At 65.8% G+C, this 55,305-nt stretch carries 53 protein-coding genes (2 of these 53 only partly in view); 18 read left to right on the top strand and 35 right to left on the bottom strand.

Annotated features, from left to right (window positions below):
* Window positions 1–5,540, bottom strand: the 5' portion of a protein-coding gene (locus QTI68_RS09025; RefSeq protein WP_503011650.1) for a HAMP domain-containing protein. Its footprint begins 745 nt before the window's first position; the window shows 5,540 of its 6,285 coding nt (coding positions 1–5,540); it begins with the start codon at window positions 5,538–5,540; its stop codon lies beyond the left edge, outside the window.
* Between the two features lie 402 nt (window positions 5,541–5,942).
* On the opposite strand from QTI68_RS09025, the gene QTI68_RS09020 reads away from it, so the two are divergent.
* The gene (locus tag QTI68_RS09020; protein ID WP_286521055.1) at window positions 5,943–8,414 is read left to right on the top strand and encodes a hybrid sensor histidine kinase/response regulator; all 2,472 of its coding nucleotides are present in this window, start codon (window positions 5,943–5,945) and stop codon (window positions 8,412–8,414) included.
* Here QTI68_RS09020 and QTI68_RS09015 read toward each other — a convergent pair.
* The 8 genes from QTI68_RS09015 to QTI68_RS08980 form a co-directional block, all read right to left on the bottom strand.
* Window positions 8,395–10,365 carry a hybrid sensor histidine kinase/response regulator gene (locus QTI68_RS09015; protein ID WP_286521054.1) on the bottom strand — a complete coding sequence of 657 codons (1,971 nt, stop codon included), beginning with the start codon at window positions 10,363–10,365 and terminating at the stop codon, window positions 8,395–8,397. The genes QTI68_RS09020 and QTI68_RS09015 overlap by 20 nt on opposite strands.
* A 3-nt stretch (window positions 10,366–10,368) precedes the next feature.
* Window positions 10,369–11,259, bottom strand: a complete 891-nt coding sequence (locus QTI68_RS09010) for a sensor histidine kinase (protein WP_286521052.1) — start codon at window positions 11,257–11,259, stop codon at window positions 10,369–10,371.
* 1 nt (window position 11,260) lies between these two features.
* Window positions 11,261–12,277 carry an ATP-binding SpoIIE family protein phosphatase gene (locus tag QTI68_RS09005; RefSeq protein ID WP_286521051.1) on the bottom strand — a complete coding sequence of 339 codons (1,017 nt, stop codon included), beginning with the start codon at window positions 12,275–12,277 and terminating at the stop codon, window positions 11,261–11,263.
* Window positions 12,268–12,672: an anti-sigma regulatory factor gene (locus QTI68_RS09000; protein ID WP_286521049.1), complete on the bottom strand. Its 405-nt coding sequence runs from the start codon at window positions 12,670–12,672 to the stop codon at window positions 12,268–12,270. Before QTI68_RS09000 ends, QTI68_RS09005 begins: the two co-directional genes overlap by 10 nt.
* Window positions 12,662–13,036, bottom strand: a complete 375-nt coding sequence (locus QTI68_RS08995) for an STAS domain-containing protein (protein WP_286509564.1) — start codon at window positions 13,034–13,036, stop codon at window positions 12,662–12,664. The genes QTI68_RS09000 and QTI68_RS08995 overlap by 11 nt, the downstream gene beginning before the upstream one ends.
* Before the next feature lie 7 nt (window positions 13,037–13,043).
* Window positions 13,044–13,889 (bottom strand): STAS domain-containing protein, encoded by an 846-nt coding sequence (locus QTI68_RS08990; protein ID WP_286521047.1) that lies wholly within the window; start codon window positions 13,887–13,889, stop codon window positions 13,044–13,046.
* A 212-nt stretch (window positions 13,890–14,101) separates the two neighbouring features.
* Complete coding sequence (locus QTI68_RS08985; protein WP_286521046.1) at window positions 14,102–14,332, bottom strand: hypothetical protein; 231 nt, start codon at window positions 14,330–14,332, stop codon at window positions 14,102–14,104.
* Window positions 14,333–14,346: 14 nt separating this feature from the next.
* Window positions 14,347–14,544 (bottom strand): hypothetical protein, encoded by a 198-nt coding sequence (locus QTI68_RS08980; RefSeq protein ID WP_286521045.1) that lies wholly within the window; start codon window positions 14,542–14,544, stop codon window positions 14,347–14,349.
* A gap of 228 nt (window positions 14,545–14,772) precedes the next feature.
* On the opposite strand from QTI68_RS08980, the gene QTI68_RS08975 reads away from it, so the two are divergent.
* Genes QTI68_RS08975 through QTI68_RS08960 form a run of 4 tightly spaced genes read left to right on the top strand, consistent with a single transcriptional unit; the run spans window position 14,773 to window position 17,886 of the window.
* On the top strand, window positions 14,773–15,477 hold the full coding sequence (locus QTI68_RS08975) for a glycosyltransferase family 2 protein (RefSeq protein ID WP_286521044.1): 705 nt from the start codon (window positions 14,773–14,775) through the stop codon (window positions 15,475–15,477).
* Between the two features lie 17 nt (window positions 15,478–15,494).
* Complete coding sequence (locus tag QTI68_RS08970) at window positions 15,495–16,511, top strand: acyl-CoA dehydrogenase family protein (RefSeq protein ID WP_286521043.1); 1,017 nt, start codon at window positions 15,495–15,497, stop codon at window positions 16,509–16,511.
* Entirely contained in the window at window positions 16,499–17,266 is a 768-nt protein-coding gene (locus tag QTI68_RS08965) for a PIG-L deacetylase family protein (protein WP_286521042.1), read from the top strand. The genes QTI68_RS08970 and QTI68_RS08965 overlap by 13 nt, the downstream gene beginning before the upstream one ends.
* The gene (locus QTI68_RS08960) at window positions 17,263–17,886 is read left to right on the top strand and encodes a class I SAM-dependent methyltransferase (RefSeq protein WP_286521041.1); all 624 of its coding nucleotides are present in this window, start codon (window positions 17,263–17,265) and stop codon (window positions 17,884–17,886) included. The genes QTI68_RS08965 and QTI68_RS08960 overlap by 4 nt, the downstream gene beginning before the upstream one ends.
* Here the strand turns inward: QTI68_RS08960 and QTI68_RS08955 are convergent.
* The gene (locus tag QTI68_RS08955; protein ID WP_286521040.1) at window positions 17,792–18,997 is read right to left on the bottom strand and encodes a zinc-binding metallopeptidase family protein; all 1,206 of its coding nucleotides are present in this window, start codon (window positions 18,995–18,997) and stop codon (window positions 17,792–17,794) included. The two genes, QTI68_RS08960 and QTI68_RS08955, sit on opposite strands and share 95 nt — an antisense overlap.
* A gap of 279 nt (window positions 18,998–19,276) precedes the next feature.
* Here QTI68_RS08955 and QTI68_RS08950 point away from each other — a divergent pair, with 279 nt between their 5' ends.
* A complete protein-coding gene (locus QTI68_RS08950; protein ID WP_286521039.1) occupies window positions 19,277–19,528 on the top strand; it encodes a hypothetical protein in 252 nt (83 codons plus the stop codon).
* 10 nt (window positions 19,529–19,538) lie between these two features.
* On the opposite strand, the gene QTI68_RS08945 is transcribed toward QTI68_RS08950, so the two are convergent.
* The 3 genes from QTI68_RS08945 to QTI68_RS08935 form a co-directional block, all read right to left on the bottom strand.
* Window positions 19,539–19,919, bottom strand: coding sequence for a response regulator (locus tag QTI68_RS08945; RefSeq protein ID WP_286521038.1), 381 nt, complete (start codon window positions 19,917–19,919; stop codon window positions 19,539–19,541).
* Window positions 19,920–20,057: 138 nt separating this feature from the next.
* Complete coding sequence (gene chrA / locus QTI68_RS08940; RefSeq protein WP_286521036.1) at window positions 20,058–21,392, bottom strand: chromate efflux transporter; 1,335 nt, start codon at window positions 21,390–21,392, stop codon at window positions 20,058–20,060.
* Between the two features lie 144 nt (window positions 21,393–21,536).
* Entirely contained in the window at window positions 21,537–22,229 is a 693-nt protein-coding gene (locus QTI68_RS08935; RefSeq protein WP_286521555.1) for a GntR family transcriptional regulator, read from the bottom strand.
* 212 nt (window positions 22,230–22,441) lie between these two features.
* Between QTI68_RS08935 and QTI68_RS08930 the strand changes: the two genes are divergently transcribed.
* From QTI68_RS08930 to QTI68_RS08910, 5 genes are all read left to right on the top strand, one after another.
* Window positions 22,442–23,302: an NAD(P)-dependent oxidoreductase gene (locus tag QTI68_RS08930; protein WP_286521034.1), complete on the top strand. Its 861-nt coding sequence runs from the start codon at window positions 22,442–22,444 to the stop codon at window positions 23,300–23,302.
* A gap of 61 nt (window positions 23,303–23,363) precedes the next feature.
* The gene (locus QTI68_RS08925; protein ID WP_286521033.1) at window positions 23,364–24,332 is read left to right on the top strand and encodes a Bug family tripartite tricarboxylate transporter substrate binding protein; all 969 of its coding nucleotides are present in this window, start codon (window positions 23,364–23,366) and stop codon (window positions 24,330–24,332) included.
* 30 nt (window positions 24,333–24,362) lie between these two features.
* Window positions 24,363–25,040, top strand: coding sequence for an RraA family protein (locus QTI68_RS08920; RefSeq protein WP_286521032.1), 678 nt, complete (start codon window positions 24,363–24,365; stop codon window positions 25,038–25,040).
* Window positions 25,041–25,219: 179 nt separating this feature from the next.
* Window positions 25,220–25,657 (top strand): YybH family protein, encoded by a 438-nt coding sequence (locus QTI68_RS08915; protein WP_286521030.1) that lies wholly within the window; start codon window positions 25,220–25,222, stop codon window positions 25,655–25,657.
* Between the two features lie 25 nt (window positions 25,658–25,682).
* A complete protein-coding gene (locus QTI68_RS08910; RefSeq protein WP_286521029.1) occupies window positions 25,683–26,117 on the top strand; it encodes a gamma-glutamylcyclotransferase family protein in 435 nt (144 codons plus the stop codon).
* Between the two features lie 133 nt (window positions 26,118–26,250).
* On the opposite strand, the gene QTI68_RS08905 is transcribed toward QTI68_RS08910, so the two are convergent.
* The 3 genes from QTI68_RS08905 to QTI68_RS08895 form a co-directional block, all read right to left on the bottom strand.
* Window positions 26,251–27,492 (bottom strand): D-alanyl-D-alanine carboxypeptidase family protein, encoded by a 1,242-nt coding sequence (locus QTI68_RS08905; RefSeq protein WP_286521028.1) that lies wholly within the window; start codon window positions 27,490–27,492, stop codon window positions 26,251–26,253.
* A gap of 166 nt (window positions 27,493–27,658) precedes the next feature.
* A complete protein-coding gene (locus tag QTI68_RS08900; RefSeq protein ID WP_286521027.1) occupies window positions 27,659–30,046 on the bottom strand; it encodes a penicillin-binding protein 1A in 2,388 nt (795 codons plus the stop codon).
* A gap of 117 nt (window positions 30,047–30,163) precedes the next feature.
* Entirely contained in the window at window positions 30,164–31,471 is a 1,308-nt protein-coding gene (locus tag QTI68_RS08895) for a ClC family H(+)/Cl(-) exchange transporter (RefSeq protein WP_286521026.1), read from the bottom strand.
* A gap of 247 nt (window positions 31,472–31,718) precedes the next feature.
* On the opposite strand from QTI68_RS08895, the gene QTI68_RS08890 reads away from it, so the two are divergent.
* From QTI68_RS08890 to QTI68_RS08880, 3 genes are all read left to right on the top strand, one after another.
* A complete protein-coding gene (locus tag QTI68_RS08890; RefSeq protein ID WP_286521025.1) occupies window positions 31,719–31,853 on the top strand; it encodes a hypothetical protein in 135 nt (44 codons plus the stop codon).
* Between the two features lies 1 nt (window position 31,854).
* Window positions 31,855–32,466: a YdeI/OmpD-associated family protein gene (locus tag QTI68_RS08885; protein ID WP_286521023.1), complete on the top strand. Its 612-nt coding sequence runs from the start codon at window positions 31,855–31,857 to the stop codon at window positions 32,464–32,466.
* 153 nt (window positions 32,467–32,619) lie between these two features.
* A complete protein-coding gene (locus QTI68_RS08880; RefSeq protein WP_286521021.1) occupies window positions 32,620–33,096 on the top strand; it encodes a cache domain-containing protein in 477 nt (158 codons plus the stop codon).
* An 88-nt stretch (window positions 33,097–33,184) separates the two neighbouring features.
* Here QTI68_RS08880 and QTI68_RS08875 read toward each other — a convergent pair whose 3' ends face one another.
* Both QTI68_RS08875 and QTI68_RS08870 read right to left on the bottom strand, forming a co-directional pair.
* Window positions 33,185–34,519: an MFS transporter gene (locus QTI68_RS08875; protein WP_286521020.1), complete on the bottom strand. Its 1,335-nt coding sequence runs from the start codon at window positions 34,517–34,519 to the stop codon at window positions 33,185–33,187.
* Between the two features lie 44 nt (window positions 34,520–34,563).
* Window positions 34,564–34,995: a VOC family protein gene (locus QTI68_RS08870; RefSeq protein ID WP_286521019.1), complete on the bottom strand. Its 432-nt coding sequence runs from the start codon at window positions 34,993–34,995 to the stop codon at window positions 34,564–34,566.
* Between the two features lie 186 nt (window positions 34,996–35,181).
* Between QTI68_RS08870 and QTI68_RS08865 the strand changes: the two genes are divergently transcribed.
* Entirely contained in the window at window positions 35,182–35,922 is a 741-nt protein-coding gene (locus tag QTI68_RS08865) for a GntR family transcriptional regulator (RefSeq protein WP_286521018.1), read from the top strand.
* A 70-nt stretch (window positions 35,923–35,992) separates the two neighbouring features.
* On the opposite strand, the gene QTI68_RS08860 is transcribed toward QTI68_RS08865, so the two are convergent.
* The 8 genes from QTI68_RS08860 to badH all read right to left on the bottom strand — a co-directional run bounded on the left by QTI68_RS08860 (window position 35,993) and on the right by badH (window position 46,630).
* On the bottom strand, window positions 35,993–38,356 hold the full coding sequence (locus tag QTI68_RS08860) for a mechanosensitive ion channel domain-containing protein (protein ID WP_286521017.1): 2,364 nt from the start codon (window positions 38,354–38,356) through the stop codon (window positions 35,993–35,995).
* Between the two features lie 419 nt (window positions 38,357–38,775).
* Entirely contained in the window at window positions 38,776–39,228 is a 453-nt protein-coding gene (locus tag QTI68_RS08855) for a hypothetical protein (protein WP_286521016.1), read from the bottom strand.
* A gap of 343 nt (window positions 39,229–39,571) precedes the next feature.
* Window positions 39,572–41,539: an AMP-binding protein gene (locus tag QTI68_RS08850; protein ID WP_286521015.1), complete on the bottom strand. Its 1,968-nt coding sequence runs from the start codon at window positions 41,537–41,539 to the stop codon at window positions 39,572–39,574.
* 48 nt (window positions 41,540–41,587) lie between these two features.
* Window positions 41,588–42,778: an acyl-CoA dehydrogenase gene (locus QTI68_RS08845; protein WP_286521014.1), complete on the bottom strand. Its 1,191-nt coding sequence runs from the start codon at window positions 42,776–42,778 to the stop codon at window positions 41,588–41,590.
* 9 nt (window positions 42,779–42,787) lie between these two features.
* Window positions 42,788–43,948 (bottom strand): acyl-CoA dehydrogenase family protein, encoded by a 1,161-nt coding sequence (locus QTI68_RS08840; protein ID WP_286521013.1) that lies wholly within the window; start codon window positions 43,946–43,948, stop codon window positions 42,788–42,790.
* Window positions 43,949–43,982: 34 nt separating this feature from the next.
* The gene (locus QTI68_RS08835; RefSeq protein WP_286521012.1) at window positions 43,983–44,981 is read right to left on the bottom strand and encodes a Bug family tripartite tricarboxylate transporter substrate binding protein; all 999 of its coding nucleotides are present in this window, start codon (window positions 44,979–44,981) and stop codon (window positions 43,983–43,985) included.
* 34 nt (window positions 44,982–45,015) lie between these two features.
* Complete coding sequence (badI, locus tag QTI68_RS08830) at window positions 45,016–45,798, bottom strand: 2-ketocyclohexanecarboxyl-CoA hydrolase (RefSeq protein ID WP_286521011.1); 783 nt, start codon at window positions 45,796–45,798, stop codon at window positions 45,016–45,018.
* Window positions 45,799–45,862: 64 nt separating this feature from the next.
* Window positions 45,863–46,630 carry a 2-hydroxycyclohexanecarboxyl-CoA dehydrogenase gene (badH, locus tag QTI68_RS08825; protein WP_286521010.1) on the bottom strand — a complete coding sequence of 256 codons (768 nt, stop codon included), beginning with the start codon at window positions 46,628–46,630 and terminating at the stop codon, window positions 45,863–45,865.
* Between the two features lie 137 nt (window positions 46,631–46,767).
* On the opposite strand from badH, the gene QTI68_RS08820 reads away from it, so the two are divergent.
* Window positions 46,768–47,283 carry a MarR family winged helix-turn-helix transcriptional regulator gene (locus QTI68_RS08820; protein WP_286521554.1) on the top strand — a complete coding sequence of 172 codons (516 nt, stop codon included), beginning with the start codon at window positions 46,768–46,770 and terminating at the stop codon, window positions 47,281–47,283.
* 151 nt (window positions 47,284–47,434) lie between these two features.
* Here QTI68_RS08820 and QTI68_RS08815 read toward each other — a convergent pair whose 3' ends face one another.
* The 4 genes from QTI68_RS08815 to QTI68_RS08800 all read right to left on the bottom strand — a co-directional run bounded on the left by QTI68_RS08815 (window position 47,435) and on the right by QTI68_RS08800 (window position 50,148).
* The gene (locus QTI68_RS08815; protein WP_286521009.1) at window positions 47,435–47,656 is read right to left on the bottom strand and encodes a hypothetical protein; all 222 of its coding nucleotides are present in this window, start codon (window positions 47,654–47,656) and stop codon (window positions 47,435–47,437) included.
* A 560-nt stretch (window positions 47,657–48,216) separates the two neighbouring features.
* A complete protein-coding gene (locus QTI68_RS08810) occupies window positions 48,217–48,675 on the bottom strand; it encodes a GAF domain-containing protein (RefSeq protein ID WP_286521008.1) in 459 nt (152 codons plus the stop codon).
* Between the two features lie 130 nt (window positions 48,676–48,805).
* Complete coding sequence (locus tag QTI68_RS08805) at window positions 48,806–49,162, bottom strand: plastocyanin/azurin family copper-binding protein (protein ID WP_286521007.1); 357 nt, start codon at window positions 49,160–49,162, stop codon at window positions 48,806–48,808.
* A 44-nt stretch (window positions 49,163–49,206) separates the two neighbouring features.
* Window positions 49,207–50,148 (bottom strand): metallophosphoesterase family protein, encoded by a 942-nt coding sequence (locus QTI68_RS08800; RefSeq protein WP_286521006.1) that lies wholly within the window; start codon window positions 50,146–50,148, stop codon window positions 49,207–49,209.
* A gap of 182 nt (window positions 50,149–50,330) precedes the next feature.
* Between QTI68_RS08800 and QTI68_RS08795 the strand changes: the two genes are divergently transcribed.
* On the top strand, window positions 50,331–51,065 hold the full coding sequence (locus QTI68_RS08795) for a hypothetical protein (protein ID WP_286521005.1): 735 nt from the start codon (window positions 50,331–50,333) through the stop codon (window positions 51,063–51,065).
* Window positions 51,066–51,070: 5 nt separating this feature from the next.
* Here the strand turns inward: QTI68_RS08795 and QTI68_RS08790 are convergent, their stop codons facing one another.
* Both QTI68_RS08790 and QTI68_RS08785 read right to left on the bottom strand, forming a co-directional pair.
* Window positions 51,071–51,760 carry an anti-sigma factor family protein gene (locus QTI68_RS08790; protein ID WP_286521004.1) on the bottom strand — a complete coding sequence of 230 codons (690 nt, stop codon included), beginning with the start codon at window positions 51,758–51,760 and terminating at the stop codon, window positions 51,071–51,073.
* Entirely contained in the window at window positions 51,747–52,472 is a 726-nt protein-coding gene (locus QTI68_RS08785; RefSeq protein WP_286521003.1) for a sigma-70 family RNA polymerase sigma factor, read from the bottom strand. Before QTI68_RS08785 ends, QTI68_RS08790 begins: the two co-directional genes overlap by 14 nt.
* Before the next feature lie 101 nt (window positions 52,473–52,573).
* Between QTI68_RS08785 and QTI68_RS08780 the strand changes: the two genes are divergently transcribed.
* Window positions 52,574–53,086, top strand: coding sequence for a DUF4148 domain-containing protein (locus tag QTI68_RS08780; RefSeq protein WP_353506404.1), 513 nt, complete (start codon window positions 52,574–52,576; stop codon window positions 53,084–53,086).
* An 8-nt stretch (window positions 53,087–53,094) separates the two neighbouring features.
* Here QTI68_RS08780 and QTI68_RS08775 read toward each other — a convergent pair whose 3' ends face one another.
* The 3 genes in view from QTI68_RS08775 to QTI68_RS08765 are tightly spaced (at most 14 nt apart) and all read right to left on the bottom strand, a layout consistent with a single transcriptional unit that may run on beyond the window.
* A complete protein-coding gene (locus QTI68_RS08775) occupies window positions 53,095–53,862 on the bottom strand; it encodes an SDR family oxidoreductase (RefSeq protein WP_286521001.1) in 768 nt (255 codons plus the stop codon).
* Window positions 53,859–54,875: an ABC transporter substrate-binding protein gene (locus tag QTI68_RS08770; RefSeq protein WP_286521000.1), complete on the bottom strand. Its 1,017-nt coding sequence runs from the start codon at window positions 54,873–54,875 to the stop codon at window positions 53,859–53,861. Before QTI68_RS08770 ends, QTI68_RS08775 begins: the two co-directional genes overlap by 4 nt.
* A 14-nt stretch (window positions 54,876–54,889) precedes the next feature.
* Window positions 54,890–55,305 carry the 3' portion of an ABC transporter permease gene (locus tag QTI68_RS08765; protein WP_286520998.1) on the bottom strand. It continues 352 nt past the right edge of the window, so 416 of the gene's 768 nt are visible here — the last part of the coding sequence; its start codon lies off the right edge, out of view; its stop codon occupies window positions 54,890–54,892.

Raw genomic sequence — 55,305 nt, 5'->3', positions numbered from 1 at the left:
GCATCCACCAGCGCCGCCCGCGCGTCGGAGCCCTGCATGGCCACCAGCAGCCTGCGCGATCCCGTCGACACGAAGCGATGCAGCTGCCCCATCGCCGCGTCCACCTGGTCCATCGACTGCAAGGGCTTGGCGAGGAATCCCACGGCGCCGGAGTTCAGGGCACGCTCGCGCGAATCGTCGGTCGACACCACGCACACCGGGATGTGCCGCGTCGCCAGGTCGGCCTTCAGGCGTTCCAGGATGCGCCAGCCCTGCATGTCGGGCAGGTGGATGTCCAGCGTGATCAGCGCCGGGCGGTGGTCGCCGGTCAGCGCCAGCGCCACCGCGCCCGTCGAGCTGACCAGCCCCTTGAACCCGGCGCGACGGGCGGCCTGCAGCAGCACCTTCGCGAAGGCCAGTTCGTTCTCGACGATCAACGCCACCTTGTCGCCCGGCAGCAGCGCGTCGCGGTCGTCCCCCGCCACGTTCAGCGCGTGCAATTCGGCGGCCGCGGCCTCGGCGCCTGCAGCGTCGACGCCAGCCAGCGCGTCGACGGGCTCGATCGTGGCTGCGACGGAGGCCGGGCGGGTCTTCGGCGTCGGCAGGGGTGCCGGCAGGTCCGCGCCGCCGGCACGGACGCCGCGCCCGCGCGCCGGGCTGAAGCTCTGCGGCAGGAACAGCGTGAACGTGCTGCCCTGCGCCGGAACGCTCGTCAGGCGAATCTCGCCGCCCAGGAGCCGCGCCAGTTCGCGGCTGATCGCCAGGCCGAGACCGGTGCCGCCGTACTTGCGCGAGGTCGAGCCATCGGCCTGCTGGAAGGCTTCGAAGACGATCTGCTGCTTGTCCGCGGGGATGCCGATGCCGGTGTCGGAGACGGCAAAGGCGATCACCTGGCTCGCCCGGTTGAGCTCCTCGCGGTCGCGCGACCAGCCGCTGTGGACGACCCCGACCGAGAGCCCCACCGTCCCGTGGTGGGTGAACTTGAAGGCGTTGGACAGCAGGTTCTTGATGATCTGCTGCAGGCGCTTGACGTCGGTGACGATCGCCTCGGGGAGCGCGTCTTCCAATTCGATGCCGAAGCCCACGTGCTTGGCCTCCGCCACGTGGCGGAAGCTGCGCTCGACCGAGCGCTGCAGGTCGTCGATCCGCAGTTCGCTCACCTCCACCGCGACCGTTCCCGATTCGATCTTCGACAGGTCGAGGATGTCGTTGATCAGCATCAGCAGGTCGTTGCCCGAGAGGTGGATCGTCTTTGCGAACTCCACCTGCCGCTCCGTCAGGTTGCCTTCCGCGTTCTTGCAGAGCTGGTCCGACAGGATCAGCAGGCTGTTCAGCGGCGTGCGCAGTTCGTGCGACATGTTGGCCAGGAACTCCGACTTGTACTTGGAGGTCAGCGCCAGCTGCTCGGCCTTCTCCTCGAGCGCCTGGCGGGCCTGCTCGACCTCCTGGTTCTTGCTCTCGACTTCCTGGTTCTGGTGCACCAGCAGCCGGGCCTTCTCCTGCAGCTCTTCGTTGGTCTGCTGCAGTTCCTGCTGGCGATTCTGGAGTTCCTCGGCGAGCGACTGCGACTGGGTCAGCAGGTCCTCGGTGCGCATGTTGGCCGAGATGGTGTTGATCACGATGCCGATCGATTCGGTCAGCTGGTCGAGGAAGGCCTGGTGCGACGGGTTGAAGCGCTCGAGCGACGCCAGTTCCAGCACCCCCCGCACCTCGTCCTCGAACACGACCGGCAGCACGATCACATCCATCGCCGCGCCTTCGCTCAGCCCGGTGGCCACCTTGAAGGCCGTGCTCGGCACGTTGGTCAGCAGGATCTTCGACTTCTCGATCGCGCATTGCCCGACCAGGCCCTGCCCCAGGTCGATCTCCTTGCCGTGCGCGGCGTGGCCGCCCGAGGCGTAGCTGGCGAACAGCTTGAGCTTCGGCGCGCCGCCCGACGAGGTCAGCAGGTAGAACTCGGCCTGCTGCGCGCCGACGACGGGCGCGAGCTCCGAAAGGATCAGCTGGCCCACGGTCAACAGGTCCTTCTGGCCCTGCAGCATGCGGCTGAACTTGGCCAGGTTGGTCTTCAGCCAATCCTGCTCGGTGTTCTTCTGCGTCGTGTCCTTCAGGTTGCGGATCATCTCGTTGATGGTGTCCTTGAGCGCCGCCACTTCCCCCTGGGCCTCGACCGTGATCGAGCGCGTCAGGTCGCCCTGGGTCACGGCCGTCGCCACCTCCGCGATCGCGCGCACCTGCGTCGTCAGGTTGGCCGCGAGTTGATTGACGTTCTCGGTCAGCCCTTTCCAGGTGCCGGCGGCGCCGGGCACCTTGGCCTGGCCGCCGAGCTTGCCCTCGACGCCCACCTCGCGCGCCACGCTGGTCACCTGGTCGGCGAAGGTGGCCAGCGTGTCGGTCATGCTGTTGATGGTCTCGGCCAGCGCGGCGATCTCGCCCTTGGCCTCCACCGTGAGCTTCTGCTTGAGGTCGCCGTTGGCGACCGCCGTCACCACCTTGGCGATGCCGCGCACCTGCCCCGTCAGGTTGCCCGCCATGAAGTTGACGTTCTCGGTGAGGTCCTTCCAGGTGCCCGACACATCGCGCACCTGGGCCTGTCCGCCGAGCCGGCCTTCGGTGCCCACCTCGCGCGCCACGCGCGTGACTTCCGCCGCAAAGGAGGACAGCTGGTCCACCATGGTGTTGATCGTCGCCTTGAGTTCGAGGATCTCGCCCTTGACGTCGACCGTGATCTTCTCGGACAGGTCGCCCGCGGCCACCGCCTTGGTCACGTCGGCGATGTTGCGCACCTGCGAGGTGAGGTTCGACGCCATCAGGTTGACCGAATCGGTCAGGTCCTTCCAGGTGCCGGCCACGCCCTGCACGTCGGCCTGGCCGCCCAGGATGCCCTCGGTGCCCACCTCCAGCGCCACGCGCGTCACCTCGGCGGCGAAGGAGCGCAGCTGGTCGACCATGGTGTTGACCGTGTTCTTGAGCTCGGAGATCTCGCCCTTGACGTCGACCGTGATCTTCTTCGACAGGTCGCCGGCCGCGACCGCAGTCGTCACCTCGGCGATGTTGCGCACCTGCGAGGTCAGGTTGCCGGCCATGAAGTTGACCGACTCGGTCAGGTCCTTCCAGGTCCCGGCAACGCCCTGCACATCGGCCTGCCCGCCCAGGATGCCCTCGGTGCCGACCTCCCGGGCCACCCGCGTCACTTCGGCCGCGAAGGAGCGCAGCTGGTCGACCATGGTGTTCACCGTGTTCTTCAGCTCCAGGATCTCGCCCTTGACGTCGACCGTGATCTTCTTCGACAGGTCGCCGGCCGCCACCGCCTTGGTCACGTCGGCGATGTTGCGCACCTGCGAAGTGAGGTTCGACGCCATCGAGTTGACGGATTCGGTGAGGTCCTTCCAGGTGCCCGCCACGCCCTGCACGTCGGCCTGGCCGCCCAGCTTTCCCTCGGTGCCCACTTCGCGCGCCACCCGCGTGACCTCGGCCGCAAAGGACGACAGCTGGTCGACCATCGTGTTGATGGTGTTGGTGAGTTCGAGGATCTCGCCCTTGGTGTCGACCGAGATCTTCTTCGACAAGTCGCCGGCCGCCACCGCCTTGGTCACGTAGGCGATGTTTCGCACCTGCGAGGTCAGGTTGCCGGCCATGAAGTTGACCGACTCCGTCAAGTCCTTCCAGGTGCCGGCCACGCCCTGCACGTCGGCCTGGCCGCCCAGCTTGCCCTCGGTGCCGACTTCGCGCGCCACCCGCGTCACTTCGGCGGCAAACGAGCGCAGCTGGTCGACCATGGTGTTGATGGTCGCCTTGAGTTCCAGGATCTCGCCCTTGACGTCGACCGTGATCTTCTTCGACAGGTCGCCGGCCGCCACCGCCTTGGTCACGTCGGCGATGTTGCGCACCTGGCTGGTGAGGTTGCCGGCCATCGAGTTGACCGATTCCGTCAGGTCGCGCCACGTGCCGGCCACGCCCTTGACTTCGGCCTGGCCGCCGAGCCGCCCTTCGGTACCGACTTCACGTGCGACACGGGTCACCTCGTCCGCGAAGGAGGACAGCTGGTCGACCATGGTGTTGATGGTGGCCTTCAGCTCCAGGATCTCGCCTTTCACGTCCACCGTGATCTTCTTCGACAGGTCCCCGGCGGCCACCGCCTTGGTCACGTCGGCGATGTTGCGCACCTGCGAGGTGAGGTTCGACGCCATCGAGTTGACCGAGTCGGTCAGGTCCTTCCAGGTCCCGGCCACGCCCTGCACGTCGGCCTGACCGCCCAGCTTGCCCTCGGTGCCGACCTCGCGCGCCACGCGCGTCACCTCGGCGGCGAAGGAACGCAGCTGGTCGACCATCGTGTTGATCGTGTTCTTGAGCTCGGAGATCTCGCCCTTGACGTCGACCGTGATCTTCTTCGACAGGTCGCCGGCGGCCACCGCGGTCGTCACCTCGGCGATGTTGCGCACCTGCGAGGTCAGGTTGCCGGCCATGAAGTTGACCGACTCCGTCAGGTCCTTCCAGGTCCCGGCAACGCCCTGCACGTCGGCCTGGCCGCCCAGCTTGCCTTCGGTGCCGACCTCGCGCGCCACGCGGGTCACTTCGGCGGCGAACGAGCGCAGCTGGTCGACCAGCGTGTTGACCGTGTTCTTGAGCTCCAGGATCTCGCCCTTGCCATCGACCGTGATCTTCTTCGACAGGTCGCCGGCCGCCACGGCCTTGGTGACGTCGGCGATGTTGCGCACCTGGCTCGTCAGGTTGCCGGCCATCGAGTTGACCGAATCGGTGAGGTCCTTCCAGGTCCCCGACACGCCTTCCACGCGCGCCTGGCCGCCGAGCGATCCCTCGGTGCCGACCTCGCGTGCCACCCGGGTCACCTCCGAAGCAAAGGAGCGCAGCTGGTCGACCATCGTGTTGATGGTGTTCTTGAGCGTCAGGAACTCGCCCTTCACGTCGACGTCGATCTTCTTCGACAGGTCGCCCTTGGCGACCGCCGTGGTCACGTCGGCGATGTTGCGCACCTGGTCCGTCAGGTTTCCGGCCATGGAGTTGACCGAATCGGTCAGGTCCTTCCAGGTACCGGCCACGCCCTTGACCTTGGCCTGGCCGCCCAGCTTGCCTTCGGTCCCGACCTCGCGCGCCACGCGGGTCACCTCGGCGGAAAAGTTGCCCAGCTGCTCGACCATCTTGTTGATGGTCCTGGCGGTGCGCAGGAACTCGCCCTCCAGTTCGCGCCCTTCCACCTCGAGCGCCATGCTCTTCGACAGGTCCCCCTGCGCCACGGCCCCGATCACGCGGGCGACTTCGCTGGTCGGATGCACCAGGTCGTCGATGAGCGAATTGACGCAGGCGATCGATTCGCCCCAGAAGCCACGGGTCTCGGCCATCACGGCCCGCTGCTTGAGCTTGCCCTCCTTGCCCACGACCTGCCGCAGCCGCACCAGCTCGGAAGCGAGCGTGGCGTTCTGCTCGACCAGTTCATTGAAAATATCGGCGACCTTGCCGGGCAATCCCACCCACTGGGCTGGAAGCCGGACCTTGGCGTCGCCCTTTCGAAGGCGTGTCATCGCATCGAGCAGGACGGCCATTTCGTCGTTGGCGTTGTCCGTGACAGGGGCGTGTTCCAGGACTTTCATCTGTGCCTCGTGGTTCGACCAAGCTGAGTTGCAACGGCTGGCGGGGAAGTGTAGGCCTCGGTCCAAATTTGTAACAGGGGCCTTTCGACCCGTGCATGGCTCCCCCGTTCACAGCGACAGTGCGAACACGCAATGCGCGGTATTTGACCTGTGCGCGAGCACCTCCAGCGTAGGCGGGGCGGCAGTCTCGCCACGCGGTCCTTTCCTACACCCGGGCGCGTTCAACTCGCGCAGCGCGCGACTTGCGCCGGCAGTGCCCAATTGCCCGCATTGCCATAAACTCGTTCCAGCGCCCTTTCCCTCCTTGCGCCTCCAGGCACCTGAGCACCGCTGAACGGTGGAACCCAGTCGACCATGACCATGCCAGCACCCGCACGCCCGGACGCCGCCACTGCGCAGAACACCGGCCCGGCGTTCATGGCAGGGAAGGGCGAGATGGCCACCCTGATACGGGCCCATGACTGGTCAGCCTCCTCCCTCGGCGACCCGGCGCTGTGGCCGCAGTCCCTGCGCACCGTCGTTCGCCTCATGCTCAACACCGGGCATCCGATGTACGTGTGGTGGGGCCCCGAGTTGGCTTGCCTGTACAACGACGCCTATCGGGAATCGATCGGACCCGAGCGCCACCCCGGCTCGCTGGGACGCCCCGCGCGCGAAGTCTGGGCCGAGATCTGGGAAGTGATATTCCCGCAGATCGAACAGGTCCTGAGCGGGGGCGGGGCGACCTGGCATGTCGATCATCTGGTGCCGATCACCCGGCACGGCCGGCGTGAGGATGTCTACTGGACCTACAGCTACAGTCCGATCGACGACGAGAGCGCACCGGGTGGCATCGGCGGCGTCCTGGTGCAATGCACCGAGACCACGCAACAGGTTCTGGCGGCCCGGCAGCTGGCGTCCGAGCGAGACCGGTTGGCCGCTCTTCACGAGAGCGAGATGCGCTTCCGGTCGGCCCTGCATGCGGGCGGAATGGGGGCCTGGGAGACCGACTACCAGACGCTGACCAGGTCCTGGACCCCGGAGGGCATGGCGCTCTTCGGGCTCAGCCTGCCGGACGGGCGGGGCCGCGTGGGTGGCCCCGACGATGAATACGTGGCCGCGCTGCATCCGGACCACCGCCATCTCGCCGCCGGATTCCGCGAGTTGGCGGATCGGCAAGACTCCTTCCCGGCGGAGTACTGGATCGTGCGGGCCGACGGATCGAAGCTATGGCTCGCGGGCCGCGGGATGGTCATTTCCCGAATGCCGGACGGCCGGGCCCATCGCCTCGTCAGCATCATGGCCGACGCGACCGAACGCAAGCGGGCCGAAGAGCGCCTGCTGATCGAGCACCAGCGCCTCGAACTCGCGCTGGGCGCGGGGCGCATGGGCGCCTACGACATGGACATGCGGGACAACGTCCTGTGGTGGTCGGCGCAAACCTACCGGCTCTTCGGTGTCAGCGACCAGGATTTCGTGCCGACACCCGCCCACGTGCTGGCCTTGCTTCACCCGGACGACCGGGAGGACTTCATTCGGCGCCGCGCAGAGGCCATCCAGGGCCATCGGCCCTTCGTGCATGAGTTCCGCATCCTGCGGCCCGATGGCACGCAAGCCTGGCTGGGCCACCGCGGTCACGTCGAATACGACGCCAGGGGCCGTCCGGTGCGCATCTTCGGCGTCACGATGGACATCACCGAGCGCAAGCTGGTCGAGACCCGACTCCAGGACGCGGACCGGCAGAAAGATCGCTTCATCGCGATGCTGGCGCATGAACTGCGCAACCCGCTGGCGCCGATCCGCAATGCCATCGCCGTGTTGCGCAAGATCGGTGGTGCCGATGCGACCTCGGCCTGGTGCCATGACGTCATCGACCGGCAGGTGAGCCAGATGGCGCATCTTCTCGATGACCTGCTCGACGCCTCCCGCCTGAATCACGGCCATCTGCGCCTGCGCATGCAGCCGCTCCAACTGGCGACGGCGATCGACCGGGCGATCGAGATCGCCAGGCCGGTGATCGACGCCGGCGGCCACTCGCTGGCCTTGCACATTCCGGCCCGGCCTTTCGAACTCGAAGGCGACCTGACGCGACTGGCACAGGTCTTCTCCAACATCCTCATCAATGCAGCCAAGTACACGCCGCGAGGCGGCGCCATCGAACTGACCGTCGAGCGCGAGGATCAGCAGGCTCTGGTCAGCGTGACCGACACCGGGATCGGCATCGAGTCGCATCACGGTGAGCGAATCTTCGAAATGTTCGGCCAGGTGGAATCGTCGCTGGCCCGGGCCCAAGGCGGGCAGGGCATCGGGCTGGCCCTCGCGAAGGCCCTGGTGGAAATGCACGGCGGGACCATCGCGGCCACCAGCGAAGGCCTGGGCAAGGGAAGCCGGTTCGAAGTCCGCCTGCCGCTGGCCGCCATCGAAGCCGAGGCGAACCAGGAGGCCACCGGCGCGGGAGAATCGTCCGCGGCGGCCGGTTGTCGCGTCCTGGTGGTCGACGACATGCGCGACAGTGCCGACAGCCTGGCGCTTGCCGTGCAGGCACTGGGCCATGAGGTCGAGGTGGCCTACGGCGGTGAGGCGGCCTTGCGAAGAGTCGAAGCCACCCGACCCGACATCGTCTTGCTGGATCTGGGAATGCCGGGGATGGACGGCTACGAGGTGTGCCGTCGAATTCGGGCAACCCCCTGGGGGCACGAAGTCCTGCTTGTCGCGCAGACCGGGTGGGGAACCGACAACGATCGCGAAGGGACGCGCAAGGCGGGCTTCGACCACCATCTCGTCAAGCCCGTGGAGCTCGGCGCGCTGGCCGCGCTGCTCGAATCGGCTAGCCCGTCCTCCCGCTGATGATGTTCATCAGGACATGCGGCTGCAGGGGCTTTCCGAGGTGCGCGTCGAAGCCGGCTTCGATCGCCTTGGCACGGTCCTGGGGCCGCGCAAAGGCCGTCAACGCCACTGCGAACAAGCGCGGCATGCCATGCGACGCGCCGTGCTGCCGGGTCAGGCGGATGAGCTCGTAGCCATCCCGGCCCGGCAGGCCGATGTCGCTCACCAGCACATCGGGCCAATGGGCCTCGATCAGCCGCATGGCCTCATCGAACGTGGACGCCAGGCGGACATGCGCGCCGGCGTCTCCGAGGACGAGGGTCAGCATGGCGCTGGCGTCTTCGTTGTCCTCGACGACCAGCACTTCCATGCCGTCCAGCACGCGATCGGAGGAGGGCGAGGGCCGCGGCTCCTGGGGTTCCGTCAGGACCAGAGAGGCCCCGTCGGCGGGCACCACCACCAGCTCGACACGCAGCGTGGCCCCCGCGCCGGCACCTGCGCTCTCGGCGGTGACACCACCGCCGTGCAGCTCCGCCAGGTTCTTGACGATCGACAGACCCAGCCCCAGGCCGCCGTGCAACCGGTTGTCCGGCGAATCGCTCTGCGTGAAGCGGTCGAACAGATGGGCCACGAATTCGGGGTCGATGCCGCGGCCGCAGTCCTGCACGCACAGCGCCAGTCGGTCGGCCTCGCGCGCCAGGCTGATGCGAATCAAGCCGCCTTCATTCGAGAATTTGACGGCGTTCGAAAGCAGGTTCCACACGATCTGCTGGAAGCGGGTCGGATCGAGCCAGGCGGGCTGTTCGGCCTCCTCGTGCTCGAACTGGACACGAAGGTGCTTGGCGGCGATCGCCACGCTGAGCGCTTCGATCGACGAGGCGACCAGCGCGCGCGGTTCGCTCCACTCGGGGTGAAGCCGGAGCTTTCCGGAACTGATGCGGGAGACGTCGAGAATGTCCGAAATGAGCCGTGCCTGGGCCTTGACGCTGCGGTCGATCGCGGTGAGTCCCTTCTCGACCAAGTCCGGCGAACGATTGCCCGTCTTCAGCACGTGAACCCAGCCGCCAATGGCGTTGAGCGGATTTCGCAGTTCGTGCGAGAGCACGGCAACGAAGTCGTCCTTGGTCCGGCTGTGTCGCTCGGCGGATGCCCGCGCCGCCTGCTCGCGCTCGAGGACTTCGAGGCGACGCGCCTCGAGCTCGAAGCGCTCGGAAACGTCCAGAGCGATGCCGATGCGAAGCCCCGGCTCGATCGGCGCCGACATCGTCCATTCGAGGCGCACCAGGCTGCCGTCTTGCCGGTAGAGCGGAAATTCCGACTGCCAGGATGCGGCGCCCTCGCCCGCCATCACGGTCCTTTCGCTCACGGCATCGGTCCAGTCGCCAGGCGCGAACGCGGCCACCGCCTGCCCGACCACCTGATCATGCGCACGCCCCAGCATCGCGACCATGGCGGGATTGACATCGACGAACTGCCCGGCGTCGTCGATCAGCGCCATGCCGGTGGGCGCCTGCGTATAGATCGCCCGGAAGCGTGATTCGCTGCTGCGAAGCCGGTCCTCCGCCATGCGGGCGCGAATCAGCGCCTGCAGCGTGGCGATCAGCACCGCCGGCTCGACCGGATGCACCAGGTACGCGTCGGCGCCGGCATCCAGGCCGGTCACCTTGTCCTCGTTGCGCACGAAGGCCCCGGAAAGGTGAATGACCGGCAGCGTCGCCGTGGCCCGGTCGGCGCGGATCCGTCGGCAGACCTCGAAGCCGTCGATGTCGGGCAGGTGCACATCCAGCACGACGGCCGACACCTGGCTCGACGCGAGTGCGAGCGCTTCCCCGCCGGTACTCGCTTCGCTGGTCTGGAAGCCCGCGGCGCGGATCACCCGCGCCGTCGAGTAGCGCGTCGTGGGGTTGTCGTCGACCACCAGCACCGTGTGGCGGCTGCGGTCGATGGTGGTGTTTATCACGTCGGTGACCACGGTTCAGGCCTTCGGGGGCAGCATCGATCCGTTCAACTGCACGGGCAGGGTCACCGAGAACACGGAACCCCTGCCGAGTTCGCTGGCGATTTCCACCCGCCCGCCGAGCAGCTCGGCGAATTGCTTGCTCAGCGACAGCCCGAGGCCGGTGCCTCGCAGGCGCTTCTGCACCGGCGAGTCGACCTGCGAGAAGTCGTCGAACACCGCCGCATGATGCTCCGGTGCGATGCCGATGCCGGTATCGGCCACCGAGAAGCGGATGAAGTCGTCTTCGACCTGGACCGCCGATACGCGCACTTCGCCGCGCGGCGTGAACTTGAGCGCATTGGCAATGAAGTTGCGCAGGATCTGGGACAGCTTGCGGTCGTCGGTGAAGAGCCGCGGCAGTTCGTGTGGCTCCTCGAAGATGAGCGCGGTGTCGGGGTTCGTGAGCACCGGCTTGAACATGCCCCGCAGTGCGGAGAACAGGTCGACCATCTCGAACCATGCAGGAGAGATCTCGACGCGGCCGGCCTCGATCTTGGCCAGATCCAGCAGATCGTCGACCATCTCGGCGAACTCGGCCGCACTGGACTCGATGAAGCCGACCTGGCGCTCCTGCTCCGGGGTCAGCGGGCCATCGACCCGGTCGCTCAACAGGCGCGTGATGCTCCGGATCGCGCTGATCGGCGTGCGGAATTCATGGCTCATGTAGGCGAGGAAGCGGCTCTTGAGTTCCGTGGCCCGCTTGAGTTGCTCGGCTTGGGCATCGAGCTCGGCATAGAGCGCCACCACGCCGCGGTTGGTTTCCTCGAGCTCGGCGCGCAGTTCGTCCGCTTCCTGGCGGCTCGCTGCCAGCGCCCGTCGACAGTCCTCGATGGTCGCGCCGTCGGCCGGATCGAATTCGGACGTCATGTCACTGGTCCTCCCGGCGCAGCACCACGACGGTGGCATCGTCGCGATGTCTCGTGTGGTCGCGCAGCAAAACGGCTGCCGCCAGGGTCGGGTCCTTCTGCATCACAGGAAGGATCCGGTCGGCGCGCCAGCGCGTGTCGATGCCGTCGCTGTGAACGATCACGAGTGCGTGGGCTGGCAATTCCATCGCGGTTTCCTCCGGACGCCGGATCTGGAGGCCAGCGGTGCCATGCTGCGTGATGATCGATTTGTCGAACACACCGGACAGCACCCGTCCCACCACGTTTCCCGCCCCGGAGTATGACAACCTCGAGGCCTCGCCGTCGATGGCCAGGGCGCAGATGGCCGCACCCCGCGTCGTCTGCAGTGCCTGGTGGGTCTGCTGGACCTGTTCGCGCGGCGCCGCCGATGGATCGCGAGCGAAGGCAGCGGTGGCGGCCAGCGACGCCTTCGCGGCTTCGGGGCCGTGGCCGAGGCCGTCGGCGACCATCAGGCTGAATCGGGCGCCCAGGCGGCCCGCCGTCCAGGCGTCGCCGCACACGGCCTCGCCGGGTGCGGGCAGGCACACGGCACCGATCCGGACCGAGGCCGCCGGACCCTGCAGCGCATCCGACCTGCGGACGCGCGCCACGCTCACCGTGCCGTCGGGAACCGACGAATGCATATCGAAATCGTCGGCCAAGCGCCGGATCGCGCCCAGGCCGGTACCGGGCGTGCGCCCGGACGATTGGCCGTCCTGCATCGACAGGTGCAGGTTCACGATGCCCGGCCCCTCGTCGATAGCCACGACTTCGACGTCCCGGGCGTGCGGGCGCGCCGCGACCAGCAGGCGGCCCTTGCGCGCGTGACGCTGGAGGTTGGTGCCCAGTTCGGTCACGACCAATGCCAGCCTGCCCGCGTCCACTTCGGAAAACGCCAGCCCGGCCGCCAGCTGTGCCGCATGGCGCCTTGCTTCGCCCACCCGGCTCGCATCTTCGACCGGGAAGGACTTGTGGGTCCAGCCGGTGACTACTTCCACTTGGTGATACTCACGCGCGTTCCCGCGCCAGGTTCAGACTGAAGATCGAAATCGTTCACCAGCCGCTTGCTGCCCGGCAGTCCCAGGCCCATGCCGGTGCCGCTGGTCCAGCCATCGGTCAGCGCCAGCGCGATGTCGGCGATGCCCGGTCCCTGGTCCTCGAAGACCAGTTGCAGGCCGGGTCGGCCGTTCTTCTCGATGAACTCCCATCGCATCGTGCCGCCGCCCCCGTGGATCAGGGTGTTGCGCGACAGTTCGCTGGCCGCGGTGATCATCTTGGTCTGATCGACCAGCGTCAGCTTGAGGTCCTGGCAGAGCGCGCGCACCATCTGCCGGCTAGCGACGATGTTGTGCTCCGACTGCAGCGGCAGCGTACCGGCGCGTTCAATGGCCAAGGGAACTCTCCTCGCGCGCGCGCTGGAGCAGTTCCATGCCGCGCTCGACGTTCAGCGCGGTCCGCACGCCTTCGAGCGACAGGCCGAGTTCGACGAGCGTGATGGCCACGGCAGGCTGCATGCCGACGACCACGGTGGTGGCGGAAAGGATGCGGGCGATGCCCGAGATGCTGGTCAGCATGCGACCGACGAAGGAGTCGACGATCTCGAGCGCCGAGATGTCGATCATCACGCCCGAAGCACCCGTCTTGGCGATCTGGCCGGCCAGGTCGTCCTGCAGCGTCAGGGCAGTCTGGTCCTGCATGTCGACCTGAATGGTCACCAGCAGGGTCTCGCCCATGCGCAGAATCGGGATGCGGTCCATGGCCGTCCTACTTGTCGCGCGTGATACGCCAACCGGTCTTCTGCAGCGCGAGCGACAGCGCATCGGCCAGTGTCGCCTTGGTGCTGACGCCCTGCAGGTCGATGCCCAGATGCACGATGGTCTGTGCGATCTGCGGGCGGATTCCGCTGATGATGCAGTCGGCACCCATCAAGCGGATGGCGGTGACGGTCTTCAGCAGGTGCTGCGCCACCAGCGTGTCGACGGTCGGCACACCCGTGATGTCGATGATCGCGAGGCCCGAACCGGTTTCGACGATCCGTTGGAGCAGCGCCTCCATCACCATCTGCGTGCGGCTGCTGTCGAGCACGCCGATCATGGGCACGGCCAGCACGCCCTCCCACAGCTTGACGACCGGGGTGGACAACTCGAGCAGTTCTTCCTGCTGGCGCCGGATGATGTCCTCGCGCGCCTGCTGGAAAGTCGACACGGTGTGCTGGGCCAACCTGTCGACCGTGGTCGACAAGGACCAGAGCGCAGGCCCCAATGCGCCAGGCTGTGCGCCGAGCCGTCGCTGCAAGGAATTGAAGAGCGGCTTCTTGAGCGCCAGCACGAAGACGCTGGTGGCTTCTGCCGTCTGGCCCTGTGCGGCCCTGGAGCGCGACAGGCCTGAAAGCGTGTCGCGCACGGACGCCCAATCGGCTGACTCGAATCCTTCCGGGTCCGCACCGGCCTGCAGGCTTTCACGCAGCTTGCGCAGGAGCTCGGAGGCCTCGGCGCGAGTGGCGCGCCGGGCGCCGACGTCGGCGCCGGGCAATTCGGCCATCCACTCGTCGATGATGGGTTCTTCTTCTTCCCTCAGGGCACCTAGCAGTGCCGCGTAGTCATTCTTCATGGTTTCCTCACGGGCTGTCTTCCGGGTCGGCGCGAGTCGCTGCCCAGGGCGTCGCGCAGTGCGCGCTGGTCGTTCGGCATGGTAGCCACTGGGACAGCGACTCCCGCGCCCGCCGCATTGAATTGGACGATGGACTACGCCGCGTTAGGCGCAGGCCTACACGGAGCATGGCACGGCCACGCCTGCCGCAACGGCGGCAACGCCCCGTCGGCCTAGCGACCTTGGCTCAACCGAATCAGCCCGTAGACCGTCAAATACGCCGATCCGCGGCCATCCGTCGCGACAAGGCCGTTGGAACTCAGGCGACCCGACACCGCGGAGGCTTCGACGGGGGCCGCTTCTTCCTTCGCGCCGGCCAGGCTCTGCAGCCTCGTCCACTGCGCGTTGTTGAGCCGAAGCTTGTCCGCCTTCGCGCGCTCGGTGCCAGCCTGCGTCTCGTTCATCGCTGCGCCCCGGGTCAGACGATGGCGCCGACCAGCCGCAGCAGCGAAAGGCCGAACACGGTCATGACCATGACGATGACCGCCACCCTCGTCCATACGCGCTCCTCGCGCTCCCGGGATGGCGGAGGAAGGGTCGCGAACGAGGAGCCCCGGTCCTGGCGGTCCGGCTTTTCGGTCCACCAGCCGAGTCGGGTGTCATGGTCTTCTTGCATGACGTGATTCTTCTGTGGTCGGTAGTACTTTGGTATGTCATTTGACGTATCCGCCGTACAAGGGCGACCAGGAAGTGAACTAATTCACGCTTCGACAGCGCGCGGCGCGCCATGGCCCGCGCCGCGATGCCTGGTGTCAGCGCCTACATATCGTTGGCTCAGGGACCGACTCGGCATTCGAGCGCACCTGCCCTACCTTCGCTGCACCCGACTTCAGCGAGACAACCCATGCTTGGCATCGTCATCCCGGCACACAACGAAGCCCTGCTCATCGGCTCGACCCTCGATGCGGTCATGGTCGCAGCGACACACCCCGACCTGCGTGGCGAGCCGGTCGAGGTGGTGGTGGTGCTGGATAGCTGCAGCGACGCCACCGGCGTGATCGCGGCAGGCGCAGGCGCGCGCACCGTCAGCCTGCGCGTGCAGAACGTCGGCGTTGCTCGCGCAGTGGGCGCGGAAGCCATGCTCGCCGCCGGCGCTCGCTGGCTCGCCTTCACCGACGCCGACACGGTCGTCTCGCCAAGCTGGCTGGTGGACCAGCTCGCGCAGGAGTCCGACGCGGTCTGCGGTTCGATCGGCGTCGACGATTGGTCAGCGCATGGCGACCATGCAGGCGCGATCGAAGCGCATTTCCAGAACACCTATTCGGACGTCGACGGGCACTCCCACATCCATGGCGCCAACCTGGGCGTCTCGGCGGCCGCCTATCGGCGCGCGGGTGGCTTCCGTCACCTGGCCTGCAGCGAGGACGTCGCCCTGGTGCGTGCGCTCGAGGCCACGGGGGCCCGGATCGCCTGGAGCGCGAAGCCGAGGGTGGTGACCAGTTCGCGCCGCGACGGACGCGCGCGCGGCGGCTTTGCGGATGCGCTGCTGGCCGCGGTCGCTGCCGGCGTGGCCGCTGTGGCACCACCCGGCGCCGCCGCCGTGGGCTGAGCGACGGACCCCCCGCCATGCTCTCCTGCTCGACCCATGATGCGCTCCAGCGCCTTCGCCGCCAGCATGGGGAAGCGCTCGCGCTCGCGCAACTGGTGGCTGCCGGCATCGATCGCCTGCCGCTGCCCGGCTCCGGCGGCACCATCGAACGCTGGCGCATCCTGTCGGAAGTGGCCGCGCACGACCTCTCGCTCGCCAAGCTGTTCGAAGGGCACACGGACGCGCTCGCGATCCGCCATGAACTCGGCCAGGCAGACGCCGAGACGGGTTCTCGCTGGGGCACATGGTGCGCCGAACCCCCCGATGCACGCGTGACGATGGAGGCCCTCGTCGAAGAAGGTGCGAGCGCAGCCCCGGTCCGCCTCCACGGCACCAAGGCATGGTGCTCGGGCGCACAGGGCGTGACGCACGCCGTCCTGAGCTGCTGGGACGATGCAGGAGAGCCCTGCCTCGCCGAGGTGACGCTCGACCAGGCGGCCGTCACGGTCACCGACCAGGGCTGGCACGCGGTGGGCATGGCGGCAAGCGGCAGCGTGGATGTGCGATTCGATGGCGCCGTGGCACGCCGGATCGGCCGCCCCGGCGACTACGTCCGGCGACCCGGTTTCTGGCAGGGCGGCGCCGGCATCGCGGCCTGCTGGTTCGGCGGCGCACTGGGCATCGCACGCATGGCGCGTCGATTCTGCGGCATGGCGCCCGACGGCCATCGGCTCGCGCACCTGGGCGCCATCGACACCGCGCTCGCAGCCGGAGCGGCCGTGTTGCGCGAAAGCGCGGCGTGGATCGATGCCCATCCCCGCGACGACGCGCACCAAGTCGCGCTGCGCGCCCGCCTGGTGGTCGAGGAGGCGGCCCATGCGCTGATCGCGCACGCCTGCCGCGCGACGGGCGCGGGGCCGCTCTGCCGGGATGCGCGCTTTGCACGGGCGGTGGCCGACCTCCCTGTCTATATGCGCCAGAGCCATGCGGAACGCGATCTGGCGAGCCTGGGCAAGACTGTTCTCGATACGGAGACCACACCATGGAAGTTGTAGAGAAGGAAGGCGATCGCGTGATCCACGGCGACGGCACGACAGAAGACGAGTGGCATGCCTGGGGCGGCCTGCGCCGGATGCGCACGAGCTTCGCGGAAACCCTGATTCCTGCCGTCGGGCGCGCCGTGGTCGTTGCGCCGCATCCGGACGACGAGGTGCTGGCGGTCGGCGGACTGCTGGCGCAGTTGGCCCGGCTCGGAAGCGCGATCCGCGTCATCGCGGTCACCGACGGCACCGCCAGCCATCGCGGCTCACGCGACTGGCCTGTGGAGCGGCTGGTCCGCGAGCGCCCGGGCGAGAGCCGCGAGGCGCTGCACCGGCTGGGCGTCGACATCGAGCCGATCCGGCTGGGCCTGCCCGATGGGGGCTTGCGCGGCCTCGAAACACTGCTGGCGGATCGCCTCCTGACACTCTTCGACCGCCAGGACGTGGTGTTCACGACCTGGCGCGGAGACGGTCATCCCGACCATGAAGCCACGGGCCACGCCTGCGCCTTTGCCGCGGCGCGGACCGGGGCGAAACTGGTCGAGGTGCCCGTGTGGGCCTGGCACTGGGCCGCACCGGGCGACAAGCGCCTGCCGTGGTTGCGCGCGCGGCGGCTGGACCTCGATGCGCAGGCGTGCCGGCGCAAGCAGAGCGCGGTGCGGGCTTTCGCGAGCCAGATCGAAGCCGACGCGTCGACCGGTCGGCCGCCCGTCCTGCGACCCACGACGCTCGCGCGCGCCGCGCGGCCTTTCGAGGTGTTTTTCACGTGAACCCTCCGGCTGGCCAGCCTGACGGCACGAGCGCCTATTTCGACGGGCTCTACGGCGCGAGCGACGATCCCTATGCGCTGCGCACCCGCTGGTATGAGGAGCGAAAGCGGGCGCTGATCCTGGCCACGCTCCCGCGGCGCCGCTACCAGCGTGCCTTCGAACCCGGCTGCGGCATCGGCGAGTTCACGGTGGCGCTATCGGCTCGCTGCGACACCGTGCTCGCGAGCGATCGCTCGGCACGCGCGGTCGAGATTGCGCGGCAGCGCACCGCAGGCCTTCGCAACGTCCGCATCGAACGGCAGGCGCTGCCGGCGGATTGGCCGCACGATGTCGCTGCGTTCGACCTGATCGTGCTGTGCGAGCTCGGCTATTTCCTGCAGCCGGACGCGATGCGGGAGCTCGCCCGCCGCTGCGACCACTCGCTCGCTGGCGACGGCACCCTGGTCGCCTGCGATTGGCGCCCCGACTTCGCCGAGCGCCGACTGGCGACCGACGCGGTGCAAGCGCAACTGGCGGCGCTGGGCCTCAGGCGGATGGTACGCCACGAGGAGGATGATTTTCTGCTTCAGGTGTGGTCGCGGGATGGTCAATCGGTGGCGCAGCAGGAGCGGATCCGCTGACGCCGAGCCCGGCCGCCTGCCCGCCATGGCGGCGCGGCAGGAAGTTCATCGGCACACGCCCGGCGCTTCCAGCCCGGACGACGCGATGAATGAAGTCCAGCTTTTCGATGACCGGGGGAACCACGATGAACGGATAGCTGTCGTGGGCGCCGAGGCTGCGATCCATCGCGTTGATGAACTGCGAGACCGGCAGCCACTGCTCGACCACCGAAGACAAGATCGACTCGGCGTCGAGATCGAGCTTGCGCACCGTCAGCGACGGCGCGGACGGCAAGGCGTGATCGAGCCGGGCGCCCCAGGCCGCGGCGGTCTCCAGGCCGTCCACCATGTGCAGGTAGTGCGCCCAGGTCTCCGCCCAGTCCTCCCAGGGGTGCGAGCTCGCGTACGCACTGATGAAGCGCTGCGGCCAGTCCGCCACCGGCGATGCGTAGTGCTTCTTCAGGGAGGCTTCGTAGTCGGCACGCTCGTCGCCGAACAAGGACCGGTACTCGTCGATCCACGGCGTGCCGCGCACCAGCCGATCCCAGTAGTAGTGGCCGATCTCGTGGCGGAAGTGGCCCAGCAACGTCCGATAAGGCTCGTGCATCGACATGCGGATCTGCTCGCGGCGCGCGTCGTCGGCCTCCGCGATGTTGAGCGTGATGACGCCCTCGTCATGGCCGGTGAGCACGCGATCCTTCGGATCCACCTGCTCGAGGAACTCGAATGAAAGTCCGTTTGCAGGGTCTTCCAGCTTGTTGGGCGTCGGCAGCACGAGCTCCACCAAGGTGTAGAACAGACGCCGCTTGGCTTGTTCGAGCGCGGCCCAATAGCCGCGATTCTGCGGTGTCGCCAGCGCCGGGATGGTATGCGTCGTTCGACACGACAGGCAGTGTTCGTGGGCGCTGTCAGACAAGAGCATCCAGTTGCAGACGCCCTCCTTCCGATTCGCGCAAGGGCGGTATCCGGGACCCGGTGGACCCAGCCGGCGCCAGGCGTCTTCGGCCGAGGCCTCGAAGGCGATCATCAGTTGTTCGTCCGGCGAATAGCCGAGCGTCGAGCCGCATGTCTCGCAGCTCAGGTTCTCGAAGAAAACCCGGTTGCTGCAATGCGAGCAGGTCAGTTGCTTCATGGTGTCTTTCCTGGATGCGCGGGTTGCCAGGGATTCTCCGCCCTGTTGTTGCGATGCAGCATAGAGGCTGCCCGAAGATCGTGGAGAAGATAGCCGGCTGCAACGACGTGGGACCAGACGCCGCGCAGAGCAGGGCGAACTCACGGCTACAGGGGCATGCAGCGGCGTTCTCCTACATCACCGGAGGGAGAACGGGCGCATCGTCTGGCAAGGAGGTCAGCATGCCATCGCCGAGTTCTTCGATTCCGGAAGATGAGCGGCCAATTCAGTGAGGCTCGCATGAACACCAACACTCTTCACCCCTACCAGGCATTCGCATATCGAGGAAGGTCTTTCCTTTGCGGGGCGCAGGCGCGGGCGAACGGGACCTTCCTGCCCGTCGTCTTTTGTGTCGGTCCGGCGCCGGGTCGGCAGACCGAATTGCCGCGGGACACGGAGGCCTATGCGACCGAGAGCGAGGCCCTTCGCCACGCAGAGCAGCAGGCGATGCGCTGGGTCGAGGATCACGAGGACGTTCGGGGCCTGGAATGAGGCCGGCGGATCAAGCGCCGAGGTCGGTCGCGCAGAACTCGAAGAACTCATCCAGTTCGATGGATTTGTCGAAGACGCGATCGGCCCCTGCGTCGAGGCACCTTTGCCGGGCATCCTGTCGCGCATAGTTCGTGAGCACGACCACCCGCTGGTGCGGCTCGCGCCCATTGCACCAGTTCACGACCGCAAGACCGTTGCCTTGCCGCAGGAACAGGTCGACAACCGCCAGATCCCACTGGCCCTTGTGCCGGGCGAGCCAGCCTATCGCCTCGTCCTCGGTCTCCGCGGTGGCCATCACCTTCGCTGACGAGAGATCCTCGAGGGCAGGAATCAGATGCTGCCGGATGGTGCTGTTGTCTTCGACCAGGAAGATGCTGCGGGCGGCGGTCATGGAGCGGTCATTGATTGGTTCTCGTTTAGCCTGAGGCTAGGAACCTCGTGCCGCCACGCGAGTGAGCGCTTCCCCCAGGTGAAGGTAGGATGGACTCGCCATGACTCTCTCTCCGCGCTGCCGCCGGGGCCGGCGGATTCAAGCGAGGGCTGTCAGTGCCAACCCCGCCAGGCCTGATCCCACCACCACGGGAATGACGCCAACCTTGAATCGAAACAGGGCCACGGCGGCGGCGACGCCAATGAGGGCCGAGGCCCATTCGAAGCGGCCTGTGAACCCCTGTGGCCAGAGCACGTGGTAGGCGAAGAAGACCGCGAGATTGGCGATGACACCCACCACCGCGGCCGTGATGCCGGTGAGCGGCGCCGTGAACTTGAGATTTCCGTGCGTGGACTCGATGAAGGGAGCGCCGAGCAGGATGAAGAAGAACGAAGGCAGGAAGGTGAAGAAGGTCACCACGGTGGCTGCCACCGCGCCTGAAAGGAACAGCGCATCGGCGCCGAAGATGGCCTTCGTCCAGCCACCCACGAAGCCGACGAAGGACACCACCATGATGAGGGGGCCCGGCGTGGTTTCGCCGAGCGCCAGGCCGTCGATCATCTGCGATGCGGTCAGCCACTGGTAGTGCCCGACCGCGCCCTGGAACACATAGGGCAGCACGGCATACGCACCGCCGAAGGTCATGAGGGCCGCCTTGGTGAAGAACCAAGCCATCTGCGTCAGGACGGCATCCCATCCATAGAGAGCCATCGACGTGCCGATGGCAGCGAGCCAGAGCGCAAGGCAGACCGCCAGCACGCGGCCGAAGCGCCGCCAGCTGAACACCGCGTGCTCGGGCGTCGGCGTATGGTCATCGATCAGCGCGGGACCCGCGGACTGTGTCGCCTTGGCATGGCCAGCCCCGCCGGCGAAGCTGGCAGGCGCGAAGCGTCCACCCAGGTAGCCGATGACACCCGCGGCCAGCACGATGAGCGGAAACGGCAGTTGCAGCGCGAAGATCGCCAGGAAGGCGGCCACCGCGATGGCCCACAGCCAGGCGTTCTTCAGGGTCCGGGCGCCGACCCGGCAGGCTGCGTGGACCACCAGCGCTGTCACGGCGGGCTTGATGCCATGGAACACCCCGGCAATGGCCGGCACGTTGCCGTACGCCATGTAGACCCACGACAGGCCGATGAGGATCAGCAACGACGGCAGCACGAAGAGCACGCCCGCGACGATGCCGCCCCATGTGCGATGCATCAGCCAGCCGATGTAGGTGGCGAGTTGCTGCGCCTCGGGTCCGGGCAGGAGCATGCAGTAGTTCAGCGCATGCAGGAAGCGGCTCTCGGAAATCCAGCGCCTGCGCTCGACCAGGTCCTCGTGCATGATGGCGATCTGCCCGGCCGGCCCTCCGAAGCTGATGAAGCCGAGCTTGAGCCAGTAGACGAGGGCTTCGCTGAACGTCAGCTGCCGTTGCGCAAGCGTCGACGGCATCTCCCCGGGAGAACTCGGATTCAAATTCGGCGCCTGTCGTTCATGCAGCAACTATCGCATGACGCAAAGCTTGCTACAAGAACGACCGGCCCAGGGTCTTGAGCCGCGCCGGCTCGACCACAAGCATCACCGGCCGGGGGCCGTTCATCCAGCCAGCGAAGACTTCCTTCCGCCTGGCTCCGAAGCGTCTTGCCTGTATTCGCTGCGGTGCTGCATGAATCGGCGGTGAGACATTCGCAGATGCAGTTGCATGACCTGTCGCGCCATCTCGCCATCGGCCGCGCTCGCTGCATAGGTCAGGTCACGATGATGGTTGAGGCTTTGTTCGAGTTCGTGCGGCGTCGCGATATAGAACGAGCGCTTGATGATCGGCATGTCGATCATCGTTTCGAGGATCGTGCGCAGCCGCGGAGATCCGGAAGCGTCGAGCAATGCATGATGGAAGTCGCGATTGGCCTCCTGCACTTCCGCGATGCCATCCTCACCCTTGGCAATGCCCTCGGCCATCCTGCGATTGCTCGCCTCCAGGCGTTCGACCAGCGCCGCCCCGCCGCGCGTCGCGGCGAGGAATGACGCGTAGGGCTCCAGCAGCATCCGAAGCTGGAAGGTCTCTTCGACATCCCAGTCGCTCCATTCGGCTACCCGAATGCCTTGGCCCGCCGAATCGGTTGCCAGCCCATCGTCCACCAGCCTGCGAAGGGCCGTGCGCACAGGCGTGCGGCTCAACCCGAGTTCGCGGGCAAGCGGCTCCTCCTTCAGCTGGGCTCCCGGGGCGTAGTGCCCTCCCACGACACGCTGTCGAAGAATCTCATAGGCCTTGTCTCTGCCGTGCTGCATATGTTGCCGTGTGCATTCGTTCGCGGAATTGTATGAGTTCGCGTCGGCTCGCCCCGGCGATGACGTACAAATCGAGAACAACTCCGTACTCTGTTTGTACTCCGAGGCTCCCACGACATCGACCATTTCAAAGGTAGCCTCAGTGCTTACCCTTGGGTCTATTGCCATCTTTGTATTTATTTTGTACTCTCTGGGCTCTTCAGGAGCAAAGCGTGAACATTGCGATCATCGGATTGGGCGAAGTCGGACGCTGCTACGCGGCCCCATTGCATCGAGCTGGCTACACACTGAACCTGTGCGAGATGCATCCTTCTGCGGCGGCAAAGGAGCTTGCCGCAAAGGCGGGCCTGCGCATTCACGCGCAGGCAGGGGCCTGGCTGGCAGAGGCGCAGCTGGTGCTCTCGTGCGTGACGGGAACGACGTCCCTTCAGGTGCTCGACCAAGTCCTCCCGCATCTGGCGAATGGCGCCCTGCTTGCCGACCTGACGACGGCCAGCCCGGAGGTCAAACGCGAGGGCGGCAAGCGCGCCGCGGAAACCGGCATCCGGTATGTCGACACAGCCATCATGGGTGCCATATCGCTGGGCCTGGTCCGCACGCCGCTGCTTGCTTCGGGCGAGGGCGCCAGCCAGCTGAAGGAAATCCTGGAAATCGCCGGCGCACGTGTCCAGGTCATCGCCGATGGGAAGGCGGGCGACGCCATCGCGCTGAAGATCCTGCGCAGCATCTACACGAAAGGCGTCGAGGCGCTCACTGTCGAATTGCTCATGAGCGCCGAGAGGCAGGGTGTGCGCGAGAAGCTCTATGAGCAGCTGAGCGACATGGATCGCACGCCCGTTCGAGCCTTGATGGACATGCTGGTCCGGACCCATGTCATTCACGCGAAACGACGGGCGCACGAGGTCCATGACGCGCAGGCGGAGCTGACCTCGCAAGGGCTGACGTCGATCGTTCTGCCGGGCGTCGAGGCCCGCTTCAAGAAGACTGTCCAGGCGCTCGAGACGCATCCGCTGCCGGTGCCAGAACCCAGCGTCGAGCAGTCGCTCGACTGGCTGCTGGCTTCCGCTCGCTGAGGCCCGGCCCCGGTACAGGGGCCAACGATTCATCCGAACTTTTCTTCAAGGAGACAAATCCATGCGCGGTCTCGTGCGAATTTCTGCTGCCATCCTGCTCTGCGCTGGCGTTGCCAATGCCGTTGCCCAGACCTACCCGGAACGCCCCATCCGGATGGTGGTTCCGTTTCCGGCAGGCGGCGGCACGGACAACCTTGCCCGACTGCTGACCACGTCGCTGGCGAACAAGCTCCACTGGACGATCACGGTCGACAACAAGCCAGGCGCCGGCGGCAACCTTGCACTGGACAACGTCGCGAAGTCCAGGCCCGATGGCTACACCTTCGTCATGGCGCAGACGGACAACGTCGTGCTGAACCCCCTGCTCTACGGCAAGCTGAGCTACGACCCAGTCAAGGACCTGGAGGCAGTTTCGTCGGTGGCCAGCGGTCCTGCCGTCATCGTGGTCCGCGGGGATTCACCCTACAGGACGCTCGCCGATGTCGTGGCCGCAGCCAAGGCCAAGCCCGGCGCACTCACCGTGGCAACGCCGGGCACCGGCACGATTGCCCACCTGATCACGCAACTCTGGCAGAACGCGTCGGGCGTCAAGTTCACGCATGTCCCGTACAAGGGCATGGCCCAGGCCGTGCCGGACCTCATCGGCGGCCAGGTCGACATGTACATCGGTTCGATCCCGACGCTGCTGAGCCAGATCCAGGGTGGCAAGGTCCGCGCCCTCGGCGTGACGACCGCCAAGCGCTCGCCCGTTCTGCCTGAGGTTCCCACCTATACCGAGTCCGGCATTCGCGGCGTCGAGTTGGCCAGCGTCTGGGGTGTGATGGCGCCCGCGGGTACGCCGAAGGCGATCGTCGACAAGTGGAATGCCGAGATCAACGAACTGCTCAAGCAGCCGGACGTGAGGCAGAAGATCCTTGCGACCGGCGCCGAACTCCTGGGCGGGAGCCCTCGATCGTTGACCGACCTCTATGCCTCCGAGCGGGCCCGACTCGCGCCCGTCGTCCGCGAAGCGGACATCAAGCTCGACTGAACATCAACCCCCTTCGAACAGGACACCGACATGAACAACGGACTTCGCATTCTCAAACGCCGGCGCGCCGTCGCGCTCGACCTGGCACGTCGATTCCTGGACGTTCCCGTCGCCAATGTCAGCGACTGCATGTCGCGCATGACGGCAGGGGGCCCGCGTCTTCGTCCAATGCACTCGGGCGGGCGCATGGCCGGCCCCGCTTTGACGATCAAGGCGCGCCCCGGCGACAACCTGATGATCCACAAGGCCCTCCAGATGGCAAAGCCCGGCGATGTCATCGTGGTGGATGGCGGCGGTGACCTGACCAATGCGCTGGTCGGAGAAATCATGATCGGCGATGCCGCAAGACAAGGCTTGGGCGGCATGGTGTTGAACGGCGCGATTCGGGATGCAGCCGAGATCCGCCAAGGGAGCTTTCCGGTGTTCGCTGCCGGCGTCACGCACCGTGGCCCGTACAAGGATGGACCCGGAGAGATCAATGTCGCGATCTCCATCGACGGCATGGTGATCGAGCCGGGCGATCTCGTCATCGGAGACGACGACGGCTTTCTGTGCGTGCCCTTCGAAGACGTTTCCGCACTGCTTGCGGCTGCGAACAAGAAGCAGGAGATCGAAGCAAGGATGATCGCGGACATCGAGGCCGGCACCTTCGATCGCTCCTGGGTCGACGCGACCTTGGCGCGCCTGAACTGCTTTGTCGAGCAGTGAACCTTCAACTCAGGATCCAGCAGCCCGCGGCAGGGTAGTCGCCTGCGCTACCATCTGTCCGCTGGCGCCTCGTACCGTCGATGCGAAAGGACACGCCCGTTGGCTCGCTCGGACCCCCGCAACACTTCGCGCTACTGGCATGCGCCTGGCCTGTCGAGGACCTCGCCCATCCGCATCCAATGAACCGACCCGAAGACGCACCCCATGCGTTTCAAGACGCCTGGAACAGGCACGACATGGCTTCGCTCGGAACACTGTTCCATGAGGATGCGACATTCGTGAACCGGTTCGGGCACTACGTGCACGGCGTCGAGGAGATCGTCGACCTGCATGCACCCATCCACGCGACCATCTACAGCGATTCCACGCTGGAGAACGAATTGATCGACGTGGTCGTGATCAGTGACGACGCGGCCGTCGTGCATTTCTGGAGTCGCCTCACGGCCGGTGCGGCGCATCCGGCGGGGCCACACGCTGTCGACACGCTGATCCTTGCCGTGCTGACGCGGCAGGCTGGCGAGTGGCGGATCAAGGCGCTCGAGAATGTCACGCTGACAAATCCCCGGACAGGAGAAGCGGTGTTGAGAGATCCGGGCCCGGTTCGGAAAAGCGCGTGACGGCGAAGACTGGCATCGAAGCTCCATGTCTCAACTTGTCTTCGTTTTCGGAACCCTGAAGGAAGGCTTTCCCAACTTCGCGACCAACAGGGGCTCGCGGGTGGCGGGAGATTTCATGACGGTCGGGCGCTACCCGCTGTACCTGGTGGGCGAACGTTTTTCGCCCTGGCTCGTCGATGCCCAGGGTGAGGGCGACCGAGTTGTCGGCCAAGTGTTCGCTGTGGACGAGGCTGCATTGGCCACGATGGACGAACTGGAGCGGACGACGGAGGCGGACGGGTATCGACGCGTGATGCTCGAGGTGGAGTCGCTGTGTGATGGTCGAAGAATTCGAACGCATGCGTATATCAAGCCTCGCGAGCAATTCGCCATCGCAGATGCCCGGCTCGGCCCGTTGCACGAATACACGCTCGAACACGCGGCGCTGTACCGAAGCCGCAAAGCGAAGCGGGCTTTGTAAGGTAGGCAGGCATACACGACCCCTACCCTCGACGCAGGCAACTTCAAGGCCCTCTTCCAGTCGATCGAACGCGACCAGGTGCGCCGCGGCGTGCTGCAGACGGGCTGAAGACGGCAGCGCCGCCCCCCGTGCCTTACTTGCCGAACAACTTGGCCACCCGCTGCCACGAGCGCAGCATGAAGCCTGCGCGCTCCACGTCGGCCTGAGCGATCAGCGGCGTTTCTCCGACCGGCTTGCCGTTCGACGCCGCAACCACCTTGCCGATCACCGCGCCCTTGGCCACCGGGGCCTCCAGGTCCGGCTTGACCTGCACGGAGGTGCTCACCTGCTGGCCCCGCGGCACCGTGACCGTCCATGGCGCCCCCAGGCCCGCGGCAACCGTGTCGGCCTTGCCGAAGCTGACCTTGGGCGTCGCTACGACCGCGTTGGGCTGGATGGGCGTGGCCTTCTCGAAGTTGCTGTAGCCCCACCCGAGCAGCGTGCGCGTTTCGTCGGCGCGCGCCTGTGCGCTGTTGGTGTTGAGGATCACCGTGATCAGCCGCATCCCGTTGCGCTTGGACGAAGTGACCAGGCAGTAGCCGGCTTCCTGGGTGTGGCCGGTCTTCAGTCCGTCCACCGTCGGGTCGGTGTAGAGCAGGGCATTGCGGTTGCCCTGCTTGATGCCGTTGTACTTGAACTCGCGCTCGGCGTAGATCGGGTAGTAGTCGGAGCTGTCGCGGATGATCGCGCGCGCCAGGATCGCGAGGTCGCGCGCCGACGCCTTGTGGGCCGGGTCGGGCAGGCCTGTCGCGTTCACGAAATTGGTGTTCGTCATGCCGAGGCGCTTGGCTTCGGCATTCATGAGCTTGGCGAAACCCTCTTCGGAGCCGGCCATGTGCTCGGCGATCGCCTTGGATGCGTCGTTGCCCGACTGCACGATGATGCCGCGCAGGATGTCGATCACGGTGGCCTGGCTGTTGAGCGGCAGGTACATGCACGATTCGGTGCTCGAGCCACGGCACCAGGCGGTCTGGCTGACAGAGACGAGGTCGTCCTTCTTGAGCTTGCCCGAGCGAAGCGCCTGTTCGACCAGGAAGCTGGTCATCATCTTGGTCAGCGACGCCGGCGGCAGCGGTTCGTCAGGGTTGGCCGAGGCGAGCACCTCGCCGGAGTCGAAATCCATCAGCAGCCATGCCTTGGCGGGGATCGACGGCGCGCCGCCGGCCACGGCGGTGTCTCCGGCGACCGGCGCCTGGGCAGGCGTCTCGGCCTTGGATTTCTTGGGAGTTGCTTGCTTGACGGCGTGGGAGGCCGCGAAGGACTCGGAATGGGGGACCAGGACGCCCGCGGCAATGGCGATGACGACCGGAAGGAGGGAGAAAGTGTTGAATTGCATGGGCTTCAGGGACAGAACCGACATTGTCGCGGATCAGGCGCCGATTTTGAGCGCGCATGAAAGATCGAAAACCGCCCTGCAAGTTCAACCTCCCTCGGTGAGCCTGCTGGATTGGCCCGCATGTAACTGTGTGTGACGTCTTACGACCCCAGGGCGGAGCTGTGCCCTAGTTGCGGAACAAGTCCATGATCCGGCTGCGCTCGTCCGACGGCGGCTCCGGCCTCGTTGGCGGGGCCACCTCGACGGGCACGGGTGCGGACACGCCCCACGGGTTGGCGAGCCCACTGCCCGGTGCAAAGTCTTCGTAGTACCACTCGCCGCCGACATGGACCACGCCGTCGGGCGGCTGCAGTTCGGTCACGGGCACACCCTGGATCGCGGTCTCCATGAAGCTGATCCAGATCGGCAGGCTCAGGCTGCTGCCCGTCTCCTTGTCTCCCAGGCTGCGCGGCGTGTCGTACCCCATCCACGCGATGGCGGTCATCGTCGGCTGGAAGCCCGCGAACCAGGTGTCGATCGAGTCGTTGGTGGTTCCCGTCTTGCCATAGAGATCGTCGCGCTTGAACGCCTGATAGGCCTTCGCGCCGGTACCGCCCTTGACGACACTCTGCAGCAGCGTGTCCATGATGAAGGCGTTGCGCCGCGGAATGGCGCGCATCGATTCATTGAGCTGCGGCGGCTGGGGCGCGACCAGTACCTTGTCCTTGTGGTCGGTGATGCGAGTGATCAGGTAAGGACTGACGCGATAGCCGCCATTGGCAAACACCGAGTAGGCGGTTGCCATCTGCATCGGCGTGACCGCACCGGCGCCCAGCGCCATGGGCAGGTAGGCGGGATGCTTCTCGCGGTCGAAGCCGAAATTGGTGATCCAGTCCTGCGCGTAGCGGATGCCGATCGATTGCGTGACGCGCAGCGTGACCATGTTGACGGACTTCATGAGTGCGGTTCGAAGCGGCATCGGTCCGGAGAAGGTCCCCCCATAGTTCTTCGGCGCCCATGGCTGGCCGCCTGTGGTGGCCGCGTCGAAGTAGAGCGGGCCATCGTTGACCACGGTGGCCGGCGTGAAGCCTTTTTCAAGCGCTGCCGAATAGATGAACGGCTTGAAACTCGAGCCCGGCTGACGCCACGCTTGCGTGACATGATTGAACTTGTTCTTGTTGAAATCGAAGCCGCCCACCATTGCCTTGATGGCGCCGTCGCGCGGATCCATCGCAACGAACGCTCCTTCGACCTCGGGCAGCTGGGTCAATCCCCACGTATCCTTCGGCGTCTTCGCGAGGCGAACCACCGACCCTCGACGGATCATGGTGTTGCGTGGCGCCTTGTCCGCCAATCCCGACTGCACGGGACGCAGCCCGTCGCCGACGATGTGGAAGGTCTCGCCGTTCGCACGCACGGCCGTCACCTCCTTGGCACTGGCCTTGAGCACCACCGCGGCAATCAGGTCGCCGTAATCGGGGTGCTCTGCCAGCGCGTCGTCGATCGCGCCTGCGCGCTTGCCCGGATCGTCGGGCAGATCCACGAACGCTTCCGGTCCACGGTAGACCTGGGTTCGCTCGTAGCCCACGATTCCGTCGCGCAGCGCCTTGTAGGCGGCCGACTGGTCGACCGCAGAAATCGAGGTGTAGACCTTGAGTCCGCGGGTGTAGGTGGCATCGCCATACTGTGCGTAGATCAACTGGCGCACGGTTTCGGCTACATATTCAGCGCGCAGAAGCGCGGGGCCGGGGGGATCGCGCAGCCGAAGCTTCTCTTGCCGGGCCGCCGTCGCTTGCTCGGGCGTGATGAAACCGTTTTCCTGCATTCGGTCGATCACATAGAGCTGGCGTTCTCGTGCACGCACGGAATTGTTGACCGGGTTGTTGGCGCCAGGCGCCTTGGGCAGCCCCGCCAGCATGGCAGCCTGCGCGATCGAGATGTCCTGGAGCGGCTTGCCGAAATAGGCCTCCGAGGCCGCAGCGAAGCCGTACGCCCGCTTGCCGAGAAACACCTGATTCAGATAGATCTCGAGGATCTGATCCTTGGTGAGCAGTTGCTCCAGCTTGAATGTGAGCAGAACCTCGTAGACCTTGCGGGTCACGGTTTTTTCGGAAGTCAGGTACGCGTTGCGTGCCACCTGCATCGTGATGGTCGAGCCACCTTGGCTCTTCGCCCGGTTCAGGTTTGCGTACCCCGCGCGCAGCATGCTCTTGAAGTCGACCCCATTGTGGTCGTAGAAGCGCGCGTCTTCCGCGGCCAGCACGGCGTCTTTCATCAACTTGGGTATTGTCGAGATCGGCGTGAATTCGCGGCGCTCTTCGCCGTATTCGCCGATCAGAATGCCCTCCGAGGAAAATACCCGCAACGGCAGCCTCGGTCGATAGTCCTGGAGCTCGGCAACATTCGGCAGGTTCGGATAGGCGACCACGAGTGCAGTCAAGACGACGAACGACACGCCCAGTGCCGCGGCCAGGGCCAGCCCTGCGAACCAGAACACGACGCGCAGGAGCCAAGATCGCCAGGATCTGGAAATCGGCTTGTCGGCGTGTCGCGAAAAATGCGATCGGTCGGCCATGGCAGCAAGCAGGATGCTCGACGGCCAAGTGTCGCCGAAATGCCGCTGAAACGCCTACGGTTTCGACGAGGACCGCTCCAACCCGGGTCGGGAATTCACCTACGCGGCGGCGGCCTTCTATCCGGCGGTACGCAGTTTGCGTTCGGCCCGTTCGCGCAACAGGTCGTAGATCGGCGGGATGCCGAGCAGGTTCATCATCACCATGGCGCCAAAGCAGGCCGCCAGCATCGGCAGCAGCAAATTGACGCTGCCCGTCATCTCCACGGCCAGGCAGATGCCCGTCAGCGGCGCACGGACGACTGCGGTAAAGAATGCTGCCAGGCCGACGACGGCGTAGGCGGTCGGAGACGCGCTGTCCGGAAACCACTGCCCGTACAGCCGACCGAATACGAGGCCGATCTGCGCGCCGAGGACGAGCATCGGCGCGAACAGGCCGCCGGGCGTGCCGGCCGCATAGGAAAGGGGACCGAACGCGAAGCGGAATGCGAAGATCAGGCCGATGGTGGACAAGGATCCGGCGTTGAGCAGCGCTTGCTGCGTGAGCGAGTCTCCGCCTCCGACCCATTGGGGCGTCAGCCAACCCAGCAGGCCGACGCCGCCGCCGATCAACGCCGCCCGAGCCGCTACCGGAATCCCGTCAGCCTGATCGGCGATCGCCAGTGCGCCCATGACGGCGCGCGTGTAGGCGGCAGCCGCGAGCGCTGCAATGACGCCGAGGGCCACATGGACCGGCACCGTCGCGAAGCCCGGGAAGGCTTGCGCCGGCACGGCGAAATCCGGCTCCACGCCCACGAACACGCGCGCCACGGCGATCGCGCCCGCCGAGGCGCCCAGTGCCGCGGCTGCGGTGCGCGTGTCGAAACGCCGCAGCAGTTCCTCCAGCACGAACACAGCGCCGGCGATCGGGGCGTTGAAGGCCGTGGCGAGTCCCGCGCCCGCGCCCGCGGCGAACAGCACTCGGGCGTCGACTTGACCGCGCCGGAACAACCGGCCGATCAGGTCCGCAATCGAGTGACCCATCTGCACACTGGGCCCTTCGCGACCGAGGGCGAGGCCAGAGCCGATGGCGAGCACTCCGCCGACGAACTTGACAATGGCGGTGCGCACGGGTCGGCCCGGTTCGCCACCGTTGATCGCAGCCTCGACCTCAGGTATGCCGCTGCCTGCCGCATTCGGGGAAATCCTGCTCACCAGCGCTGCGGCAAACGCAGTCGCCGCAGCGGCGCTGGCGACGACGAGCAGAACGCCAGCGAGCCCCTGCTGATGCGCCCAGGCAATGTACTCGCCGCGCAGGGCATCGGCCCCTTGAAGCAGGAGTCTGAATACGGCGCAGACGAGCCCCGTGGCACATCCCACGAACAGCGACAGCAGCGCGAGAACCAGCGTGCCGGCTCTGCTGTCGTCCTGATCGAGATCTGGCGCCATATTGTTGTCACTCGAGGCAGTTTCTTGCCGTAGCCGCAACACGATTCGTCCTTTGGCCTCAGCCTTGGCGGGCTTCGCTGAGGCGATTTTGCAAGCTGGAGCACGTGCTGGCCTCGCTATCTGGCGACGATGAGTTTCGACGTGTTACCAATCTTGCGCCGAAGCTTGTAGGGCGCCAGCGTCGGGTGGCACTGTCAGTAGCCAGTTTCATGGTCGTGCCTGAGCTGTTCCGCTGCGAATTTCATCGATGCTGCCGAAACGCCTGATCGAAAAGGTCGCGGGCATCGTCTACGCGGCATCCAAGAACGCTGTGGACTCCGTCACGCGCGTGACCGTCCGGGTCGCGGACGGAAAATGCGAGACCGAACTCTCGAAGCGATGACATGCCCGACACGAAATCCGACACCGCTGCGACCCTTTTCAAGTCCGCGAAGGCCTTCGACGCGTGGCTGAAAAAGCACCACGCCACGTCGGACGGGCTGTGGTTGAAGATCGCGAAGAAGGGCGCCGGCGAGCCCAGTGTGACCTACCCCGAGGCTGTCGAGATCGCGCTTTGCTGGGGCTGGATAGATGGCCAGAAGAAAGGGCTCGACGACCGGCACTTCCTGCAACGCTTCACGCCGCGGCGTGCACGCAGCATCTGGTCCAAGATCAATGTGGAGAAAGTCGCCGCGTTGATCGAGGCCGGACGCATCCAGCCCGCGGGGCAGGCCCAGATCGACGCCGCGAAACATGACGGCCGCTGGGGCAAGGCCTACGACAGCGCGCGCACGTCCAGCGTGCCGGACGACCTGCAGGCCGCGCTGGAGGCAAACCCCAAGGCGAAGGCCTTCTTCGCAACGATCAGTGCGTCCAACCGCTACGCTGTGCTTTGGCGCGTTCAGACGGCGGTCAAGCCGGAGACGCGTGCCAGGCGCATCACCAAGCTGGTGGAGATGCTCGGGCATGGTGAGGTCGTGCACATCTTCAGGCCCAAGGCCAGGGCCTCAGACTGAAGATCACGCGCAGTCCCGCTTGCCGTTGCGTGTTCTCGACAGTTGACTGATCCACAAGTGAACTTCGTGCCGAGCCGTCCGTCCAATGCATTCTGCGAGTCGTTGCATGAAGCGGGCAGAGGCATTGGCCCGCGTCTTTCGTAGGAGAAATCGATGTCCAAGCAAGCCGTGATTTTCGCAATGTTGATCAACCTCGCCATAGCCAACCTCGCCACTGCCCAACAAGCTCCGCCGACATCCGACAAAGCCGCGCAGATCGAGACATTGGTCAACAAGGCCGCGGCGCTGATAGACAGCGAAGGCAAGGCAGCGTTCGCCGAGTTCCGAGTAAAGGACTCTGAGTGGTTCCACGGCGACACGTACTTGTTCGTCTACGATCTGAAGTCGGATGTCCTGTTGAACCCTGCCTTTCCGGCCCGCGAGGGGACCAAGGTCACGGGGCAGAAAGATGCCAACGGAAAGCCGTTCCATGACGCAATGATCCGAACAGCCGAAACCAAGGGCTCGGGATGGGTCGACTACATGTTCCCGAAACCCGGGCAGACCCAACCATCGCAAAAATGGGCCTACGTGAAGGCCGTCACGGTGGATGGCGTTCCGGGCTTGGTGGCTTCGGGTTTCTATCCCTGATGGAATCCTTCAACATTGATCTGAGCGTCCTTGTCATGTTCGTGTCGGATGCGACCAAGCCGTCTTCGTCTCCAGGCACGCTTCGCTCTTAGCTTGCCAATGTCGGAGCGGGCGATGCGTTCACGGCCCGTTCGTCCGGTCGACGGTTTGCTTCAGGCCCAGGACCCTCCCCAAGATACGGCCGATCGGGATGAATCAGCCAGGCAGCGATCGGACCCAGGGCGAGCATGGACATCGACATTGCAAAGACCAGCTGCCAGGAACCCGTGTGGTCGATCACCCATCCCACGATGGGCGCGGAAACGGTTGCGGCAATTGCCAGCCCGGTGTTCATGATGCCGCTCGAGGTTGCCGCATGCCGGGGTGCCAGGTCCATCGCAACGGCCCACAACGGCGCTGTCACGAGTTCGGACAGGAAGAATGCGGCGCCCAGACAGACTGCAGCGATGGTCAGCGTGGGGTTCATGAGCAATGGCACGAGAAACAGCACGGGGCTGAGGAACCCGAAGACGATCACTGAACGCCTGGCTCGACGCACATCCTTCGTGCGCCGCAGCACCATGTCGCTCAGCACGCCTCCCAACGTCGTTCCGATCACACCGCCCAGGAAGATGGCCGAGCTGAAGATTGCGGAGTGCTTGATGTCGAGCTGGTAGTTTTGCGCAAAGTACGACGGCATCCAGTTCAGGAAGAACCAGAGCGCCCACCCGTGGCAGAAGCTCACCAGCGTCGCCGGCCAGAGGGTGCGCAGCAACGGAGCCCAGCGCATGGGCGGTCGCACGTTGTACGCAGCGGTCGGCAGCAGCGCAAGCTCTTCGGGCGTGATGCCCGGATGCTTTCTGGGATCGTCGCGAAAGTACCAGGTCCACAGCACGACCCATGCGATGCTCGCGATACCCAGGATCACGAACATGACCCGCCAGGAGGTGGTGACGATCAACGCAGCAACCACAAGCGGCGCAGCCGCGTTGCCCAGCCTGGCGAACGAATGCGTGATGCCTTGAGCAAAGCCACGCCGTTGCGGTTCCACCCAGACCGCAAGCGCCTTTGCGGAGGTTGGAACGATCGCGCTTTCCCCGAGGCCCACGATGAATCGGGCCACTATCAGCCCGTAGAGGCCACCGGCGAGGCCCGTCAACAGGGTTCCCGTGGCCCATAGCACGCCACAGATCGCCAGCATCTTGTGCGCGCCGATCTTGTCGGCGACCCAACTGCCGGGGATCATCGCGACGGCGTAGACAACGGCGAAGGCGGAGAAGACGAATCCCAACTGCGAATTGCTGAGGTGCAGGTCAGAACGAATGGCCAGCGCCGCGGTGGCGATGTTGGTTCGGTCGATGTACATGACGAACGACATCGCGCAAAGAATGGCCAGCACGATCATGGAGGCCCGAACCCGCCTCTGTTTGGGTTGCTGCTGCATTTGTCTGTTCCTTGAATGACGAGCGCATCGCAGTTGGCGATGTATCAGGCAAGAACTTCGCCGTGGACGCCGGCTGCCAGCGTCTTCTTCTCCCAGCGCTCCATCGGGACGACTTCGCCCACGGGGCCGTTTGGCGAACGGAACTTGACCGGCAGATGCCCCGGCGCGGTCAGGATCTCGCCGCCATTGGCCTTGATCGAGGCGATGAACTCCTCGAGGTTTTCGACTTCCATCCCGATGTGATGGATGCAGGGTGCAGGTCCTGCGAAGTCGATCTCGTCCGAGTCCGAGCTCTCGTAGTGCAGCAGTGTCAGATCCATGTAGCCGTCGGTCAGGTGATGCGAGATGTGATCGCCGTTCTTGCCTTTGCGGCGCACGGTGTTCACGTGCTTGTAGCCAAAGACGGTCTCGTAGAAGGCACGCGTCTTCTCGACGTCGTCGACCTTGAGGGCAATGTGCTTGATGAAGTTGGGCATGAAGACTCTCCTGATGGAAGCGCACCACCGCGGCACGCTTGAGGGAAGTCTACGAACGCGCCCCGACGATGTCAATCGAATCATTCGAATGATTCATTTGATTTCACTTATTAGGGTTTGCGCTATCCTCTCGACCGATGCGACTCCGGTACGCATGCCCGAATCAACCAGGATCAGCCCGAATCGATGCAGCCCGAATCAACCAAGATCAGCCAGCCGTTGTACGAATCCGTGCGCGCGCGAGTGGTCGATCGCCTACTCTCAGGCCACTGGGCGCCAGGCGACCGCCTGCCCACGGAGCCAGAGCTTGCGTTGGAGTTCGACGTAGGCATCGGGACCATCCGCCGCGCTGTCGCGGACCTGGTCGCGGAGGGGTTGTTGATTCGACGCGCTCGACGAGGCACCACCGTCGCCAAGCACACCGACGAGCACAGCTTTGACCTGTACTTCAGCTTCGTCGATGCGGCCGGCCATCCGGTCAAGCTGACAGCACAGCTGCTGAACTTCAAAAAGGAGCGCGCCAACCCGGATGTGGCTCGCGCACTACGGCTCGAGCGAGGAGCCAAGGTCGCACGGATCGAGAATCTGCGCCTCCTGGACGACACACCCTTGATGGTCGATCGGATCTGGATTCCGCTCGATCGCTTTGTTGATCTGGACGCCGACGCGTTTGCCGCTCGGCGCACCTCCATCTACGGCTTCTATCAGGAACGCTTCGGCGTTTCCGTGGTGCGAGTCGTCGAAAACTTGAGCGCGTGCAGCGCGGGGGAAGACCTGGCCCAGCCGCTCCAGATTGCGGTCGGCGATGCGCTCCTGCGCATTGAGCGCACTGCCTACACATACAACGACTCCCCTGTTGAATTCCGGGTGCGTTACGTCAATTCGTCTGGGTGCCAGTACCAAAACGTCCGCGGACTCCAAGGATGATTCGCGGCGCCCAGGGATGCGGCTCAGGACAACCTTGATCCGGTGCTGAACATATGCATGCAGCGCTCAATCACGTCCGTGCCGATGTCCCGCCCGGCGCGGCGGTGCGTTCGCCGGGCGGAGGTGAACCTCTTGCTGCGGCCGACGGCGTGACTCCAGCCAATTCGAGCTTGCGCAGCACGGCCACACGCAACGCGTTTTGCGCCTGCAACTCGAGTTCGATGGATTCCACCCAGACCTGCAATTTGAACTCGAGCGATTTGTCGCTGAAGCCCTTGAACATGGCCATCGGCGCCGGATCGGTCAGTATCTCCGGCACTTCCCTTGCCGCTTCCATCAGCAGGGCCATCACCTGCTCTGGCTCGGAACCGCTGGGGACGCCGACATCGATGTCGTATCGCCGCCGTCGATCGGAGCGCGTCCAGTTGACCACTCCTTTCGAGACCAGGTCCGAGTTGGGCACGATGACCTCGGCCCCATGCGTGGTTCGCACGCTGGACGATCGAATGCCGATGCGCTTGATCTCCCCCAGCAAGGGGCCGATCTCGATCAGGTCGCCGACGCCGACCGGCCGCTCGACGATGAGAATCAGGCCGGATACGAAGTTGTTGACGACGCTCTGCAGACCGAACCCGATGCCCACACTCAGCGCCCCGGCCACCAGCGTCACCTTCGCCATGTCGATGCCAAGCGCGGCCAGCGCAAGCGCCGTACCGGCGATCAGCAAGACCCAGTGCGTGAACGTGGCGATGGCATAGCCGGTACCGGGCCTCAGCTGCAGCCTGGGAAAGACTTCTCGATCCAGCACGAAGCCGATCACCATGGTCAAGACCAGCGTCGCCAAGGCGATCGCGAGCGCCGCTGCAACCGCCTTGGCGGAGATCGACACCGTGCCCACTTCCAGTGCGGAGCCCATCAGCGAATCGATGGCGGACCGAAGTGCAGGCACCAGACCGAGGTTCTCCAACGTCACCAGCCCGACACCAATGACGGTCACCAGGGTGAGAACCAGGCGTACCGCGCGCAGCAGGGCCGGATCCGACGTGCGCGCACTTCGCAGCCAGCGCAGCACGGGGGTGCAGAGAATCGCGAGCACCGCGCCATACAGGACCAAGGCCGTCGTGCCGAACACCAGACTGAATCCGAGAATGCTCCCGGTGCCGGCGCGCAAGGATCGCGCAGGCCCCAGAAATCCGAAGATGACATGCCACGCAGTCGTCACCGACAAGGCGATGGCGATCAGCGCAACGATGCGCACGATGTCTGGACTCCATCTTGCGAATGCATGCTGCAGCCGGCCGCGACGCAGATCGACAGCCACCGGCACGCCGATGCTGATCGCCTGCAACAGCAGCAGGGCCCGATCGGCGATCACGCTCGCCTCGATCGAGTTGCGCAGGGAGAGAAGCGAGGTGGCCAGGGCCAGGCCATACAACGACAACGGAATCGCCGCGGCGAAAGCGCGACAAGCGATCATCGCGGCAGGGAACGGCACGATCGCGAGCAGTATCTCGTAGAAGATGGCTGGAGGATCGGGCGCCAGCCACCACAGCGACATCAGCGCGACGAGCAAGGAGGCGGCCACAGGTCGCCCGTAGGCGCGTTGCGCGGGAGCGGCGTCCTGCAGAGCCCCCTTCGTGAAGAGCCAGAACATGAACGCGAAGACGCCGAAGAACAAGCCCGCGAGACCGGTACCGTTGCGTCCCAGGTACTGGCGCAGCGAACGCCCACTCGCGCGCAATTCCGAGCTGACCAGCTGGACCTGAGAGGGTGCGGCACCGAGCTGCCAGAGCGACGATTCCTCGACCTGCATCCTTTGCAAGCGGACATGGTCCAGCCGTGCGTTGACCAGGGCACTCGCTTCAACGACCCGAAGTTGCAGAGTCAACGCGCGGGCGAGGTCCTGCAAGGTGCCGTCGCGCACCTTTCGCAGCTTGTCGTCGGCGCCGCGCAGCGTCGCCTCGACCTCCTGCGCACGTTCGATGACCGGCGCGGGAACGAGCCGATCGTGCAGGAACACAAGGCGCTCGCGCCACAGGCGGGCTTGCGTTTCGAGCTCGTTGCCATCCTGCTCGAGACGTCGAAGGATGGACGCGAGTTCGTCGACGATGGCCGAAGAATCGTCCTTCAGGTGTCGTGCCTGGTGCTCGAGCCCCAGCAATTCCATGAGTTCGGCTTGCGCGACGTTGTCCAGCGCAAGGCTGTCGAATTCGGTTTCCAGCGCCGTCGTTCGTCGTGAAAGTTCGCGCCATGCCTCGGACTGCTTGAGACGGGCAAGCGCTGCGCGCTCCATCCTCTCGCTCTTGCCGATCTGCATGATGGTGTCGGCGATCGTTGCCGCTGCAGGTGGGGCCGGAGGAGCGACTTCTGCGGCGACGGCCGATTCAGGCATGCCTGCAAACAAGGCCCAGAGCAACAGCGCGAACGCCGGCATTGGGGCCCGAATCCGGCATCGAGCCATCCGCCCGGCGCATCGAGGCGGCATGGCGAAGTTGCGCCTGCCGCCGCTGGCATCCTCGCAGACGTGCAAATCATCAGCCTCGCGCCGCATGCGGGTCCTGCATGCCCCAGAAAAATCTGAGCAGGCCGACCCGCCCCCGTGTGCATCCCGCCTGGTGTTCATTCGCGCGTCCTTTGCGTGGGCAAGGCCGGTATCAGCAGCCTCGCGCCCCTGGAGCGGGTGAATCGCAATCCGCGTGGGTTGGGTCCCACCAACCCTGAAAATCACCCGCGACCCCTAGTGGCTCCGTCGGCCCCGCGTAGCCTGCACGATAGATCCCGCGCGCGCAAGTGGCTGGCGCCTGAGCCAGGCGGACGACTACCGGACGTCCGACGACCTCGATGCATTCCATCTCAGACTCGGAGCGGTGTTGTCTGCTCGACTACTCCGCCTCGGCCAATGCTCGACCGGCTGGCGTTGACGATCAGCCCGGAGGAACCAGAATGTCCGTGCAGTTCGTAGTGAGCGAGTCGAGCGTCATGGCCAGCGAGCAGCCTCATGCCTTGGACCGAATGATCGGTGAACACCAGGTTGGGCCTGATGCGCTGCAACGTCATGACCGGGGTTTCCGAGGTTCCGTTGAGGGCCATGATCGAGTCGCCATAAATCTCGACCGTGCACAGCGATGCGTCTTCATCTGGCTTGCGGAGAGCCTTGGCGCTCTGCCCCTTCACCGACCCGACGGCTGGCGTTTCGACGGACTGACCGACGTTGGCAACGGCAACAGACCCCGCGCCCCCATCGCCCCCTCCTCCACAACCGGCAAGCAACCCCGCCAGCAACACAGAGACAAGAAAAGGAACCATGGTTCAGGTTTCCCTTGGCAATTCCACGCGCCCCTGCAGACGCCGGGATATGCGCGACGACGATGGCAAGGGCATCGGTGAGGATCGGGGTCGCCACGGCCAGCATGAAGATCGGCTTGTAGGCCCGCTTGTGCGTCAGACCGACTACGGCCAGCGTCGTGATGACAGCACCGTTGTGCGGCATCACGTCCAGGCCGGCGGTCGCGAGGCTGGCTGGCAACGCCGGTCAGGGTCTTCAGCTTCTCAGGCAGGTGCCACGAGAGGTCGATCTCCTTGAACAGCGGGCGGGCGATCCGACCCGGCGGTTGAGCCAGGGGCGGGTCCGGTGTACCTGCAAAGACCGTCAACGCCGCGCAGCGCGGATCGCCTGCACGGCTTCCGGGTTGACCAGCGTGCTCAGGTCCCCCGCGTCTTCGCCGAGCCAGGCCGAACGAACGACACGCCGCATGAGCTTCATGTTGCGGGTGCGCGGCAGGTCGGGAACGAACACCACGTCGGCTGGCTTGAAGGCGCCGCCCAGGCCCGCCGTCACCGCGGCCGACAGGACCTTGACCGCCTTGTCGCGGTCCGTATCAGGCCGTGGGACGCACAGGCAGACCACGGCCGTGCCCTTGATGGGGTCGGGGACACCGATGGTGACCGCGTCCTCCAGCAGTCCCGTGCCCATCAGCAGCGCCTCGATTTCCGCGGGGCCGGTGCGTTTGCCGGCGATCTTGAGCGTGTCGTCCGAGCGCCCGTGCACGTACCACATGCCATCGGCGTCACGACTTGCGAAGTCGCCGTGCACCCACAGGTCCGGCAGGCGCGACCAGTAGCTTTCCAGGTAGCGCTCGCGGTCGTGCCACAGGCCGCGTGTGAGGCCGATGGTGGGCGTGCGCATCACCAGCTCGCCAGTGACCCCCACGCCGACGGAAGCGCCATTGCTGGCGTCGACCACGTCGGCGCCGGTGCCCGGCACGGCCCCCGCAAAGGCACAGGGCTTGAGCGGATGGATCACGGTGCCGGTCAGGATGCCGCCCATCTCCGTGCCACCCGAGAAGTTGAGCAGCGGTACACGACGCTGTCCTACGCGCTCGAAGGTCCAGTGCCAGGCTTCGGGCGTCCAGGGCTCGCCGGTGGAAATCATCACGCGCAGCGCGCTGAGGTCGCGCTCGGCCAGGGCGGCGTCCGGCAGCGACATCGACAGGCGCGCGATCGTCGGCGCCAGGCCCAGGTAGGTGACGCGATGGCGTTCGACCAGCCGCCAGAGGCGGTCGGGTTGCGGATAGTTGGGCGCGCCTTCGGCCAGCACCACCGTGGCGCCGACGAGCAGGCCGCCGAACACGAGCATCGGTCCGACGAGCCAGCCCATGTCCGACATCCAGAGGAAGCGGTCCCCGGCCTTGAGGTCCATGCAGATCGAAAGGTCCAGCGCCGTCTTGATCGGAAAGCCGCAGTGCGAATGCACGACGCCTTTTGGTTTGCCGCTGGTGCCCGAGGTGAACATCAGCAGGAAGGGATCGTCGGCCGGCATGGCTTCCGTCGCCACGTCGGCCACACCCTCGGGCGCGCCTGCGGTGAGTTCGTCCCACCAGTGATCGCGCCCCTGCGTCCAGTCGTGCGGAGCCGCGAGATGGCGCAGGACGACGACGTGACGCACGCCCGGGCAGTGCGCCAGCGCGACATCGACGACGCTCTTCGCCCCGACCGGCTTGCCACGACGCGCGGAGCCGTCGACGGTGATGACGGCCACCGCCCGGCCGTCGTTCAGGCGTTGTGTGATGGCGTCCGCACCGAAGCCCGAGAACATCGGCAGCACGATGGCGCCGATCTTCGCCACGGCCAGCATGGCAGCGGCAGCATGCGGCAGGTTGGGCAGGTACATGCCGACGACGTCACCGCGTCCGATACCGAGGCTGCGCAGGCCCCAGGCGAGGCGGCAGGTCTCGCGGTCCAGATCGGCGAAGGTCCACGTGCTGACTGCACCGTCTTCGCCTTCCCACACCAGCGCCGGCTGTCCGTAGGGCTCGGTGCCGCGCCGCCGGTCGAGGCAGTTGAGCACCACGTTCGTCACGCCGCCCACGCACCAGTGAGCAAAGGGAAGCCCCTCGCTCACGTCCAGCACCCGCTCGTACGGACGTTCGAACCGGTAGTCGAGGAAGCGGATCAGCTCGTCGTGAAACCAGCTCGGGTCCAGGCTCGCGCGCTCGTTGAGCGCCTCGAAGCTGTCGACGCCCAGCGCACGCATGAAGCGGGTCAGGTTGGCCTCTTCGACCATCGTCGCGTCGGGGCGCCAGACAACGCCGGGGGAAGTGGAAGGATCGATTTGCATGATGTGCAGTCCCATCAAAAGGGGAGAAACGAGGCGGTGGCCACGCCTTCAGTTGAACGCGGCGATGCCGGTGATCGCACGGCCGAGGATCAGCGCATGCACATCGTGCGTGCCCTCATAGGTGTTGACCACCTCGAGGTTGACCAGGTGGCGCGCCACCCCGAACTCGTCGCTGATGCCGTTGCCGCCGAGCATGTCGCGTGCGACGCGGGCGATGTCCAGCGCCTTGCCGCAACTGTTGCGCTTCATGATCGAGGTGATCTCCACGGCGGCCGTGCCCTCGTCCTTCATGCGGCCCAGACGCAGGCAGCCCTGCAGGCCGAGCGAGATGTCGGTCAGCATGTCGGCGAGCTTCTTCTGGATCAGCTGATTCGCCGCGAGCGGACGGCCGAATTGCTTGCGGTCCAGCACATACTGGCGTGCGCGCTGGTAGCAGTCTTCGGCCGCGCCCAGGGCACCCCAGGCAATGCCGAAGCGCGCGCTGTTCAGGCAGGTGAACGGGCCCTTCAGACCGCGCACTTCTGGGAAGGCGTTGTCCTCGGGGCAGAACACCTCGTCCATCACGATCTCGCCGGTGATGCTGGCGCGCAGCCCGACCTTGCCGTGGATGGCCGGTGCCGACAGGCCCTTGGCGCCCTTGTCGAGCACGAAGCCGCGGATCGCGCCTTCGTCGTCCTTGGCCCAGACGACGAACACATCGGCGATCGGGCTGTTGCTGATCCACATCTTGCTGCCGCTGAGGCTATAGCCACCCGGCACCTTCTTTGCCCGGGTGATCATGCTGCCGGGGTCCGAGCCGTGGTTCGGTTCGGTCAACCCGAAGCAGCCGATCCATTCGCCCGAGGCGAGCTTGGGCAAGTACTTCTGCTTCGTGGCCTCGTTGCCGAATTCGTTGATCGGGACCATCACCAGCGAGGACTGCACGCTCATCATCGAGCGGTAGCCCGAGTCCACGCGCTCGACTTCGCGCGCGATCAGGCCGTAGGCGACGTAGTTCAGCCCGGTGCCGCCATAAGCCTCGGGAATCGTCGGCCCGAGCAGGCCGAGCTCGCCCATCTCGCGAAAGATCGCGGGATCCGTCTTCTCCTGGCGGAACGCCTCCTGCACGCGCGGCAGCAGCCGCTCCTGGCAGTAGGCGTGCGCCGCATCGCGGATCGCGCGTTCGTCGTGCGTGAGTTGCCCGTCGAGCGCAAGCGGGTCGTCCCAGGCGAAGGTGGGATGCGCGGAAGTCTTGGCCATGTCGGTCTCCTAGTCCTGGTTCATCAGCTCGCGGCCGACGATGATTTGCTGAATTTGCGTAGTGCCTTCGTAGAGGCGGAGAAGCCGGACGTCGCGGTAGAAGCGCTCCACCGGGTACTCGTTGATGTAGCCGGCGCCGCCGTGGACCTGCACGCCGCGGTCAGCCACGCGGCCAGCCATCTCGGTGCAGAACAGCTTGGCGCACGACACGCGCATCGAAACGTCCGGGTCCGAGACATGCGGCGGTTTGCGGTCGAAGCGCTCGGCCACCTCGCGCACCAGGGCCCAGCCGGCGAGCAGCTCGGCCTGGCTGTCGGCCAACATGGCCTGGATCAGCTGGAACTCGCCCAGGCGCTTGCCGAACTGCTTGCGTTCGCGTGCGTAGCGGGTCGATTCGTCGAGCACGCGCTGCGCGATGCCACAGGCCACCGCCGAGATGTTCAGGCGCCCGCGGTCGAGCACCTTCATCGCGGTCTTGAAGCCCTGGCCAGGGACGCCGCCGATGATGTTGGCCGCCGGAACGCGCGCGTTCTCGAGGACGACGTCGCAGGTCATCGTGCCGCGCTGGCCCATCTTCTTGTCCTTCTTGCCGAGCTTGATGCCGGGCAGGTCCGCGGGAACGATGAAGGCCGAGACGCCGGATGCACCCGGGCCACCGGTGCGCGCCATCAGCGTGAAGGCGCCGGCGCGCGGTGCGTTGGTGATGAAGCGCTTGGTGCCGTTGAGCACGTAGTGGTCGCCGTCGAGGTCGGCCCTGGTCTTCAGCGAGGCGGCGTCCGAGCCGGCATCGGGCTCGGTGAGCGCGAACGACATGACCAGTTCGCCACTGGCAACGCGCGGCAGGTAGTCCGCCTTCTGGTCGGGCGTGCCGTCCATCAGGATGCCCTGGGAGCCGATGCCGATGTTGGTGCCGAACACCGAGCGAAAGGCCGGCGCGGTGCGGCCCAGCTCGAAGTTGACCTGCACCTCCTGGCTGACCGACAGGCCGATCCCACCGAACTCCTCCGGCACGGTAAGGCCGAACAGGCCCATCTCCTTCATGGCGTCGACCAGTTCCGGCGGGACTTCGTCGTGCTCCTCCAGGTGGTTCTCGGCGGGTACCAGCTGCTCGCGCACGAAGCGCTGCACGGTGGACAGCAGGATGTCGAACGATTCGTTGTCGAGGGCCATGGTTGTGCTCGCTTTGCGTCGATGGGCTGCTCGGTCACTCGACGACGATGTTGCGGTCCTTGATGAGGGTCGACAGGATCTTGTCCTCGTCGGCCAACAGCTTGCGAAACCCGGGTTGCGCCAGCGGCACCGGCTCGGCGCCGAGGCTGTTGAAGCGCTCTTTGAGCGCCGGCGCCGCCAAGGCCTTGGTGAGTTCGCGGGACAGGCGCTCGGTGATGTCGGCGGGCAGGTTCTTCGGCGCCCAGACGCCGAACCAGATGTCCAGGCTGGCGTTCTTGATGCCGAGGTCGGCGTAGGTGGGCGCGTCGGGGAAGAAGGGCGACTTGCGGTCGCTCGCTACGCCCAGCAGCTTGACCTTGCCGGCCTTGATGTGCGGAAAGGCGATGCCTGGGTCGAAGGCGAAGTCCGCCTGCCCGGCCATCACGTCTTGCAGGGCGGGCGCGGATCCGCGGTAAGGCACGTGGGTAATAGCAGCGCCCGTGCTCTGCTTGAACAGTTCACCGGCCAGGTGGGGCGCCGTGCCGGTGCCTGACGATGCGTAGTTCAGCGTGCCAGGCTGGGACTTCGCGAGCGCGACGAGGTCCTTGATGTTCTTGGCCTCGATCGTGGGCTTGGCCACCACGTACATCTGCATGCGGCCAATGCCCATCACCGGCGTGAGGTCGCGCGAAGGCAGCAGATTTGACTTGAACAGGTAGGGGTTGGCCGTCTCGACCGAAGTCGGCGCAACCAGGATGGTGTAGCCGTCCGCAGCGGCTCGGACCACTTCGGCGGCGCTCAGGTTGCCGCTGGCACCGGGCTTGTTGTCGACGATGACCGGCTGGCCCAACGATTCGGTGAGCGCCTGCGCCAGGGCGCGGGCCATGACGTCGGTGCCACCGCCAGGGGCGAACCCGACCACCAGCCGAATGGGCTTGGTGGGCCAGGCCGTCTGCTGGCTCGCCGCGGGCAGGCTCGCTCCGGCCAGCAGCGCTGCTGCACAGGCTGCAAGCAAGCGGCGTTGCTTGAAGTGGGAAGTGGATTGCGAAATCATGGCTGTCTCCTGGTCGTTGTCTTCGGGGCCGCGGTTACTTGGCGTATTTCCTGAACTCGGGCTTGCGCTTGTCCTTCAGCGCGTTCACGCCTTCGCGCGACTCCTCGGTGTCGTAGTACAGCTTGAGCGCGTACATGCCCAGGCCGGCGATGCCGCTCTGGTGCGCGGTGTCGGCGTTGAAGCTGCGCTTGGCGATGGCGATGGCCGTCGGGCTGCGCTCGCAGATGGTCTCGGCCCACTCCTGCACCGTCTCATCGAGCTTCTCGGGCGGCACGCAGATGTTGGCCAGGCCCATGGCCACGGCCTCCTGGCCCGAGTAGCGCTTGTTGAGGTACCAGATCTCGCGGGCCTTCTTCTCGCCGACGACGCGTGCGAGGAAGGCGGTGCCGTAGCCCGGATCGACCGAGCCCATCTTCGGGCCGACCTGGCCGAAGATGGCCTTCTCGGAGGCGATCGTCAGGTCGCAGATGGTGCACAGCACGTTGCCGCCGCCGATCGCGAAGCCCTGCACCCGCGCGATCACCGGCTTGGGCACGTCGCGGATGGCGGTGTGCAGCTCTTCCATCGGCAGGCCGATGGTGCCGCGGCCGTCGTAGTTGCCGTTGTGCGCGGACTGGTCACCGCCGGTGCAGAAGGCCTTCTCGCCGGCGCCGGCCAGCACGATGGCGCCGACCTCGCGGTCGTAGCCGGCCCGGTTGAGCGCGCGGATGATCTCGTCGCAAGTCTGGCCGCGAAACGAGTTCATCTTCTCGGGCCGGTTGATCGTGATCCAGGCGACGCCGTTGCGGTTCTCGTACAGGATGTCTTCGAATTCCATGATGGTCTTTCAGATGCGTGGGGTGGTTGAGCGGCTTCGGTCGATGAAGCAGGAAGGAACGGCCTCAGCCGTTCATCGTCAGGCCGCCCGATACGCTGAGCACCTGGCCGGTAACGAAGGCGGCGTCGTCGCTGGCGAAGAAAAGGATCGCGCCGGGCAGGTCGTCGGGCTGGCCGATGCGGCCCAGCGGAATGGAGCGCGTGAACGCTTCCATCAGCTTTTCGGGGTTGCCGGCGCCTTCCTTGTAGTCGGCGAACAAGGCGGTGTCGGTCGGCCCTGGGCAGACGACGTTCACGGTGATGCCGTGGCGGGCGTGTTCGCGGGCGATGGTCTTGGAAAACGCCACCAAGCCGCCCTTGCAAGCCGCGTATACCGCCTCGCCCGAAGAGCCGACACGCGCTGCATCGGACGCGATGTTCACGATGCGTCCTGCCTTGCGTGCCGCCATGCCGGGCAATACCGCGTGATGCATGTTTAGTGCACCCGTCAGGTTGATCGCGATCAGCTTGTCCCACTGCGCCGGCTCGGTCTTGGTGAACGGCTTGAACACGTCCCAGCCGGCGTTATTGACGAGCACGTCGATCGGACCCAGGTCTTGCTGCGTGGCCTCCACCGCCTGGTCGACGCTTGCGCGGTCGGTGATGTCGCAGCGGAACGCCTGCGCCTGCCCGCCCTCATCCCGGATACCGGAGGCGACCTTCTCGGCGGCCTCCAGGTTCATGTCATACACGGCGACCTTGGCGCCCTCGCGTGCAAAGCGCCGGCAGGTTGCCCCGCCGATACCGCCGCCACCGCCGGTGACCACCACTGTCTTGCTTTCGAATTTCCGCATCAGGTTCTCCATCAGGTTTGAAGCTTGCTATCGTCGACGCATCGTCGCTGAACGCAGCCCTAGATATGTCAACATGTTGACGTATTATGCGTCCTATGGCGCCATTCATGCAAGTCATTAAAAACAGAAAACAATCTATGGTTTACCCTGAAACTGCAGATGAGAATGCAAGGATCGATCTGGCCAACCGAGTGTTCTTCCGTTTGTATCAATGTGCCAATATGTTGCACAAAACAGGAACGAAGGCGGTCGAGTCTGAAGGCCTGACGACACAGCAGTGGGCCGTGCTCGGCGCGCTATCCAGGCCGGCTGTAGGTGGAGGCATGAGCGTGGGTGACCTGGCGCGCTACCTCAAAGTCAGCAGGCAGAACCTCTCTGGACTGCTCAGCCGCATGGAACGGGACGGCCGAATCACGACCGCGGCCGACGAGCGCGACCGCCGGTCGCGTCTCGTGTCAATGACCGCGGCAGGGATGCGCGTGTGGCAGGACGAGGCCTTGCCGAAAATCCACGGCTACTACGAGCGGGTGCTTGAGGGGTTCTCCGTGAACGACATCACCCATACCCTGCACTACTTGCTCAAGCTTCTGGACAACATGCAAATGGTTGATGATCGCCAAGGAGGTGGCGACGAGGCAGGTGTAGACCGCTGACGTAGCCACGACAAACGCAAACGACCGCGATCGGTCCTCCCCTGCCCCCACAAGCGACGGTAGTACGTCGTGTGTGCAGCAGCGGAGGCGTCCTTCGCAACGCGACGGCCTACGACTCAGATCGACCAGGAGCGGATACTCGTTCGGCCCCTCAGCCGCCTTTCGCGAATCCTGACGACGGGGTGTCAGAAGATGCGATGGCGTTCTCATCTATCTGGGCCAATAGGGCCTTGTCCAGAACTGGCTGCAGGCCTCCGAGCAGCCTTACCTGGGCCGCAAGTACGATAGTACGGTGCAGTTCCATGGGAAGCAGGATGCGGCCATTCAGATACTCGTGGACCAGCGATTCGGCGGCAAAGAAGGAAAGAGGCATGAGGTGGTCCTTCGCGCAATTTGTCCGCGGTCGCCATCGGTCGCTTGAATGCGGGCGCTGTCGGAGTCTGAACAGGCCTGGCAATCTCTGAGGCCATTGTCCGACCAACTCGTGCGGAACGCCTTTGATATCGGGACGCCTGCTGCTCGTGCGCTCTCGAAGTCCGAGAAATTTTCCCATGAGACGGCAGCGCTGCTGGGGCCAAGCGGGCTGATGACAACGGATGGCTCACCTCCGCGCGGCGGCATTAAGGCAGACCAAGGCCTTGCCCTGGTGGCTTGCAGTCGGTGCGCCGAAGCATAGTCTGAGGTAGCCCACGTCCCGCGCATCTCCCCTACGGTCGATGTTCGAATGAACTGCCTCTGCCAATGGTGGTTCACGTTCGTTTACCGGAGCCAAGAGATATTGAGCGCCCCTGAACGACATGCGCGCTTGATATGCGTCAAAAACTCGCGCTGGCGATTTGTAAGCGGTAGGTCCATAGAAAGGCGAGGCCGCGCTGAGGCCTGTCCCTGCAACGTCGTCTCGGCAGGTCCATCTCTAGGCCTCGCCAAGAGGGCTCAGCGCTCGATGAGATAGCCTGGGAGCAGTTGGGCTGCGCCCCTCAATAGCTCGAACTCCTCGTCCGAAAGCGGATGCTTTTTTACATCGAAGTGGCTGAGCGTGCCCCACAGTTTTCCAGTGGTGCCAAGGAGAGGAACGCTGTGGTAAGAAACGACCAGGCCCTGGTAGGGGTGGCCCTTGAGCCTCAGGTCGGCTGCCGAGTCATCTGTCCGGAAGAAACCATCCCGGACCACAAACTGGCAATAGCTTTGGTCGAAGGGTATGACAGCCAGATACGCGGGCCGCCTCTTGAGCTCCTTGTCGTGCAAGAACGCGTTATGAAGAAACGGCCCGTCCAGCCGGTAGACGGCCGTGTAACGGTGCGGCACATTGGCATTGAGGTACGCAAGCGCAGCGGAAATCCCGCCGGTTGCCAGCGCCTGAGAAACCGCGTCGATACTGCGAACGAGGTCCATCTTCGAATGGTAGCAAGGCTCTGCTCAAGTGCGCTCGGGTTATCCCTGCACCGACTTGCGCGAGCTGACGTCCACCCCCCATCGGTCGATGTCGGACGAGTGCCACGCAGCCTGGCCTCGAATCGACGATCTACTTGTGCACATGGACAACGCCGGTCATGAACGGATGCACGGTGCAGTAGTAGGCGTAGTCCCCCTCCTTGGAAAACGTGACGTCGTACCGATCGTCCGTATCCATTGCTTTCGAGGCCATGACCTTTTCCTGGCCCTGCACGCTGGCAACCGTGTGCGGCACTTCGTCATGGTTGATCCAGCGCACCGTGGATCCGGGCGCGACCGTGATCTCCTTCGGGCCGAAGGTGAACTTGCTGACGTCGACGGTCGTCGGCGCGCCGGCGGCAATGGCCGCCGACGCGGCGCCCAGTGCGACGCAAGTGACCAACACAAACAGCGCGCTTCGATGCTCTACGAGAAATGGACGGAACATGGTGCAGCTCCTGGAAATGAAACTGGAATGAAGAGGCGACGGGTTCAGCCTTCGAGCGGCCGGTCGACGATGGCAAGCTCGGTCTTGCCGCGCAAGACGCTCACTTGCCGCGTGCCGAGCAACTTGCCGAGTTCACCGGCGGGCACTTTCACGGGGCCGGGCTCGCCGATCCCCTCCTGACCCGGCGTGGGCAACGGGTAGGCGAGCGACATCGCCGTGTGAAGCACGACGCTGCCCTCGACCTTCTGCAGCACCTGGTGGATGTGTCCGTTGAGCACGGTGACCGAGCCGTACCGGCGCAGCAGCGCCATCGCCTGGGCAGAATCGGCCGTTCCCCAGCCCCAGGGCTCCCACACTGTCCAGAGCGGGATGTGCGCCATGACGACGATGGGCGTGGAGTGCGAGACTCCTGCGAGATCGCTCCTGAGCCACGCGAGTTGCTCGTCGCCCAGTGCAGCCAGCGTACCCGCCTTGAAATTCAGCACGTTGTTCAGTCCGACGAAGTGCACACCGCCCTGATCGAAGCTGTACCAGGCGCGCCTCATGCCGTCGTGGTCAAAGAACTTCAGGTAGCCGGTGACGCCATCGTCGATCGTGTCGTGCTCGCCCGGAACGGTATGAACGCGGTCGACGCGAAGCTCCTTGAGGATGTCCTTGGCAGTGCCGAACTCTTCAGGCTTCGACAAGTGGCTGACATCCCCCGTGTGCACGACGAATGCCGGGGCCCGGGGCAACGCATTGATGTCGGCGATGGCATGCCGCAGGCTGCCTGCGACATCGGGATTGGCCTCCCTGTGAAACCCGATGTGGGTGTCGCTGATCTGGACGAAGGTCAACGCATCGTTCGAAGTGCCGGGCGGCATGCCGCTACCGGTCGCACCGAGAGCGCGCGGTACGCCGCCGCTCACAGTCCAGACGACGGCGGCGCCGCCCCATGCGGAAAGACAACCGAGGGCCCGACGTCGGCCCGGATCGTGGGTGTTCATGAACTGCTCCTGTCGAAGGGTTGAAGATCGTTGCAGGAGGCATTACGAGGATCGGCAGGGATATATTCCCGCCGATGTGCAAATTCCGCGAGTGCGCACTCGCGCACTCGGGCAATGGCGCACGGAACAGATTCCGTCCAGCGGAGTCAACGCCTTGTGTGTGTCGACAACTGGACTCTCATATGCCCTTCACTGCCCGTCACCTGCGCCTGGCTTCGGGACTGGTGCTCATGAGCTACATCTCGCTTCACCTGTTCAACCACATGCTGGGCATCGTGTCTCTGCCGCTCGCGGAAGCAGGGCTGCGCCTGTCGATCCGGCTGTGGCAAAGCACGCCGGGCACGATGGCGCTGTACGGGGCATTTGCACTGCATTTCTCGCTCGCACTGCGCACGATCTACCTGCGCCGAGACTGGCAGTTGCCGGCCACGGAGTGGCTGCGTCTCTGGTCGGGCTTCAGCCTTCCCTTGCTGCTGATCGGCCATGCCGTGAACACCCGGCTTGCGACGTCCTTCTACGACTTCCAGCCTAGCTACGAAAAGATCATCGCCGGACTGATCAACGGCGGCTCGCAGGGGTGGCAGGTCGCCCTGCTCGCGCCCGGCTGGGTGCATGGTTGCCTGGGCCTGTGGATCTCGGTGCGTCATCGGGTTGCGTCGCGCCGCACCCGGGCCGCACTGGCCGCGGTTCTCGTCGCGGTACCGCTGCTCTCGGCGACGGGCTTCGTGCGCATGAGCCGCAGCATCGAAGCGCGCGAGGCCATTCTCACGACCCACGCGGCAGAAGCACGCCCGCGTGCGGCGGCGCTGGCGTCATGGCGTCACGCGCTGCTGGGCACCTACCTGTTGCTGCTTGCAGGCTCCTTCATCGCGGGCCGATGGCGCGATGCGAAGCGATCCGATTCGGCGGCGCCATGACGCGGCTATCCGCCGTCAGGCGCTGCCATGTGTTTGCGTACCAACCCGGCAAAGGTCTGCAACTCAGGCGCGTTCATGTCCGACACGGCCCACGCCTGCATGCCGGCCTGTCGCCAGTGCACGATGTTGTAGCCCTGTCGCGCGAGCAATTCGGGCGCAGCCGACCCGCCGTCCGGCGCCGGCCACACGAACAGGTTGATGACATGCGGCCCGGCCTGGTAGACGAGCGCAGCGACGGACTGGCCGTCCAGGTAGTCCAGCCGTCCGCCGGTCAGCGGGAAGCCTGAGGTCGCAAGGTCGATGACCGGCGGAGAGAAGTCGAGCTTGCCTGCAAACCACGGCTTGACGGTGTGGTGGTCGGACGAGGCAACGTCCATCAGGTGAGCCCCCATCAGCGAGCGCACATGGCTGTCCGTCACGGCTTCGCGCGTCACGTCCTGCGTGGGCACCACGAGCACACTGAATGCAATGCCCCAGGCGGTCGCGGCACCGGCGCCGTAGACGGCCACCGCCTCCAGCCAACGACGCCAGCGTGCCGCCACAGGCAGGGCCGGAGAAGCTTTTGGCGCAGGCGCAGGCAAGGCCGCTGCCCGCACATCGCTCAGGATGCGCACGGCCAGCCCCGCAGGCGGCGTATGTCGCGTGGCCTGGCGCCGGATCAGCGTGCCGAGCGCGTCGTCTTCAGGCGATTGCATCGCGTCTCCTTGCTGCAGTCGGGGTGCGGTGCTCCTCGCATAGCGACTTGCGCAGCAGCGCGCGGGCGCGCGACAGTCTCGACATCACGGTGCCGATCGGGATGCCCGCGACCCGCGCAATGTCTTCGTACGGCATTTCCTCCAATTCGCGCAGCACGATCACTTCGCGGAATGCCGGCGCCAGCGCCTCGATCGCCGCATTCACGCGCTGGCCGCGGGCGTGCTGGTCCCACAGCACGGCAGGATCGACGCCGAGGTCGGCCGACGAACCCGTGGCCGATTCGCCGATGTCGCTGTCGCGCGTCTCGTCGAACTCGACCTGATCGCCCAGTCGGCGGCGCTCCCGCATGCTGTCGTAGCAGGCGTTGCGCACGATGCCCATCAGCCACGGTCGGGCATCTTCGCCTCGCAAGTCGTCGAAGAAACGCAAGGCGCGCAGATAGGCCTCTTGCACTGCATCTTCGGCCTGCTGCCCATCGCGCAACAGCCAGCGTGCAAGGTTGTAGGCGGCGGGCAGGTGCGTCAAGGTGGCAGCCTCGAACTGACGGGTACGGTCGGTCACGGTCCATGCATGACGGCAACCGTCGCCGAAATATTCCCGAGCCCGCACGCCCCACATGCCATGTCGAAGGCCAGGAATATTTCGCAAACGGGCGCCGTACTGCATCACGAGGCCGAAAGGCTCAACCGCGGCACAGGTGGTGCCATTCAAGCCAGGAGATCGACATGCGTACATTCGAACCCACAATCGCCCCCCGGACGGGAAGCTCACAAACGACGCGCCGCCGGAACTTCGCTCGCGCCACGTCCGCCTTGTTCCTTCTCGCCGCACTCGGTGCAGCCGCCCATGCCGACGGCGGCATGACACGTGCGCAGGTCAAGGCCGAACTGGCCGAGGCCATGCGAACCGGCAACATGCTCGCCGCCGGCGAAAGCGGCATGACCCTCAGGGAGTTGAACCCGCAGCGCTATCCTGCGCCGGTGGTCGCACTCGGCAAGTCACGCGCCGAGGTCAAGATGGAACTTGCCGACGCCATCCGGACCGGCGACATCTTGGCCAACGACGAGAGCGGCCTGAGGGTCAACGAGGAGTTTCCGCAGCGCTTCCCGGCGCAGGTCGTTGCAGCAGGAAAGTCACGCGCCGAAGTCAAGGCCGAGTTGGCCGAAGCGATCCGTACCGGCGACATGCTCGCGAACGATGAAAGCGGCCTGAAGCTCAACGAAGAGCTCCCGCGGCACTACGCCAAGGCACGCGCGGCACAAGCCGGATCGCCCCGGCTGATGACCGCCGAGGCGCCTTCGGCTGCAGGCCGCGCTGCCCAGTGATGCGGACTTCATTTCATCACCAGGCCGCCGTCGACGAACAGCACCTGCCCCGTCATGAACCGGCTCCATTCGGAAGCGAGAAACAGCACGGGGCCCGCCACGTCCTCCGGCCGCGCGATGCGCCGCAGCGGCGTCGCGGCGATCAGCGACTCGCGGAACTCCTCGCGGGTCGCTCCGCTGGCCTGCGTCGGGTAGACCAGGCCCGGGGCGACGCAGTTGACGCGGATGCCCAACGGCCCCAGTTCGGCCGCCAGGTTGCGGCTGAAGCCGACCAGCGCCGACTTGGCGGTCGTGTAGTCGTGGTACGGAATCACCGGACGCTCGACCAGGTCGCTCACGATGTTGACGATGCTGCCCCGGGCGCGCTGCCTGAAGTGCGGCAGCACGGCCCGGCAGACGTTGTAGGCGCCGCCGACGGCGCCATCGAACTGCGCCTGGTAGTCCTGCCACGGCGTCTCGTCGAACAGGGTGCGGCGCTGCGGGTCGAACGCATAGGGGCGCAATGCGTTGTTGACCACCACGTCGATGCGGCCCGCTTCGTCCAGCACCTGTTCCACCATGGCCTGCACGGCCGCGGCCGAACCGACGTCGGCCTTCGCCGCCCAGGCATCGCCACCGGCGGCCTTGCAATCCGCGACCACGGCGGCGGCGGCGTCTTCATTGCGCAGGTGGTTGACCACCACCGTCGCGCCTTCGCTGGCGAAGGCCCGGGCAATGGCGGCGCCGATGCCCCGGCTCGCGCCGGTCACCAGCACCACCTGGGCGTCGAACCTCATGGCGTCGACCTCGACCGCGACGGCAGCAGATCCGTGCCGACCACGTCCGAGACCTTGATGTCGTGCTCGATCAGGCCCAGCTTGCGATAGGCATCCGCCGCCCGTTGCAGCGCCTCCAGGTCGAAGGCGCCCAGGCCGTTGCGCCCGGTGTTGGCCGACACGCTGGCGGCATTGCGCAGGCGGATCACTTCGAGGTTGGTGGCGCGGTCGGTGCCGTCGATGGCGTATTTCACCGCCAGGCCGGCCGCTTCGTCGGGGTTGGCGATCATCCAGGCTGCGCTCTCGCGATAGGCCTTGAGGAAGCGCTTGAGCAACGGCTTCTTCTGCTGGTAGACCTCTTCGCGGACCACGAACAGGTCGCTCGAGACGTTCAGGTAGTTGCGGACCTCCATCACGTTGACCTCGCCGATCCCCTTGTGCCTTCCCACCAGCAGGCCGGTGTCGGTGGCAGCGGTCGCGTCGACCTGGCCTTGCAGCAACGGCGCGAAATTCAACAGCCCCGTGACGACGATCGTGACGTCGGATTCGGACAGCCCGGCCTGGTGCAGCAGCACCAGCAGGTTCTGGCGGGTGCCGCTGGACAGGCTGTAGACGCCGATCTTCTTGCCCTTCAGGTCGGCCGGCTTGCTGATGTTGGCGGACTTCAGCGACACCACGTTGAAGACATTCTGCGGGTAGATGTCGTAGATCGCGCGCAGCTTCTCGCCCTTGTCGAGGGCGGCGAAGAACGCCCCCGGGTCGGTGAAGGCGACGTCCGCCTGGCCGGTGAGGATGTTGCGGATCGCGTCGCCCCCGCCGGCGCCCGGCACATAGGCCAGATCGATCCCGTTGGCCTTGTAGAAGCCCTTGTCGGGCTCGACCAGCAGGTGCGTGATCTCGGTGATCGGCTTGCTCCATCCCGCCACCGTGAGCTTCTCGAGCGGGTCGGCGGCGTGGGCGCCGCGGGCGGCCGTCAGGGCCAGGAGCGCAGCGCTCGCGAGCAGCGCGGTACGGCGTGCGATGGGTCTTTGCATGGGCAGTGGTTCCTTCATGAGCTTCGGGTGTAGGGCAGCAGCAGTCGCCTCTCGACGGCCAGCGTGATTTCGTAGAGCAGCAGCCCGAGCGCGGCGATGACCACCAGCACCGCGAACATCAGGGGCGTGTCCATCATCCCTTGGGAGGCGATGATCAGCGCGCCGAGGCCCTGGCTGGCGCCGATGAACTCGCCGACCACCGCCCCGACGAGCGCCAGGACCACGGCCACCCGCAGCCCCGCCAGGATGCCGGGCAGGCCGGCGGGCAGTTTCAGGCGCAGCTGGGTCTGGCGCCGGGTGGCGCCCAGCATGCGGAACAGTTCCAGCCGCTGCGGGTCGACCTGCTGCAGGCTGGTCACGGTGTTTTCCATCAAGGGAAAGAAGCAGATCAGCGCCGTGATCACCACCGTCGAGGTCATGCCGAAGCCGA

Source organism: Variovorax sp. J31P207 (assembly GCF_030316965.1).
GTDB lineage: Bacteria > Pseudomonadota > Gammaproteobacteria > Burkholderiales > Burkholderiaceae_C > Variovorax > Variovorax ginsengisoli_B.
Note: the sequence above shows the minus strand (reverse complement) of the source record. Positions and strands in the feature narration are given on the sequence as shown.

Excerpts from the sequence above, each read along its gene's own strand:
- QTI68_RS08885 (WP_286521023.1), top strand. The coding sequence starts at position 31,855 with ATGCCCGACACGAAATCCGACACCGCTGCGACCCTTTTCAAGTCCGCG.
- QTI68_RS08845 (WP_286521014.1), bottom strand. The coding sequence starts at position 42,778 with ATGGCCAAGACTTCCGCGCATCCCACCTTCGCCTGGGACGACCCGCTT.
- QTI68_RS08950 (WP_286521039.1), top strand. The coding sequence starts at position 19,277 with ATGAACACCAACACTCTTCACCCCTACCAGGCATTCGCATATCGAGGA.
- QTI68_RS09020 (WP_286521055.1), top strand. The coding sequence starts at position 5,943 with ATGACCATGCCAGCACCCGCACGCCCGGACGCCGCCACTGCGCAGAAC.
- QTI68_RS08870 (WP_286521019.1), bottom strand. The coding sequence starts at position 34,995 with ATGCCCAACTTCATCAAGCACATTGCCCTCAAGGTCGACGACGTCGAG.
- QTI68_RS08900 (WP_286521027.1), bottom strand. The coding sequence starts at position 30,046 with ATGGCCGACCGATCGCATTTTTCGCGACACGCCGACAAGCCGATTTCC.
- QTI68_RS08795 (WP_286521005.1), top strand. The coding sequence starts at position 50,331 with ATGCCCTTCACTGCCCGTCACCTGCGCCTGGCTTCGGGACTGGTGCTC.
- QTI68_RS08975 (WP_286521044.1), top strand. The coding sequence starts at position 14,773 with ATGCTTGGCATCGTCATCCCGGCACACAACGAAGCCCTGCTCATCGGC.
- QTI68_RS08910 (WP_286521029.1), top strand. The coding sequence starts at position 25,683 with ATGTCTCAACTTGTCTTCGTTTTCGGAACCCTGAAGGAAGGCTTTCCC.
- QTI68_RS08840 (WP_286521013.1), bottom strand. The coding sequence starts at position 43,948 with ATGGCCCTCGACAACGAATCGTTCGACATCCTGCTGTCCACCGTGCAG.
- QTI68_RS08805 (WP_286521007.1), bottom strand. The coding sequence starts at position 49,162 with ATGTTCCGTCCATTTCTCGTAGAGCATCGAAGCGCGCTGTTTGTGTTG.
- QTI68_RS08835 (WP_286521012.1), bottom strand. The coding sequence starts at position 44,981 with ATGATTTCGCAATCCACTTCCCACTTCAAGCAACGCCGCTTGCTTGCA.
- QTI68_RS08965 (WP_286521042.1), top strand. The coding sequence starts at position 16,499 with ATGGAAGTTGTAGAGAAGGAAGGCGATCGCGTGATCCACGGCGACGGC.
- QTI68_RS08935 (WP_286521555.1), bottom strand. The coding sequence starts at position 22,229 with ATGCAGCACGGCAGAGACAAGGCCTATGAGATTCTTCGACAGCGTGTC.
- QTI68_RS08790 (WP_286521004.1), bottom strand. The coding sequence starts at position 51,760 with ATGCAATCGCCTGAAGACGACGCGCTCGGCACGCTGATCCGGCGCCAG.
- QTI68_RS08800 (WP_286521006.1), bottom strand. The coding sequence starts at position 50,148 with ATGAACACCCACGATCCGGGCCGACGTCGGGCCCTCGGTTGTCTTTCC.
- QTI68_RS08880 (WP_286521021.1), top strand. The coding sequence starts at position 32,620 with ATGTCCAAGCAAGCCGTGATTTTCGCAATGTTGATCAACCTCGCCATA.
- QTI68_RS08985 (WP_286521046.1), bottom strand. The coding sequence starts at position 14,332 with ATGAACGAGACGCAGGCTGGCACCGAGCGCGCGAAGGCGGACAAGCTT.
- QTI68_RS08850 (WP_286521015.1), bottom strand. The coding sequence starts at position 41,539 with ATGCAAATCGATCCTTCCACTTCCCCCGGCGTTGTCTGGCGCCCCGAC.
- QTI68_RS08875 (WP_286521020.1), bottom strand. The coding sequence starts at position 34,519 with ATGCAGCAGCAACCCAAACAGAGGCGGGTTCGGGCCTCCATGATCGTG.
- QTI68_RS08945 (WP_286521038.1), bottom strand. The coding sequence starts at position 19,919 with ATGACCGCCGCCCGCAGCATCTTCCTGGTCGAAGACAACAGCACCATC.
- QTI68_RS08770 (WP_286521000.1), bottom strand. The coding sequence starts at position 54,875 with ATGCAAAGACCCATCGCACGCCGTACCGCGCTGCTCGCGAGCGCTGCG.
- QTI68_RS08990 (WP_286521047.1), bottom strand. The coding sequence starts at position 13,889 with ATGAAGAATGACTACGCGGCACTGCTAGGTGCCCTGAGGGAAGAAGAA.
- QTI68_RS08775 (WP_286521001.1), bottom strand. The coding sequence starts at position 53,862 with ATGAGGTTCGACGCCCAGGTGGTGCTGGTGACCGGCGCGAGCCGGGGC.
- QTI68_RS08860 (WP_286521017.1), bottom strand. The coding sequence starts at position 38,356 with ATGCCGGCGTTCGCGCTGTTGCTCTGGGCCTTGTTTGCAGGCATGCCT.
- QTI68_RS08995 (WP_286509564.1), bottom strand. The coding sequence starts at position 13,036 with ATGGACCGCATCCCGATTCTGCGCATGGGCGAGACCCTGCTGGTGACC.
- QTI68_RS08955 (WP_286521040.1), bottom strand. The coding sequence starts at position 18,997 with ATGAAGCAACTGACCTGCTCGCATTGCAGCAACCGGGTTTTCTTCGAG.
- chrA (WP_286521036.1), bottom strand. The coding sequence starts at position 21,392 with ATGCCGTCGACGCTTGCGCAACGGCAGCTGACGTTCAGCGAAGCCCTC.
- QTI68_RS08970 (WP_286521043.1), top strand. The coding sequence starts at position 15,495 with ATGCTCTCCTGCTCGACCCATGATGCGCTCCAGCGCCTTCGCCGCCAG.
- QTI68_RS08915 (WP_286521030.1), top strand. The coding sequence starts at position 25,220 with ATGAACCGACCCGAAGACGCACCCCATGCGTTTCAAGACGCCTGGAAC.
- QTI68_RS08890 (WP_286521025.1), top strand. The coding sequence starts at position 31,719 with ATGCTGCCGAAACGCCTGATCGAAAAGGTCGCGGGCATCGTCTACGCG.
- QTI68_RS08815 (WP_286521009.1), bottom strand. The coding sequence starts at position 47,656 with ATGCCTCTTTCCTTCTTTGCCGCCGAATCGCTGGTCCACGAGTATCTG.
- QTI68_RS09010 (WP_286521052.1), bottom strand. The coding sequence starts at position 11,259 with ATGACGTCCGAATTCGATCCGGCCGACGGCGCGACCATCGAGGACTGT.
- QTI68_RS08925 (WP_286521033.1), top strand. The coding sequence starts at position 23,364 with ATGCGCGGTCTCGTGCGAATTTCTGCTGCCATCCTGCTCTGCGCTGGC.
- QTI68_RS08820 (WP_286521554.1), top strand. The coding sequence starts at position 46,768 with ATGGTTTACCCTGAAACTGCAGATGAGAATGCAAGGATCGATCTGGCC.
- badI (WP_286521011.1), bottom strand. The coding sequence starts at position 45,798 with ATGGAATTCGAAGACATCCTGTACGAGAACCGCAACGGCGTCGCCTGG.
- QTI68_RS08865 (WP_286521018.1), top strand. The coding sequence starts at position 35,182 with ATGCAGCCCGAATCAACCAAGATCAGCCAGCCGTTGTACGAATCCGTG.
- QTI68_RS08905 (WP_286521028.1), bottom strand. The coding sequence starts at position 27,492 with ATGCAATTCAACACTTTCTCCCTCCTTCCGGTCGTCATCGCCATTGCC.
- QTI68_RS08810 (WP_286521008.1), bottom strand. The coding sequence starts at position 48,675 with ATGGACCTCGTTCGCAGTATCGACGCGGTTTCTCAGGCGCTGGCAACC.
- badH (WP_286521010.1), bottom strand. The coding sequence starts at position 46,630 with ATGCGGAAATTCGAAAGCAAGACAGTGGTGGTCACCGGCGGTGGCGGC.
- QTI68_RS08895 (WP_286521026.1), bottom strand. The coding sequence starts at position 31,471 with ATGGCGCCAGATCTCGATCAGGACGACAGCAGAGCCGGCACGCTGGTT.
- QTI68_RS08855 (WP_286521016.1), bottom strand. The coding sequence starts at position 39,228 with ATGGTTCCTTTTCTTGTCTCTGTGTTGCTGGCGGGGTTGCTTGCCGGT.
- QTI68_RS08920 (WP_286521032.1), top strand. The coding sequence starts at position 24,363 with ATGAACAACGGACTTCGCATTCTCAAACGCCGGCGCGCCGTCGCGCTC.
- QTI68_RS08980 (WP_286521045.1), bottom strand. The coding sequence starts at position 14,544 with ATGCAAGAAGACCATGACACCCGACTCGGCTGGTGGACCGAAAAGCCG.